Origin of the sequence: Xanthomonas bonasiae (genome assembly GCF_017163705.1) — a bacterium.
GTDB classification, from domain to species: Bacteria; Pseudomonadota; Gammaproteobacteria; order Xanthomonadales; family Xanthomonadaceae; genus Xanthomonas_A; species Xanthomonas_A bonasiae.
In genome coordinates, this window is record NZ_JAFIWB010000031.1 from 1 (window position 1) to 57,298 (window position 57,298).

The following is a 57,298-nucleotide window of genomic DNA, read 5'->3' on the forward strand; positions in this document are numbered from 1 at the left end:
CGATTGGAGCCTCCCTTACAGGAAGCGAAGAAAGCCAGCCTGAGTGCACTGTAGGAGGGGCTTCAGCCCCGACAGTTTGCTGGCGGGGTCGACCGGTTTGCCGGCTCGTTTGTCGCGGCTGAAGCCGCTCCTACAAAAGCGCGCAGCAGCGGGCTGGACGCAGTGTGGGAAGGACTTCAATCCCGACAGCTGACGAAGCCACCTATCTCACTGCCGCATTGTCGCGATTGGAGCCTCCCTTACAGGAAGCGAAGAAAGCCAGCCTGAGTGCACTGTAGGAGGGGCTTCAGCCCCGACAGTTCGCTCGCGGGCCGACCGGTTTGCCGGCTCGTTTGTCGCGGCTGAAGCCGCTCCTACAAAAGCGCGCAGCAGCGGGTTGGGCTGCTGTCGGCGCGCACCAGCGCGGCGCTGACGCAGTGTGGGAGGGACTTCAGTCCCGACGCAGGAAACCGGACCGTTCGCCGCACGCCGCTTCTTGCATCGGCTAGGAACCCGTCGATCCACGAGCCGACCCGCGACGCGCATTCAGGGCGTCGCGTCCTGCAGGCGGTAGTCGGTACTCGCGCGCTGCTCGCCGCGCCAGCGGTCGAAGGCGCGCACCTCGATGCGGTGCGCGCCGGCGGCCAGGTCGGTCGGCAGGGTGCCGCGCCACAGATGCTGCGACGGGACGGCTTCCGGCGAGCGATCGTAGCCGCGCAGCGCCTCGGCTGCATCGTCGCGCGCGTTCTCGGCGAGCAGGTCCGGATCCGGCCGCTGCACGCGGACCATCGGCTTCCATGCGCCCTCGTCGATGCGATATTCCACGCGGCTGTCGTCCTCGCCCATGAACACGTTCGCGTACACCCCGAAGTCCGGATAGGCCTTGCGGCGCAGCAACTTGGGCGCGTGCAACTGCAGCTGTGGGTCGCCGGCCGCGCGCGCGGCGTGATAGGCCAGCGCATAGTCGCCGCCCCGCTTCACGTCCAGGACCGCATAACCGTTCGGGGTGCCGTCGGCCATCGTCGTCGCGGGGATGCCGTCGGCATCCTTGACGCCGGACCAGTACGCGCCGCAGGCCGCGCCGACATTGTATTCGTGCAAGGGCTGCGCGCCGTGCCAGCCGTCGTCGGCGCCGTGGTAATAGTGGCGCTGGGTGTGGGTATGGCCGCTGAGCACCAGCACGTGCGGAAACGCCTGCAGCAAGCCGAACAGGCGCGCGCGGTCGGCATGGCGGAAGGTCTCCCTGCCCGGCGCGGCGTCGAACAGCGGGATGTGCATGCCCAGCACCAGCAGCCGGTCTTTGGGCAGCGTCGCCAGGTACGCCTGCAGGAATGCGAACTGGTCCTCGCGCAGGCCGCCAATGTAGTCGGGCTGCTGCTTCGGCCGATAGACCACGTCGTCGAGGAACACGAAGCTGGCGCCGCCCTCCTCCACCGCGTAGGTGTCCGGGCCATAGATCGCGCGCCAGCTGGACAGCGAGCCGGCATCGTCGGCGGCATCGAAATTCAGATCGTGGTTGCCGGGCACATGGAACCACGGCACGCCGAGCTTGGCGGTTTCGGCGTTCAGCGCCGGATACAGCGCCAGGTTGTCGCTGACCACGTCGCCCAGGGTGGTGCCCAGGCGCGCGTGGGTCTTGCCCACCAGCGGCGCGACGATGTCGCGCGCGTAGTAGCCGACATCGGTCGCCGAGGCGGTCTGGGTATCGGTGAACACCAGCACCTCGGTGCTGGCCGCCGGCGCTTGCGCGCGCAGCGCGAAATCCCAGCCGCTGGTGGCGCCGCTGGTGGGCGCGATGCCCGGATACTTGAGCTTGGGCGATCCCGCCGGTGCATAGTGCCGCCAGTAGTCCGGCAAGCCGTTGCCGGCGCTGGCGAAGGCGTAGCCGTCGGGCTTGATCACGAACACCGTGCGCCCCGGCTCCACCGCGAGGCTGTAGCGGCCCTGCGCATCGGTGCGCACGATGTGCACGCCGTCGGACACCTGCACGCCGGCGATGCCGCGCTCGCCGTTGCCGCGGCCCGCGTGGCCGTCGCGCTCCTGGTAGACGCTGCCGCTGATCGTCGCCGGTTGCGCCAGCGCCGGAAGCGCGGCAGTCAACAGGCAGGTGAGCATTACGACGCGCAGCGACATGGCATGGACCCGGGAAAGCGTAAGAAGTCGCGATTGTAGCCATCCCTCACGGCACTGCGGCGACGCGGCCGCGTCAGCCGGCGCGCCGGTGTGCAGAGCGCACGCCACTGGCCGGCGGCTTCGCGGATTGAGTCGATGCCGGCCACCACGCACCGATTGAGAGGCTTCGGCCGCGACAGCGCGCTTGTGAAGCCGGCCAGTTCGCCGGCTGGCTCGTCGCGCGTCGCGGCGGAAGCCGCTCCTACAAAGGCGCGCAGCAGCGGACCGGGTGCAGTGTGGGAGGGACTTCAGTCCCGCCGCAGGAAGGCAAACGTTCGCCGCTCGCCAAGCCAGAAACCCATCGCATCAATCCGCGGCGCTCGCGGTGTCGCATCCCGCAGTCCATATCCGCTGCTCGCGCGCTGCTCGCGACGCCAAGGGCCGAAGGCGCGCACACCCGATGCGGTGTGCACCGGCGCCCAGCGCGGCCGGCGAACCCGGCCGCGCGCAACTTTGGCAGGCCCGAATCCCTGCCGACCTGCGATTTCGCGGGCGACTGACGCGCTTCGGGCCGAAACCGTCAGGCATGTCCCCAGGCGTCAGGCCATGGCCTGCCCGCCGCCACCGGAAAACCGGCGTTGAGCTCCCGCGCGCGCTGGCGCAGGCGCAGGCGCAGCGCGTCGGGGATCGCGACTCCCCCCTTGCCGGCGTGCAACCGGGAAGCGTCGGGATTCATTTTGCGGCGAAGATGCTCCGGCAGGTCGCGCAGTTGCTTCATCGCCATCGTCCGCACCGCCTCGCGCGCTTGCCGGGAGTCGAAGCTCACCGCAGCGTCCCGGTCGATCCCCAGCCAGCCGCAGAGGTCGCGGAAACCGGCGTCCGGTGCCGCGTACATGTCCTCGAACGTCATCAACCGCAACCGCTGTTCCGGGAAGAACTGGCGCCAGCGCGACAGCGGCCCGGTCACGTCCAGCAGGTTGAGGTAGTGCAGTCCGAACGGGAAATACGTGGTCGCGAAACGCGCCTCGCCGGTGCGGAAGATCGCCGCCTCGGGGTCCGCGTCGCCTTCGTTGCCCGTGCGCAGATACAGCTCGTACAGGCTGACCAGCATGTCCGCCGGATTTCGCAACAGCAGCACGATGCGCGCATCGGGATGCGCCTTCGCGATCAACGCCGGCGCCTCGTGGCTGTAGAAGTACCAGACCGAGGCCTCGGCGCGATAGCGCTGATCGCCGGCAACGGCGAACAGCCGCTGGTAATCCGCAGGATCGGAAACGGTATGCGGTTGAGCGGGCAGATCCGCGGCGTAGAAATGCGGTTCCTTCAGCACGGACGCGTAGACATCGGGATGCTGCTTCAGCGCGGCGAACAGCGACGTGGTGCCGCATCGCGGCGCGCCGATGACGAAGAGATTCGGCGCCTTCACCACGGAAAAATCGCCTTGTCCTTGTAGAACTTTCCGGTCTCGCCGCCGCCATCGGCCAGCCACAGGATGGTCTCGGCCCCCTCCTCCGGCGAACGCGGCGCGGCGATGCCGCCGAGCTTGGTCCTGACCCACCCCGGGGTCATGCAGTTGACGCGGATGCCGCTGTCGGCAAGCTCGATCGCCAGCGCCTGGGTCAGCACGTTCAATGCCGACTTCGAGCTTCGGTACGCCAGGTTGTTGCCTTCGATCTTGGTGGAGCTGCCATGGCCGCTGGACACATTGATGATCTGCGCCTGCGCACGCTCGCGCATCAAGGGCAGGACGAGCTGGATCAGGCGCCACGGGCCGAAGAAATTGACGTCGAACGTCGCCCGCGCCTGCGCCTGGGCTTCCGTGCTGGGCTTGTCGCGCACGCCGACGGAGACACCGGCGTTGTTGACGAGCAGGTCGATATGCCCGTGGGCCTGGGCGACGACGTCGATCGCCGCCGCCATCGAAGCTTCCGAACAGACGTCCAGTTGGATCGGCGTCACGTTGGTCAGCTGGCGACGCTCGACCGCCAACGCGCCGTCGGCCAGATTCCGGCAGCCCATGTACACATGCACGCCGCGCTGGGCGAGGCCTTCGCATGCGGCGAGGCCGATGCCCCGATTGCCGCCGCTGATGAGGGCGACGCGATCGCCGGCTGTCGTTTCGGTCATGCTGCATCCATCCGGTATTCCGGAAAGCGGTTGAACAGGAAGGCTTCCCTGCGCACGACGAAATCGCGCAGGTTGTCGTCGAAGTAGTCGCGCGCGTGCGGGCGCGCCCGCGCTTCGTGGGCCTCGTCCGGCATGACCCGGCCGTGCTCGCGGACGGTTTTCGACAGCGACGCATCCGCGCCATGGCGCTCGAGATAGTCGGCGAGGTCGTCGTTGAGCGTCTCGGTCCGCAGGAACTCGACCGGATACTCGAACGCCTGCAGGTGTCCCCGATCGAGGTCTTGCTCGCCGATGCCGGCGAATGCGCTCTTCGGGTCCTTGCAGAAGAAGCGGATGAACTGCTCCGTGTGCCAACCGAGCGCCCGCTCCGCCGGCAGCTTCGGAGTGTCGTATCCGCTGGCTACGCCGCGATGCACGTTGACGAAGAAGCGATTGGCGATCGCGACGAACGCGTCGAAACCGACCTGGGGATACTCGGGAAAGTCCCGCTGGATCAGCGCCGGATCGCAGTATTCCTGCGGATGCGTCTTCCACCAGCCGTAGTGGTACTGGGACACGTAGCGGTCGAAGGGCGAGCGCATGACCGAGAGGATGGGCTTGCCTCGGTCGGCGTCCGGGATCTCGTCGCAGGTGGCGTGTTTCCGCCCGGTTTCCACGGCCTGCGCGCCATACACGCGCCGCAGCATCTGGGTGATGAACGTTCCGCCCGTCTTGGGCATGTGGATGAAAACGAAATCCGGCGTTATCAGCATCGTGGTCAGGCCTTGAGCGGCCTCGCGTTGCCGGTGAGCCGACGCCTCAACGCCGCGCCGAGATAACGGCCGCAATAGTCGCCGTAGATGACGCCCTCGTCGGTGAGGCGCAGTCGCTGGTCCTTGAGGGTGACCAGGCCTTGACGCTGGAGGTGCGCGAGATCCTCGGCGAGCATCATGTCCAGGTGCACGCCGTGCCTGTTCTGGTAGTCGTCGAGATCGATCGAGGTCGTCTTCAGCCCCATCACCAGGTCGCGCAGCATATGGTCGGCGCTGCTGATCTCCAGCACCCGCTGGGTCGGGATCAGTCCGCTCTCGACGCGTTCCAAATATGCGTCGATCTCGGTGATGTTCTGCCTGCTGCGGCCGCCGACGGTTCCGAACGCCGACGCGCCGAAGCCATACATGTCTTCGCCGCGCCAACGGCTGATGATGTGATGCTGCGGATACTTCCCTTCGCGGGTAAAGGTGAAGTACGTGGACGGCAGGTAGCCGGCCTCGCGCAGGCGCGAAAGACCCCAGCGCGCGAACGCCATCTCCTGATCCGGCCCGGGCAGCGAGAGCGTGCCTTGCCGGACGTCGTTCATGTAGTGCGCGTTGGAGTACAGCTCCATCTTGTACACGGTGACCGCATGCACCCCGAGGGAGACGGCACGATTGATCGAGTGCTGCCAGCTCTGCATCGTCTCGCCTTCGAGCCCGGACAGCAGGTCCACGTTGACCACTGCTCCGGTGCTCAGCGCGCGCTCGATCGCGCGCGAATTCTTTTCGTCGGTATCGTGGCGGCCGGTCAAGGCGACGACGCGGTCGTCGAAGGACTGGATGCCGAAGCTGATCCGGTTGACGCCGAGGTCCGCCAGGCCGTCGATCATGCGGTTGTTCAGCGTGATCGGCTCGATCTCGAAAACGAACTCCGGCGCGTCCAGCACGAAGCATTCCTCGATCTTGCGCTTGATCCGCCGCAGCTGCTCGGGCTGGATCACGCTGGGCGTGCCGCCGCCGAAATAGATCGACTTCACGCGCCGTCCGCGCAACCTGTGCGCGTCGGCGACCAGCTCGATCTCGCGGCACAAGGCGTCGACGTAGCGCTCGCGGACCGCGTGCGAAGACTCGGACAGGATCTCGATCTTGAAGAAGCAGTAGCGGCAGCGCTGCAGGCAGAACGGAATATGGAAGTACAGATGCAGCGGCTTTTCGGACAGCAGATCGGCGTCGCCGGCCGACTTCCAGTAACGCTGGGGCGGCCACGCCACCACGAAGCCGTCGCGGTTCGGCGCTTCGTTGCGATAGTCCGGCGGCGCTTCGATCGGCGGCGCGCCCGCGTCGCCGACCAGCGCGATCGTGAGGTTCGTCATTACGCGCTGGCCTCGTCCGCATGCTCGGGCAGGCGCTTCAGCACCAGCGCCGCCACGCTATCGAGCGACTTGAACGTGCCCGAATCCAGATCTTCGTCCAGGATGCGGATCGGGAAGCGGCGCTCGAGATGGTCGATGAACTCGGCCATGCTGATGGAATCCAGCGCGAGTCCGTCTTCCAGGAAAGAAGCCCCGTCCTGGATCTGCTCGTAGCGCACATTGAGATCCAGGTCCTCGGCGATGAGGCGCTTCAAGGTGTCGACGATCTGAGACTTATCCATGGCGATACTCCTTGATGATGGTCTTCCTGTCGGGTTTTCCGCTACCCAGGCAAGGCAGGTCCGACACGAGCGTGTAGTGGTCCGGCCGGGCGAAGGCCGGCAGGGTCATCGATGCGTGGCGCTTGAGGGCGTCGATGGTCAAGGCCGAGGTCGAGGGCTTGATCACGGCGGCGATGGCCTTGCCGGCCGTGGTCTCGTCTTCGAGCACGATCGCCACGGCCTGGTCGACATCCGGCCAGCCCATGATGGCGCCCTCGAGATCGGCCAGGATCAGCAGCCTGCCCGCGCGGTTCAGGCTGAGATCGGCCCGGCCGCGTATCGCGAAACCGCCGCTGTCGTCGAAGGTCGCGATGTCGCGCGTGTCCCACTCGGCGGGCAACGCCGACAGCGTTCCCTGGTGGGCGATATGCGTCGCGGCATGCGGATGGCTCACGATGAGAGTGCCTTGCGCGGCGTCCGCGTCCGCGAGGCATGCGCGCACGCCTTCGAGCGGACGCAGCGCCTTGGGTGCGTTGGGCTCGGAGATCGCCACCACGCCGAGCTCGGAACTTCCGTAGAGGTCGAAGACGCGGTTGAACACCCGTTGCGCCTGCGCGTGCAGCGAGGGCGGCGTGCCGTCGCCGGCGAGCACGAGGCCGCGGCAACTGGCGACCGCATCGTTCTTGCGCTGCAGCAGCATGCGCAACAAGTGCGGCGTGGAAAAGACCCAGGTCGGCTGGGCGGCCCGCAGCGCATCGTTGAAGCCGAGCAGATTGGCCTTGGCCAGCAAGTGGATCTGCGCGCCGGCCAGCAACGCCGGAATCAATGCCGCGCCGAGGCCGTACATATGGTGCAGGGGAACGGTGATCAGCACCCGGTCGTGCGCGCCGAGTTCGAGCCGGCGCAGGACCATGGCGCCGGTCGCGAGCAGATCGTCGTACGCATGCCAGATCACCTTCGGCGTGCCCACAGTACCCGAGGACAGCACCGCCACCCCGTCCGGCCATTGCCCATACCCGGCGGGCGGTGGCGCGATCTCCAGAGGCGAGGCCGCTGCCTCGTTCCCGGCCGCAGCGCCGATATGCGCGTCGCACAGGGCCGGTGGCGTGGCGTCGCCCGCGCAGAGCAGCAGCGGATGCCCGTCGACGATGGCCGTCAGCTGCAGCGACAGCATGCCGAGATCGCCGATTCCCAGCAGCGCGACCCGCCTGTGCATGCGGTAGGCCTGCCATCGCTCGCGCCCTGTGTCCAGGAGCTGTTTCAGCGTCGCGCTTTCGCCATTGAGATGCACCACGCTGCCGCTGGCGGCAAGCGCGTCGCGCCAGCCCTGCGCGCGGAACGGAGCGAGGGCCGCTGCGTTCATCGCGCGCGCTCCAGGGATTCGTTGTTGAGAATTTCGCTCACTTCGACGCAGTGGGCGCCATTGAGCCGCATCGCGTAGCGTCGCGATATCGCCCAGGTCGATTCCGTCCGCAGACTGCGCGGCGCTGGCACGCGCAGGGTTTCCAGGTCGGTCTTTTCGAGCAGACCGCGGTCGTGCGGATCGAACAGCTTGCCGATGCCCACGCTGCCGTCGAGAAGCTTTTGCCGCTGCTCCGCGTCGATGCAGGCCAGTTGGATCGACGATTCGGCGACCAGGAGGATGTTGCCCGGGTCGCGCACGTACAGCCGGGAACGACGGCGCAGGACCTCGCTGCCGTCGGCTTGCGCCTCGATGCATTGACCCAGGACTTCAACCTCTACGGGCAATCCGGCGACAGCCTCCAGAAAGAAGGTGGTCGAACCCTGCAAGGCCAGATAGTCGCTGAGCCGCTGCGAAGGCATGGCTTCGGCCCAGAGGCTCCCGGCATACGGCTCCGCGGAGGTCGTGTCCGGAGAAGCAGTCCAGGAAGCCAACAGGTGCGAGGTCATGCGCGTTCGTCCTTGAAAGAATCCCGCAGGCAGCAGACACACGGCTGTCAGATGCACAACGCATCATTGTGCATTTCCTTATGCTCCGGGGGCATTTGCCGAGTATATTCAGAAGACGCAGCGGAAATGTAGACAAGCGACGGCTTCGCCCGCCGGATATCCGCGCATCGACATCACCGCGTTCGCGGCGCGAGCACCGTTTCGATCGGAGCCGAAAACACCCACGCGGTCTCGCGGCAGGGTTGGTTGTTGGGATCGCAACCGCCGACGTACAGCGTTCCTGGTTCGAAGGGAGACGCAGCGAAGCTGCGAGCGGCGAAAAGCGCTGCCGGCGGTTCCAGGTCCGCCGTTTCGATCCGTCCGAGCGTATGCCGCCGCCCTCCCGGATCGCGGATCAGATACCAGGCATCCCGCACCCACCCATCCGTCGGATGGATGTCGACCCGCGTGCTGTAACTGGCGCCGACGCCGGCCAGCAACAGCGCCTGTCCGGTACCGGGATCGACCACGGGCGTGAAGTCGTCGTAGGCCACCACGCCGAACGCCGGGCGTTTTCCCCAGTGCATGCCCAGGAAGTCGAGCACGTCCAGTTCCAGGGTCTCGCGGAAATCGTCGCGCGGGTCGATCCGCACTATCCGGCAACGGTCCCCTTCCAGTGCCGCCAGCAGCACCTGGCCCGATCCCGAGGGATGGGCAACGGCGGTGAGTCCCCGGTATCCGCAACTGGGGAAAATCAGCGGGTCCGCGATGGTGTGGACCTTCTCCCATCGCGGCGCGGGGCCGTCGATGCGTCGATACAGGTGCGGCCGGATGCTGACGTACAGGTGGCCATCGCATTGGGTGAAGGCCATCGGACGGCGCCGATAGCCGGACAACTCGGCATGTTCGTCCCAGCGGATCTTGCCCGGCGCGTCCGGGTCGTAGCTGCCGCTGAAAATGCCGAGCGGCAACGTCCCGGCAAAGACGCGCTCCTGCCCGGTCACGGTGTCGCGATGGACGAAGAAGCTGCGGGTACTGGTCAGGCCGGAGCCGACGCCCAGGCGCGTGCGCGCCCACGTCCCGGCTTCGTCGTCGAAGCAATCGACATACACCGCGCCCTGGCTGTTCGAGGGACCGGCGAGCAGCAGCGAGACCGGGGCATCGAGCGTGCGGCCGCGCCCGTCCTCGGTGAACGCCACCGATTTCAGCAACACCCGCCAATAGTCGCGATCGTATTCGTGGGCCTGCCGCCACTCGCCGTCCGCCCGGTCCAGCACGGCGATCTGCGCGCCGACCGGCGGATCGCCCGGCAGATACCGGTTGTGGGTGTAGGACAGCGAAGAAAACAGCCGCCCGCGATGCGGCACCAGGTGCAGCACTTCGGTGCCGCTGAGCAGTCGACCACCGCCGTCGCGCATCCCGGCCTGAAAGACGCGGCGGAAAGGCGCCGGCGGCGTGGCGATCGGTGCATCCATGCGAGCCTCTCAGGCGAAGAAGGAATCCAGCGTGTCGATCGAGGCCGGCTGGCGGGCGTGCGCATAGAGCGCGCGCTTGAACGCCTCCTGCTGGTCGCTCTCCACACGCAGATGCTCGGGAGTCCATCGCCGGATGCGCGTGCCCATGCCCTGGATGTCGCGATCGGCGTGACTGTCCAGATAGGCGAGCACGTTGCTCGTGGCCGAGTAGCCGCGGCTGAGGAATTGGGCGATGCGGAAGGTCATCCGGTAACTGGCTTCCAGCACGCGGGGATGGGCGATGAGTCTGAGCGATTTCTCGTGCAGATCGCCGACGCCGCAGCCCAGGGGATCGAGCAGGACCCGCTCGGCGCAGTCGTAGTAGAACGCATTGACCGAGAAGTCGCGCATGAGCGCGTCCTCGGCCAGATCGGCGCGCGCGACGAAACGCGTGTTCCACATGTCGCCGTTCTGGATGTCCTTCCAACTGCGCAGGATATTGATGTCTACCGCGCCCGAAGCGGCGTCGCCCCAACGCAGGACGCCGAAACGGTCGTTGCGCATGCGCAGCGCAGCGGCGTCGGTACCGGGATAGGCGTCGCACAGCAGGCGGTGCGTTTCGTCCAGGCCGCAGTCCAGCGCCAGATCGATGTCCTTGGCCGGCCGGCCTGCGAGCCAATCCCTCGGCGTGCCTCCGATGATGAAGACGCGCTTGCCCGCGCGTCGGAACACCTCGATGAGGTCGCGCACGCGCACGTCGCATCGGTCGTCCCGATACACCTGCTGTTCCAGAGCGGCTTCCACTCGCTCGGGTGCGAGCGATGCATCGATGATCTTCATGTCGCGAGATACCTGATCCTGGTGGCCGATCATCGCCGCTGCGTCCCGCGCACGCTTCCCCACGATGCTCAGGACCTGATGCCGACGCCTCTGCCGAGCAGCGTCAGCGCGAAGGCGGCCAAGCCTATAATGAACAACAGCATCACCACAAGCGAAGTGCCGATGCCCGCGGTGTCCATGCCCAGTACGCCATAACGGAACGCGCTGATCATGTGCATGAGCGGATTGAGCCGCGAAATGCTCTGCCAGGGTTCGCCCAACAGGCCGACCGGATAGAACACGCCGCCGAGATAGGAGAGCGGCGTCAGGACATAGGTCGATACGTGCCCGGTGTCGTAGAAGTTCTTCGCGTATATGGCGACGATGATGCCGACCAGGGAAAAGATCGTGGCGGCCAGTAGTGCCGACAGGAAGACGATAGAGGGGTGCGCGATGCGCAGCGAGGTCAGCGACAACGCGACCAGCAACACCAGGCCGCCGACCAGGAAACCGCGCACCACCGCGCAGGTCACATAGCCCAGCAGGATCGTCCAATCGCGCATCGGCGATACCAGCAGTTCTTCTATCGCGCGGTTGAAGCGCATGAAATAGAACGCGCTGGAAGCGTTGGCGTAGCTATTGGTGATGATGCACATCATCACCAGGCCGGGAGCGATGAATTGCACATAGCTGAACCCGTCGAAGGTGCCGATGCGACTTCCGATCAGCTTGCCGAAGATCGCGAAGTACAGAACCATCATCGCCAGGGGCGGAACCAAGGTCTGCACCCACATGCGGAACATGTGCGCGACCTCGCGCCGGACCAGGCAACGCAGGGCGATCAAACTATGCGAAGCGTTCATGCCGCACCGGGTTGCGTCTGAAAGCGGAGAGCGTGCGTCGCGACGGCGGTTGCGGGCATGTCAGTTGCGCATGCGCCACGCGTTGGCGCGCGCGGTGATCCGCACGACGAGGACTTTCTTGAACACGCTGTATTCCATCCAGGTCTGACCGGGCACCGCCGCCAGCGCCTGCTTGAGGTCCAGGTAGCCCTGCCGCTCCTCCGGGAAGGCGCGCAGGAAGTCGCGGAAATTCAGGATGTCGGCGAATCGAGGATTGTCGGCGGCACAGGTGTGCACGACGAACGAGCGGCCGCCGTCCTGCCCGATGCGCCAATGCCACGAGAACCCCGCATCGATCGGGCTTTCGCCATACGCCTGATAGCCGAGCCCGGCCAATATCCGGGACTGGCGCTCGGCCGGAAGCGATGCGCCGGTCGCCACGGCGATATCCAGGATGTTCTTGCTCGGCAGGCCGGCAATGGACGTGCTTCCGATATGTTCGATGCCGACCACGTCCTCGCCGACCAATGCCTCCAGCAGCCGGCCTCGCTCGTCCTCGAATGCCTGCGGCCAGCCCGCGTCGTACCGGCTCTGCATGTCCAGCTCCAGCGCCGGCGGGCGCACGCGCGAGTAGCGGCGCACGAGGTGTTCGACGGTCTCCGCGCCCAGCTCACCGGGGAGCACTTGCTCCTTGAGCCGCCTGATGACGCGCGCCAGCTGGAGGGCGCCGCCGGTCTCTCTCGGCTGGGCACTCACGACGGCACGCGGCATCGCCCGCGCGTTGTCATAGCGTCGCCGATGATCAGGAAACCCAGATACGGTCGCCGGTTGCAGCCGGAAGCGGCGATCTCGGTGTGCAGGGACCTGCGGGAACACCGACGCACCAACCGCCTGTTCAACCACGCGTGACTCTCGACGCCCCCCTGCCGATCCCCGACTAGAGCATTCGGCTGGCGCTCAAGCCCGTGGGTGGCACGGCTCCAAGGAACATGGCGGTTCCATTGGAGACATGGGATACGCGCTTTCGGTGTCCGGCCGAGGTCGGCGTACCGCTCAGGAAGCGCATCGCCCGGATCGGCGGCGGTTGCATCCAGCTTACCTGCCATTGCATCTCCATTGCATGTGAGTTGATCGGCGCAAGCGCTGTGCGTGGCCCAAGCATCCCGGCACTGCGGCATTCCGCGCCCAGCATCGCCGGCAGGCGGATGCTTATGGATCGCCATGGTCGTTGTCAAGCGACATCAGGCCGGCGGCGCAGCCGTCGGACTCGATCATCAACACCGCGTACCCCTGCTCCACCGTGAGGCCATAGCGGCGCTGCGCATCGGTCCGCACGATGTGCACGCCGTCGACACCTGCACGCCGGCGATGCCGCACCCACCGGTGCCGCGGCACGCGTGGCCGTCGCGCTCCCGGTAGACGCTGCCGCCGATCGTCGCCAGCTGCGCCAGCGAGGATGCCGCGACAGTCGGCAGGCAGGTGAGCACTGCGGCGCGCGGCGACGTGCGTGGAGTCCTGCGATCGAAACAGGCCGCGATGGCAGCCACCGTCGCGGCACGACGCTGGCTGCCGCCGCGCCAGCCTACTTGTGCCGGGCTTCCAGCACCGCGACCGCGTCGGCCAGCGCCAGGCCGCGTGCGCGCAGCAGCACGGTCAGGTGATACAGCAGGTCGGCCGATTCGCCGAGCAACGCTTCATCGTCCTGCGCCACGCCGGCCAATGCGGTCTCCACGCCTTCCTCGCCGACCTTCTGCGCGATGCGCCGCGTGCCCTTCTCGAACAATTGCGTGGTGTAGCTGCCCAGCGGACGCTCGCGTTCGCGTTGCGCGACCAGGCGGTCGAGCGCGCCCAGGAACTGGCCCGGCGCCTGCGGGAAGCAGCTCGTGCGGCCGAGGTGGCAGGTCGGGCCGTGCGGATGCGCCAGCACCAGCAACGTGTCGCGGTCGCAATCGGTCTCGATCGACACCAGGTCCAAGGTGTTGCCCGAGCTTTCGCCCTTGGTCCACAGGCGCTGCTTGCTGCGGCTGTAGAAGGTGACCTTGCCGCTGGCGCGGGTCGCCGCCAGCGCGTCGGCATTCATGTAGCCGAGCATCAGCACGCGCAGCGTGGCCGCGTCCTGCACCACCACCGGCAGCAGGCCATCGCCCTTGCTCCAGTCCAGTTCCGCATCCGCAGTCGCGGCGGCGGCTTCGTGCTCATGCGCCATCGCGCACCTCGATCTGTCGTTGGCGCAGGAAGCGCTTGAGGTCGGGAATCGGAATCGCGCCGCTGTGGAACACGCTGGCGGCCAGGGCGCCGTCCACGTCGGCCTGCTCGAATACGTCGGCGAAGTGCTGCAGTTCGCCGGCGCCGCCGGAGGCGACCAGCGGCACCTTGCACAGCGAGCGCACCTCGAACAGCTGGGCGATGTCGTAGCCGCGGCGTACGCCGTCGTTGTCCATGCAGTTCAGCACGATCTCGCCGGCGCCCAGCTGCTGCGCCTCCACCACCCAATCCACGGTGCGCACGGGCAGCGCCTGGGTCTTGCTGGGATCGCCGGTGAAGCGGCGCACGCGCCATTCACCGTCGTCCTCGCGGATCGAATCGATGCCGACCACCACGCATTGCACGCCGAACGCCTCGGCCAGTTCGGCGATCAGCGCCGGCCGTTCCAGCGCCGGCGAATTGATCGAGATCTTGTCGGCGCCGGCATGCAGCACCGCACGTGCGGTGGCCACGTCGCGGATGCCGCCGGCCACGCAGAACGGGATGTCGATCAGCCGTGCCACCCGCTCGACCCAGGCGTAGTCGACCGAGCGCCCTTCCGGGCTGGCGCCGATGTCGTAGAACACCAGTTCGTCGGCGCCCTGGTCGCGGTAGCGCAAGGCCAGTTCGACGATATCGCCCATGTCGATGTGGTCGCGGAACTTGACGCCCTTGACCACGCGGCCGTCGCGCACGTCCAGGCACGGGATGATGCGCCGGCTCAGCATGCCAGCGCCTCGTCCAGGCGCAGCCGGCCTTCCAGCAGCGACTTGCCGAGCACCGCGCCGGCGCAGCCGACCTCGCGCGCGGCGCGCACGTCGGCGGCGTCGCGGATACCGCCGGAGGCCTGCACGTGCACGCCCGGCGCGATCCGGCGCAGGTAGGCGTACAGCTCCAGGTTCGGCCCGGACAGCATGCCGTCGCGGGCGATGTCGGTGCACAGCAGGTGTTTCAGCCCGGCCGCAGCGTACTCGACCGCCAACGCTTCCAGGGTCAGCGAGGAGGTCTCGGTCCAGCCCAGCACCGGCAACCGCCATATCCCCTGCGCGTCCTGGCGCGTGTCCAGCGCCACGGTGATGCGCTCGGCGCCGAACTCGGCCAGCCATTCCAGCACCGACTCGCGGTCGCGTACCGCCAACGAACCGATCACCACGCGCGCGGCGCCGGCATCGAGAATGCGTTGCACGTCGGCGCGCGAGCGCACCCCGCCGCCGGTCTGCACCTGCAGTCCGGTCTGCGCGCGGATCTGGCTCAGCAGCGGCGCCAGGGTGTAGCCACCGGCGCGCGCCGCGTCCAGGTCCACCAGGTGCATCCAGCCTGCGCCGGCGTCGGCGAAGGCCTGCGCGCGCGGCAGCGGATCGTCGCCGTAGTGGGTTTCGCGGGCGTAGTCGCCCTGCACCAGCCGCACCACGCGGCCGTCGCGGATGTCCAGCGCGGGATAGACGATGAAGCTCATGGGAAATCGGTCTCGAGGAAGTTGCGCAGGATGCGCGCGCCGGTGCTCGCCGAGCGCTCGGGGTGGAACTGCGCGCCGCAGCGGCGGCCGCGTTGCACCACCGCGGTGAACAGGCCGCCATGGTCGCAGGCGGCGACGGTGTCGGCAGTCACCGGTGCGGCGTAGCCATGCACGAAATAGGCGGTGGCGGTGTCCGGCAGGCCGTCCAGCAGCGGCGACGGACGCATCGGCAGCAGCCGGTTCCAGCCCATGTGCGGGATGCGGATGCCCAGCGCCGGCGGCATGTGCCGGACCACGCCGGTCAGCAGGCCCAGGCAATCGACATCGCCTTCCTCGGAATGCTCGAACAGCAGCTGCATGCCCAGGCAGATGCCGATCAGCGGCACCTCGAGCGCACGCAGCGGCTCGATCAGCCCTTGCTCGCGCAACCGCGCCATCGCGTGCGGCGCGGCGCCGACGCCGGGCAGGATCACCCGGTCGGCGCCCTGCAGCCCGGCGGCGTCGCGCACCAGTCTGGCTTCCACGCCCAGGCGTTCGAGCGCGTAACGCACCGACCCGAGGTTGGCGCCGCCGGCATCGATCAGGGCGACATCGGTCATCGCAGCGTCCCTGAAGCACCTGCGCGCATCACAGCACGCCCTTGGTCGAAGGCAGCGCCGCACCCTCGCGGCGCACGGCCTGGCGCAGGGCGCGCGCCAGCGCCTTGAAGCAGGCCTCGACCTTGTGGTGGTCGTTGTCGCCGTGCACGCGCAGGTGCAGGTTCAGGCCAGCGGCATCGCACAGCGAACGGAAGAAGTGCGGCACCAGTTCGGTCGGCATGTCGCCGACGCGCTCGCGCCTGAACTCGCCTTCGAACACGAAGTACGGGCGGCCGCTGAAATCCAGCGCGGCGCTGGCCAGGGTCTCGTCCATCGGCAGGGTGAAGCCGTAGCGGCCGATGCCGCGCTTGTCGCCCAGCGCCTGGCGCAAGGCCTGGCCCAGCGCCAGGCCGGTGTCCTCGATGGTGTGGTGCTCGTCGATATGCAGGTCGCCCTCGGCGCGCACGTCCAGCGCGAAGCCGCCGTGCTTGCCGATCTGCTCGAGCATGTGGTCGAAGAACGGCAGGCCGGTGGCGCAATGCGGGTCGCGCGCCAGGTCCAGGTCGATCTCGACCGCAATCCGGGTTTCCTTGGTGTCGCGCTGCACCCTGGCGCGGCGCGGCGCATCGGCCAGTTCGTGGGCGATGCCGGCCCAGTCCCAGTCGCCGCCGAACTGTTCGGTCTTCAGCTGGAAACCGCGGATGCGCAGGTTGTCGGCGAACTGGATGTCGGTGAGGCGGTCGCCGACCATCGCCGAACGCGCCCAGTCGATGCTGCGGTCCTGCAGGTACGGCAGCATCAGGCCGATGCCGGGCTTGCGCGTGGGCGCGTTGTCGGCCGGCCAGCTGCGGTCGACCAGCACCTCGCGGAAGGCGATGCCCTGGCTGGCGAAGATCTGCAGCATCAGGTCGTTGGGACCGTCGAACGCGGCCTGCGGATAGGCCTCGCTGCCCAGGCCGTCCTGGTTGGTGACGATGACGAACTGGTAGCCGGCATCGCGCAATTTCAACATCGCCGGGATCACGCCCTGCACGAAGCGCAGCTTCTCGTAGGCATCGATCTGGAAGTCGGCCGGCTCCTCGATCAGGGTGCCGTCGCGGTCGACGAACAGGATCGGGGTCATGCCGCCGCCCTCCCCGCCTGCAGCGCGCCGAGCACGCGCTGGTTCTGCTCCGCGGTACCGAGGGTGATGCGCAGCGCATCGCCCAGGGTCGGCGCGGCACGCTGGTCGCGCACCACCACGCCGGCGCCGAGCAAGGCGCCGAACGCGGCCTCGGCATCGTCGAAGCGCAGCAGCAGGAAGTTGCCCTGCGACGGATACACGCGGCGCACGCCGGGCAGCGCGGCCAGTGCGGTGGACATGCGCTCGCGCTCGCGGCGGATCTCGGCCACGCGTGCCGCGGTCTGGCGCAACGGCTCGGCCTGTAGCGCAGCCAGCGCCAGCTGCGTGCATGGCGCCGGAATCGGATACGGCGCCTGGCAGCGGCGCAGCACCGCGATCAGCGCCGGATCGGCGATCACGCAGCCGATCCGCGCCGCAGCCAGCGCATGCGCCTTGGACAATGTGCGCAGCACCGCCAGATTGGCGTGACGCGCCAGCAGCGTGGTCGCAGACGGCACATCGGAGAATTCGCCGTAGGCCTCGTCGACCACCAGCAAGGCGCGCCCGTGCAGGCGCTCGGCGGCGCGTTCGATCTCGGCCAGCGGGATCGCCGCACCGCTGGGATTGCCCGGCGAGCACAGGAACACCAGCTTGGCCATCTGGCTCAGTGCCGCATCGACCACCGCATCGACGTCGGTCACCAGTCCGGCCACGTCCTCGCGCAACGGCACTTCGACGATGCGCGCGTTCTGCAGGCGCGCGCAGACCGCATACATGCCGAACACCGGCGGGGTGATCACGATCGCGTCGCGGCCCGGCTCGCACAGCGCGCGCAGCAGCAGGTCGATGGCCTCGTCGCTGCCGCGGCCGAGCAGCAACTGCTCCGGCGCGCAGGCGTACAGCGATGCCAAGGCCGCACGCAACGCTGGCGGCTGCGGATCCGGATAGCGGCGGTTGCCGGCGTCGCGGTCGGCCGGGTTGGCCCAGGCCGATTCGTTGGCGTTGAGCCAGACCTCGCCGTGCAGCGCGCTGCTGCGCGCCGAGGAGTAGCCTGCGAAGTCGCGCAGGTCCTGGCGGACCAGCGCCAGCATCGATCCCGGCATCTGCACTCCGTTCTGCGCGCTCATGCCGCCTTCTCCATGCGCAGCGCCACCGCGTTGGCGTGCGCGTCCAGGCCCTCGGCGCGTGCCATGGTCACCGCACAGGCGCCGATCGCGGCGATGCCGGCACGGCTGGCGCTCTGCACGCTGACGAAGTTCTGGAAGCTGGCGACGCTGACCCCGCTGTAGGCGCGCGCCGCGCCGTTGGTCGGCAGCACGTGGTTGGTGCCGCTGCAATAGTCGCCCAGCGCTTCGGGTGTGTAGTCGCCGAGGAACACCGAGCCGGCCGCCTCGACCCGCTCCAGCCAGCCGCGCGGCTCGCGCAGCGCCAGAATCAGGTGTTCGGGCGCATAGCGGTTGCTGATCGCGAAGGCATCCTCGAGCGTGCCGACCTGGATCAGCCGCGACGCGGCCAGCGCCTGGCGCGCGATCGCCGCACGCGGCAGCGTCGCCAGCTGGCGCTCGATCTCGTCCTCGACCGCATCGATCAGCTCGGCGCTGTCGGACAGCAGCAGCACCTGCGAATCCGGGCCATGCTCGGCCTGCGACAGCAGGTCGGCGGCGACGAACACGGCATCGGCGCCGACATCGGCGATCACCAGCACCTCGGACGGGCCGGCCGGCATGTCGATCGCCGCCGCACCGGCCTGCGCCACCTGCTGCTTGGCCTCCGTGACGTAGCCGTTGCCCGGTCCGAACAGCTTGTCGCACGACGGCACCGACTCGGTGCCGAAGCCCATCGCCGCGATCGCCTGCGCGCCGCCGAGCTTGAACACGCGGTCCACGCCGGTCAGCCTTGCGGCGACCAGCACCGCCGGATCGGCCGAACCGTCGGCGCGCGGCGGCGTGCACAGCACCACCTCGCGGCAGCCGGCCAGCGCCGCCGGCACGCACAGCATCAGCGCGGTGGACGGCAACGGCGCGCTGCCGGCCGGCACGTACAGGCCGACCCGGCCGATCGGCCGCACCACCCGCTCGCAGACCACACCCGGCGCGGTTTCCACCGCATAGGGCTGGGTCATGCCGGCGCGGTGGAAGGTCTCGATCCGTGCCGCGGCCTGCGCCATCGCCTCGCGCAGCACCGCCGGCACCGCGGCTTCGGCAGCGGCGAACTCGTCGGCACCGACTTCGAAACGCTGCAGCACCACGCCGTCGAAACGCGCGGTGATCTCGCGCAGGGCGGCGTCGCCGCGGCTGCGTACGTCGTCCAGCAGTTGCGCCACCGCGGCGCGGGTCTGCGCGGCGACGGTCTGCGCCGGCCGGGTCAGGGCCTGCGTGCGCGCCTGCGCGTCGAGCGAATTCCAGTCCAGTCGGTTCATGCCAGCGAACGCTCCACCGTCAACACCATCAGCCCCTGCGCGCCGGCGCGCTCCAGTTCCTCCATGCGCTGCCAGGTGATCGCGCCGTGGCACATGGTCTGCAAGTGCAGCGGGCCGTCGGCGTCGCCGGGCAGTTGCACCAGCGGATCGGCATCGGGCAGCAACCGGGTCAGTTCGGCGACGTGGTCGCGCGAGGCGCGGAACATCAGCAGCTTGCTGTCGCGCAGCTTGAGCACACCGTCGAGCCGGCGCAGCAGCATCGCCGCCAGCCCGGCGCGGGCGTCGCCCGGTTCGCGCACCGGCCCGGCCAGCACCGCCTCGCTTTCCAGCAACGTCTCCACCGGCTTGAGCTGGTTGGCGGCCAGGGTCGCGCCGCTGGAGACCAGATCGCAGATCAGGTCGGCGGTGCCCAGGCGTGGCGCGATCTCCACCGAGCCGGACAGCTCCACTACCTGCGCGTCGAGGCCGCGCGCTTCCAGCCAGTCGGCCAGCACCGCCGGATAGCTGGTGGCGATGCGCTTGCCCTGCAGTTGTTCCGAACCGGTCCACTCCCAGCTGTCGGGCACCGCCAGCATCAGCCGGCACTGGCCGAAGTTCAGCCCGCGCAACGCGCGGTAGGCCTCCGGCAGGCCGTTGCGGCGGCGCTCGCCGGCCTGCTCTTCCAGCTCGTTGCGGCCGACGATGCCGAAATCGCAGACGCCGTCGGCGATCAGCCCGGGGATGTCGTCGTCGCGCACCAGCAACAGGTCCACCGGCAGCGACTCGCCGTAGCAGAACAACTTGTCGCGGCTCTCGCGCCAGCTCAGCCCGCAGGCGGCCAGCACCGCCCGCGCCGGCTCGGCCAGGCGGCCACTCTTCTGGATCGCGATACGCAGCCGGTCACGCGCCGGCGCTGCCAGGGAAGCACTCATCAGGACATCTCAATGGGAATCGGAGGGGCGCGCCGCTTGCCGGCGCAGCGCCGCGGCATAGCCGCCGGCGCCGTATTCCAGGGTCCGCGCGACGCGGCCGATGGTGGTCACGCTGACCTGGGTCAGCTCGTGGATCTCGCGGTACGGCACGCCCTTGAGCAGCAGCGGCACCACCCGCCAGCGATCGGACATCGCCTCCAGCTCGGCCGGCGTGCACAGGTCCTGCAGGAACGCGGCGACCTCCTGCGGCTTGCTCAGGTGGGCCAGGGCGCGCGAAAGCGCCTTGAACGAGGTGTCGCTGTCGCGATCGGGTTGCGTGGCGGGTCGTTGTTTCATTGCGATAATGTAATAGCGTGTTAGTACATTAACGCGATTGGACAGGCCGGGTCAAGCCGCGGCGCGCGGGCGTTCTGCGGTTGTTGTGTTCGGCCCTTGATCGGCGCAAGGGCGCCATGCGATCTGTCGCGGCTGAAGCCGCTCCTACAACGCACGCACACCGCTTCCTGCAGGAGCGGCTTCAGCCGCGACAGGCGCTCGCAGCGATCGCATCGGCCAAGGGTGCACGCACCGCTTAGGTCGCCGCCACGGGAACGCCTGGTTGCAACAGCGAACGCGCCTTGCGCTCGCCGTTGCGTGAGCGGCTTCAGTGGCGGCAGGCTCTGGTCATCCGCGTCGCGACTGAAGTCGCTCCCACAAGGGACATGCGGCGCGCCCGTCCAGGCTGCGCCATCCCCGGCCCTGCCGGCCCGCTCAGGGCATGACCTTGGCCTGCTCCAGCTCGACCAGCAGGGTGCTGGCGAGTTCGTCGCGGGCGACGTCGAACTGCTGCTCGCGCACCAGGTCCTTGACCGCGACCACGCCACGCGCCAGTTCGTCGTCGCCGGCCAGCACCACGAAGCGGATGCCGGCGCGCGCGGCGTACTGGAACTGCTTGCCGACCTTCTTCGGCTCCATCTGCACTTCGGTATTGATCCCGCCCGCGCGCAGGCGACGGGCGATGTCCAGCGCGTCGTCCAGCTTGGCCTCGTCCATCAGCGCCACCATCGCCTGCACGCTGCTGGAGGCGATGCCGTCGATCAGCCCGGCCTCGCGCAGCTGCCAGAACAGGCGGGTCAGGCCGATGGAGATGCCCACGCCCGGCAGCCTGGACTTGCTGTAGTGGCTGGCCAGGTCCTCGTAGCGCCCGCCCGAGCAGATCGAGCCGATCTGCGGATAGTCGGTCAGCAGGGTCTCGTAGACGGTGCCGGTGTAGTAGTCCAGGCCGCGGGCGATGGAGAAGTTCAGGCAGTACGCGGTTTCCGGCACGCCCAGCGCCTTGACCAGGGCCAGCACTTCGCGCAGCTCGGCCACGCCTTCGCGCAGCGTCGCGCTCGATGCGGCCGCCGCGGCCAGCGCATCCAGCCGCGCCAGCGCGTCGTCGTGGCCGCTGGAGCGCACCGCGACGAAGGCCAGGATCTGCTCGACCTGCTCGGCCGGGATCGCGAAGCCTTCGCCGGCCAGCGTCTCGCGCACGTAGTCGGCGCCGCGCTTGTCCAGCTTGTCGACCTCGCGCAGCACCGCCAGCTGGCGCTCGCCCTCGGCCACGCCCAGGCTCTCGAAGAAGCCGCGCATCAGCTTGCGGTTGTTCAACTGCACCGCGAACGCGCCGATGCCCAGTTCGGCGAACACCGCGTGGATCACCGCCAGCACTTCGGCGTCGTAGCGGATGCTCAGCGCATCCTTGCCGATCACGTCGATGTCGCATTGGTAGAACTCGCGGAAACGGCCGCGCTGGGCGCGCTCGCCGCGGTACACGCGCTGCATCTGGTAGCGGCGGAACGGGAAGCTCAGCTCGTGTTCGTGCTCGGCCACGTAGCGCGCCAGCGGCACGGTCAGGTCGAAGCGCAGCGCCAGCTCCGGCAAGCCGCCCTCGCCGCCGGCGTCGGCCGCAGCGTTGGCCAGCGCGCCGGTGGACTGCACGAAGTACACCTGGCGCTCGGTCTCCCCGCCGGACTTGGTCAGCAGCACGTCGGACAGTTCGAACACCGGCGTCTCCACCGGCAGGAACCCGAACCGCTCGTAGTTGCGGCGTATGACGTCCAGCATGCGCTGGAACGCGATCTGCTCGCGCGGCAGCAATTCCATGATGCCGGGCGGCGTACGGGGCTTGATCACGTGCAAAACTCCTGCGATTCGGGGGCGAGCGGACGCCAATTCTAGCCGCACCGACTGCTGGCGGCCGCATCGTCGTATCATTCTCCGGTGCCGACGCCGCTGCCACGCCCATGACCAGGCCTCCTTCCGGATTCGCCCTGCCCTATGCCGAGCCCGCCGCGGCACGGGATCCGCGTGCGCACGAATGCCTGCATTGCGCGGTGCGGCACCTGGCGATCTGTTCGGCGCTGGCCTGCGACGAGGTGCAGGCGCTGGAACGGGCGACCACCTCGCACGCCTACGCCGCCGGCGCCACCGTGGCCCGCACCGGCGAAGCGCGGCAGGCGGTCTATACCGTCACCGCCGGCGCCCTGCGCCTGGTGCGCACGCTGGCCGACGGCCGCCGCCAGGTGGCCGGCTTCGTGTTGCCGGGCGACTACGTCGGGCTCAGCGAATCGGCCAAGCACCGCCACGACATCGAAGCCATCGCCGACAGCCGCGTGTGCCGGGTCCCGGTGGCGCAGATGCAGCAGCTGCGCAGCCAGTTCCCGCAGCTGGAACGCAAGCTGCTGCAACGCGCCTGCCTGGAACTGGACGCCGCGCAGGACGCGGCGCTGGCACTGGCGCGGCTGCAGCCGTCCGAGAAGCTGGCCGACTTCCTGCTCAAACTGGCCGCACGCGCGGCGCGCCAGGGCGACTCGGGCAACAAGGTGACCCTGCCGATGGGCCGCGGCGACATCGCCGACCATCTGGGCCTGACCATGGAAACGGTGAGCCGCACCTTCACCAAGCTGCGCCAGCAAGGCCTGATCGCGCTGCCGCAGCTGCACGTGGTCGAGATCCGTGACTTCGCCGCCTTGCACCGGCTGGCGTCCGACGAGGACTGAGCAGGGCGACGGCGGCGTTTTTTTCGCCAGCCCCTGTCTACACCTTGCACCACCGGGGCCGCACCGACTTATCCACAGGTTTCCAGGGCAACGCTCCACATCCGCTGTGGACAACCCGCCGTGCCCGCCCGCGAACGCTTTGGGCTGCCGACGCAGATTGCGCCTTGGTGGACAACCCGAGCGAGCCGACGCCTCCGGATCGGCGCGAACGCCGCCCGGCGACGTCTCCGTGAATGCTTCAGACCCGAGCCATGCCTTGCCACGCGCGCGGGCATAGACTTGCGCCGCGATACACCTGCGGCGGCGCCGCGGTGCCGGAGGGGGGAACCAACGGGAGGGCAACCATGTTCGTCGCCATCGATGTGCCGCAAGACCCCCGCGCCTGCGTGATGCTGGATCGCGAAAGAGAACTGGACTTCTGGAAGGCGCATTTCGCCCAGGCTCCGTTCCATCAGCCCGGGCATGCGTTCACCGACTACGAGCCGGCGCTGAAACTGGCCTACGACGCCTACCTGAAGTACCACGGCCAGCGCTTCGAGGACGTCGCCCCGCAGCTGCGCGACGTGTTCCTGCGCGACCATCCCCGCTCGCGGCTGGACTGGCTGCAGGTGCGCAGCGTGGTGCAGGCCGCCTGGTTGCGGCTGCAGCCGCAGGATCAGGACTGAGCTGCGCCCCGGACCGCGCGCCACGGTGCGCGCGGGACGCAGGCGGCGGCGCGGCGGCCCGGACAGCGGCGCCGCCGCCGGGTCAGGCGGCGGCAGATCTCACTCAGCCGGCCAACAGGCGCGCGCGCAGCGCCGCGTAGTCCGGCGCGATCGGCTCGGCGTGCGCCGGTCGCTGCAACAAGGCCGCCAACGCCGGCGGCACCGGCACCGGCTGACCGATCAGCGGCTCGACCACCGCCTCGAACTTGGCCGGATGCGCGGTCGCCGCCACCGCCCAATCGCCGGCATCGGCCTCCGCGCCCTCGGCGCGGATCTGCTGCAACACGTGCAACGCCGTCGCGGTATGCGGGCAATGCACCTCGCCGTAGCGGCGGAAGCGCTCGCCGATCAGCTGGCGGATCTGCGCATCGTCCACCGAATAGGACTGGAACTGGGCGCGCAGCGCGGCATCGTCGCCGCGGTACAGCCAGCGCAGGCGCTCGAAATTGCTCGGCGCGCCGACGTCCATGGCATTGGCCACGGTGGCCACGCTGGGCTGCGGCGCGTAGTCGGCGCCGGCAAAGTAGTCCGGCAGCACGTGGTTGGCGTTGGTCGCCAGCACGATGCGCCCCAGCGGCACGCCCAGTCCGCGCGCCAGGATCGCAGCCAGCGCATTGCCGAGGTTGCCGGTCGGCACCACCAGGTTCAGCGGCTGCGCGCGCCCGGCGTAATGCACCAGCGCGCTATGCGCGTAATAGCTCATCTGCGGCAGCAAGCGGCCCAGGCTGATGCTGTTGGCCGAACTCAGCGGCGCCTGCGCCTGCAGTTCGACATCGTTCAAGGCCTGCTTGACCAGCGCCTGGCAGTCGTCGAACGAGCCGGCCACGCGCAGCGCCTGGATGTTGTCGCCGAAGCAGCCCAGCTGGTGCGCCTGCCGCGGCGACACGCGCCCGTCCGGATACAGCACCACCACGCGCAGGCCGGGCTGGCGATGGAAGGCGGCGGCCACTGCCGCACCGGTGTCGCCGGAGGTGGCGACCAGGATGGTCAGCGGCGTGGCGGCATCGCGGCGCAGCCGGGCCAGGCAGGCGGCGAGGAAGCGCGCGCCGAAGTCCTTGAACGCGGCGGTCGGCCCATGGAACAGCTCCAGCGCGTGGTCGCCGGGCGTGGCCAGCGGCTGCAGCGGCGCATCGAAATCGAAGGCTTCGGCGCAGATCGCCGGCAGCTCGGCGGCGAGCGCGTCACCGTCGAAGAACGGGGCCAGCAGGGTCGCCGCGGTCTCGGCCAGGCTGGCGCCGGCCTGCAGCTCGCGCACCGGCGGCATGCGCTCGGGCACGTACAGCCCGCCATCGGGCGCCAGGCCGGCGGCGATGGCCTGGCTGAGGCTGGCGGCGGGCGCGGCATTACGGGTGGAAATGAAGTTCATGGTGGTTCCATCGGCAGGGGGAATTCGATCGCACTGTCATCCGTGACTGTGGCACTGCTTGGTTGCTGCTCTTGTCGTTGCTCTTGTTGTTGCTCTGCCCTTGCTTCGGCTGTTGCTTTTTTTGCTTTTCGATCTCCCGTGAGGCGCGGCAAGCAGGATGGGTACAACCCCCGCAGGGGGCGACGCGCAGGATGCGCGTCGTTTTCGGCAGGCACATGGATGTGCCTTCCGAAAATTCCCATCCTGCTTGCGGACCCGCGCGTAGCGCGGGCGCGCCGCCCGGGTGTGCTTTCTTTTGGTTACTTTTCTTTGCACAAGCAAAGAAAAGTGACCCGCGCCAGCGGAAGCTTTGCTCCTGCTCCTGCTCCTGCTCCTGCTCTTGCTCCTGCTCTTGCTTTGAATCTTCAAACCAAAGCAAAAGCAGAGGCAAAGGCAAAGGCTTTCGCCTTGCGGCGAGTCACTTTTCTTTGCTCGCGCAAAGAAAAGTAACCAAAAGAAAGCGCGCCCTGCCGAGCGCCCTCCGCGCTGCGCGCTCCGGGTCCGCGTCCATGACGGGGATTCGCGGAAGGGGCATCCTGCCCCTGCCGCGAACGGCGCACATCCATGTGCGCCGCCCCTTCGGGGTTTTTCCCCGCCATGGCCGCCGCTTCGGAAGGGAACCCGGTACGGCAACAGCAAAAGCAACAGCAAAAACAACCCCGAAAGCAACAACAACAGCAACAGCAACAGCTCGGCTACGCGCCGCTACAGCAATCGGGCGCCCGGACACTGCAGCGGCGATACCCAATGCTGGCTGTCGAAGCCGGCCGCCGCGAACGCCGCCTGCACCGCCGGCGCAGCCGCCTCCGCCGCCGCGCGCGTCGCGAACCAGGCGAACACGCTGGGGCCGGCGCCGGAAATGCTCGCGCCCATCGCGCCCGCCGCCAGCGCCGCTTCCTTGGCCGCATCGAAACCGACGATGAGCGGCGCACGCCGCGGCTCGATCAGCACGTCGCGCAAGCCGACGCGTACCAACTGCTCGTCGCCCGCGTAGCACCCCGCCAGCACCAGCGCCAGATTCGAACTCTGCGCCACGAACTCGCCGAGCCGGTAGTCGCCGGCCAGCGCCTCGCGCGCGCGGCGCGTCTCCAGCACCGCGTCCGGATGCACCAGCAGGCTGTGCCAGGCCGCCGGCACCGGCACCGGCACCATCCGCTGCAGCGTGGACAGCACCAGCCCGCCCAGGAACATCGGGCCGAGGTTGTCGCCGTGGCGGCTGCCGCTGGCCACCGCCTCGCCCTCCAGCGAATACGGATAAAGCTGCTCGCGCGACAACGGCGCGTCCAGCAACGCATTGGCCGCCACCAGCGCCGCCACGCACGACGCCGCCGAACCGCCCATGCCGGAACTGAGCGGAATGCCCTTGTCGATCTCCAGTTCGAAGCCGAACGGCAGCGCCAGCGCCTCGCGCAGCGCGATCAGCGCCGCGCCGGCGGTGTTGCGCGCGGCCTCCAGCGGCAACGCCACCGTGGTGCCGCGGCTCGCGGCGATGCGCACCAGCGGCGCGTCGATGCGGCGCACGGTCACCGTATCGCCGACGCCCTCCACCGCATAGCCAAGCAGGTCGAAGCCCACCGCCACGTTGGCCACCGAGGCCGGCGCGAACGCGCGCGCCTCGCGCGGCAAGGCGCGGGCGGCGGCGTGCGGCGCCAGCGAGGTCTGCACCTGGCTCACAGCCGCGCGCCCTCGCCCGCCGCCACCCGTAGCAGGTCGGCGAACACGCCCGCGGCGGTGACTTCCGGACCGGCGCCGGGGCCCTGCACCACCAGCGGATTGTCGCAATAGCGGCGAGTGGTGAACTGCACCACGTTGTCGGTCAGGCGCAGGTTGGCGAAGGCATGCTCGGCCGATAATTCCACCAGGCCGACGCTGGGCGCGCGGTCCGGCGCCAGCTGCGCCACGTAGCGCAGCACGCAGCCGCGCGCCCTGGCCGCCTGCAGGCGCTGCGCGAACGCCGCATCCACTTCGTGCAGCCGCGCCATGAAATCCTCCACGCTGGCCTGGCGCAGCGCTTCCGGCACCAGGCTCTCCACCGCCACATCCTCCAGGCTCAGCTCGCGCCCGGCCTCGCGCGCCAGGATCACCAGCTTGCGCGCCACGTCGGTGCCGGACAGGTCGTCGCGCGGATCCGGCTCGGTATAGCCCATGCCCCGCGCATCGGTGACCAGTTGCGAGAACGGCACGCTGCCGTCGTACTTGTTGAACAGCCAGGCCAGGGTGCCGGAGAAGATGCCCTCGATCGCGGTCACTTCGTCCCCGGTATCGACCAGATCGCGCAGCGTGGTGATCACCGGCAGGCCGGCGCCGACCGTGGCCTCGTAGCGGAAGCGCGCACCGCTGCTCTCGGCGGCGGCACGGATCGCATGGAAGCGCGCCAGCGGCCCGGCGCCGGCCTGCTTGTTCGGGGTGACCACATGGATGCCGGCGGCGAGCCAGTCGGCGTAGCGGTCGGCGACATTGGCGCTGCCGCTGCAATCGATGATGACCGCATGCGGCAGGTGCGCCGACAGCAGGTGCGCGGTGAACGCGTCCAGGTCGGTGGGCTGCTGGCCGCTGGCGAAGGCCTGCCGCCAGTCGCCGCCGATCGCGCGCGGTTCCAGGCGCATCGCGCTGCGCGAGGCGATCGCACGCAGGCGCAGGTCGAGGTTGGCCTTGGCCAGCAACTGCGGCTGCGCCACGCGCAGCTGGTCGAGCAGCGCCGCGCCGACGTTGCCCGGGCCGATCACCCCGACCGAGAAGGTCTGCGGCGACAGCCAGAACCCGGCGTGCGCGGCGCGCAGCGCCTTGGTCGCGTGCGCGCTGTCGATCGCCACCGAGATGTTGCGTTCCGACGAGCCCTGCGCGATCGCCAGGATGTTGACCTGGGCGCGGCCCAGCGATTCGAACAGGCGCGCGGCTACGCCCGGCTGCCCGGCCATGCCGTCGCCGACCGCGGCCAGCACGCTGATGCCGGTGGTCAGCTGCACCCGCTGCACCTGGCCGACCACCAGCTCGTGCGCGAACGCCGACAGCAACGCGTCGCGCGCGCGCTCGCATTCGTTCTGCCGCACCACGCAGCAGATCGAATGCTCCGAGGAGCCCTGCGAGATCATCACCACCGACACCCGCGCGTTGCGCAGCGCGGCGAACACGCGCTCGGCGGTGCCGGGCACGCCGATCAGGCCGGTGCCCTCCAGGTTCAGCACCGCCAGGTCCGGACTCAGCGTCAGGCCCTTGATCGGGCCGCTGCTGGCGCTGCTGGCGGTGATGCGGGTGCCCGGATGTTCGGGCTGGAAAGTGTTGCGGATGATGATCGGCAGGCCGCGCTCGATCGCCGGCGACATGGTCTGCGGATGCACCACCTTGGCGCCGAAATAGGCCAGCTCGCAGGCCTCGTCGTAGCTCAGCGTTTCCAGCTGCACCGCTTCGGGCACCACCCGCGGGTCGGCCGACAGCACGCCGTCCACGTCGGTCCAGATATGCAGTTCGTCGGCATCGAACAGGGCGGCGAAGATCGCGCCGGAGTAGTCGCTGCCGTTGCGGCCCAGCGTGGTGATGCGGCCGGCGCGGTCGCGGGCGACGAAGCCGGTGACCACGACGCGCTGCTGCGGATGCTGCGCGCGCCACGTCGACAGGCGCGCCGCGCTGGCCTCCCAATCCACGTCCACGCCCAGTTCGCCGCGATCCACCACCAGCACCTCGCGCGCGTCCAGCACCGCGCAATCCTCGCCCAGCGCGCGCAGATGCTCGCCGAGCAATTGCGCCGAATACACCTCGCCCAGGCCCTGCACCCGGTCCAGCACCTCGCGCGGCAGTTCGCCGATCACCGCCAGCGCGCCGAGGATCTCGGCGAGATGGTCGAAGCGCGCATCCAGCCATTCCACCGTGACGCCGGCATGCTCGCCGAGCAGCGACACCGCCGCGGCGCGGTGCCGCGCGCGGGTCTCGTGCCAGCGTTCGCGCCAGTCGCTGTTCTCGCTGGCGGCCAGTTCGGCCAGCCCGATCAGCGCATCGGTCACCCCCTTCATCGCCGAGACCACGGTGATCTGCAGGGTTTCCGGGCGCGCCAGCAGCAACTGCGCGACATGGCGATAGCGTTCGGCGTCGGCCACCGAGGTGCCGCCGAACTTGTGGACGACGGTGCGCGCGGCGAGCGCGGGGTCTGCGGCGGGAGCGGAAGCGACGGCGGGGGACGGCATGGGAGACCTCGGAGTGGAGGCCCCGCTCGCATCAGGCCGACGGGTTCCCCCGCATCCTGATCCGGGTGCGGGGCCGTGGGTTTCGACAGTTACGCGAAAACGACGGGCCGCACCGGGCGAATGGTGTGGGTGGTAATACCGGTGGTAATGCCCGCGCAGCACGCGGCCGGACGCCGAAGCGCGGGCGGCACGAAGCTGGTGACGAGGGCGAGAACGTGGGGCATGGGCGCAAGAGGACATCATGCGCCGGGGTGCTGTCAAGCGTTGTGTGCCGCAAGGCAGCATGCGCGTCGCACCCGGATGGATCCGTTGCAAAAGTTACTATCCGACGCCGTGGCGGCAGAAGTTTCGCCAGCGGCACTGCGGCAAGCGCTTACCGGCGCGGTAGCCGAGCCAAGTGGTCAGACTTGCCACGCCGCCAGGTCGATCGTCACGGCTTCGCCGACTGGCGCAACCATTCCACGATCTTGTCCACCATCCTGGACAGTTCGGACGCGATCAGCGCGACTACGGTCAGGAGCATCATGCCGAGCGCAGCGAAGACGGGATTCATGCGCCGCACTGTAGAAAACCGTTTGTGCGGGCTCATGTTCGGAACGACAAAAACGGCGTGCGGTTGCGTTGTGTTCAGTGGCGTGGCTATGCCCTTCGACCGCGCGGTTCCGGTAGCGGACAATGGACCGCAAGGCACCCGAGGTCGGAGATCGCGCAAGGCGCGCGGATTCTTCGTCCGCGCGCCTTGCACCTTCGTCAATGCTGCTGATTGTCCGCCGGCGGCTGTTGCTGTTGCTGCGGATCGCTGGTGGGCGATTGCGGATCGGTGGTGGGCGTGGTGGGCGTCACCGGAGGGGGCGTCTGGCTCGGATCGGTACCGGTCGCGGTGCCGGTGGCGTCGCCGCTGGTACCGGTGGCCGGTGCGCTGTTGCCGCCCGCCGGGCTACCGTCGGCCGCCGCTGGCGGCGTCGAGGCGTTCTGGTCCTGCGCGTTCTTGTCGCCATCGCGATGGCAAGCGGCCAAGGCCGCCAGCATCGAACCGATCAACACAAGCTTCAAGGCTCTATTCATTGGGTTACTCCTGCTTCGCATTCGCGGGTGGGTTAACACGGCCGCCTTCGACGGTCGGAACGAGGTGGAGCCCGCCATCCGGGATGTGGACACGCAGCCAGACCGCATGACGATGCGGCGCTGCGGCCGATTCAGGCGGCCGCAAGCTGCAACAGGGCAAACCCGTCGTCGCACATCCAGCCATGCAGGAGCCGGCACCGCGTCGGCATCCGCTCCTGCATTGGCGGACGTGGTGCAGGTTACGGAGCGAGGCGCTCAGCCGGCGTCGACGAGGGGTGTAGACGGTGTTAGGCCAGGACGGCGCAGCATGGGCGGCAGCGGCGTGACGGCCGTTGCCATGTCGCAGCATCGAAGGCAGTGCCTGCATGCACTACCGGCATCGGCGATTCGCCGCGCTTGCCCACATGCCCACTGCGGTGGTGACCCCGGCGCGATTCGAACGCACGACCTGTCCCTTAGGAGGGGACCGCTCTATCCAGCTGAGCTACGGGGCCTTGGCCGGGCGCATTGTCGCACGATCGCCGCGCTTGCCAAGCCCGCCGCGGCGCGCGGCGGATGCGGCCGGGCCCGCCCGGTCTGCTAAAATTGCGGGCTAATCGCGTCCCGCGTCCCCCGCCTGCGGTCGCCTTCCCTGTCGCAACGAACCCCAGGAGATTCCATGTCCGCTGACCTGCTCAAGGCGCTCGGCCTGACCGCGTCCAATTCCGGCACCTATCTCGGCAACGGCGAGTGGTCCACGGCCACCGGCGCCGGCGTGCTGCAACCGCTGAATCCTTCCAGCAACGAAGTCATCGCCGAAGTGCAGGCGACCACCGCGCAGGACTACGAGACCGTGGTGGCCCGCGCGCAGGCCGCGTTCAAGGTGTGGCGCACCACGCCGGCGCCGCGCCGCGGCGAGGCGGTGCGGCTCTGCGGCGATGCGCTGCGCAGGCACAAGGACGCGCTGGGGTCGCTGGTCGCGCTGGAAATGGGCAAGAGCAAGCCCGAAGGCGACGGCGAAGTGCAGGAGATGATCGACATCGCCGATTTCGCGGTCGGCCAGAGCCGCATGCTGTACGGCTACACGCTGCACTCCGAGCGCCCCGGCCACCGCATGTACGAGCAGTACCAGCCGCTGGGCCTGGTCGGCATCATCAGCGCGTTCAACTTCCCGGTCGCGGTGTGGGCGTGGAACGCCTTCCTGGCCGCGATCTGCGGCGACATCTGCCTGTGGAAGCCGTCCAACAAGACCCCGCTGACCGCGATCGCATCGATGAAGATCTGCAACGACGCGCTGCGCGATGCCGGCTTCCCGGACATCTTCTTCCTGATCAACGACGCCGGCACCGAACTGGCCGAAACCCTGGTCGAAGACAAGCGCATCGCGCTGATCAGCTTCACCGGCTCGACCCAGGTCGGGCGCAACGTCGCCGAGAAGTGCGCGCGGCGCCTGGGCCGCTGCCTGCTGGAGCTGGGCGGCAACAACGCGATCATCCTCGACGAGAGCGCCGACCTGAAGCTGGCGATCCCCGGCATCGTGTTCGGCGCGGTCGGCACCGCCGGCCAGCGCTGCACCACCACGCGCCGGCTGATCGTGCACGCATCGATCTACGACACCGTGCTGGCGACGCTGCTCAAGGCCTACAAGCAGGTCGAAGGCAAGATCGGCGATCCCACCGACCCGGCCAACCTGATGGGGCCGCTGAACAGCCGCGGCGCGGTCGAGCAGTTCCTGGCATCGATCGAGAAGGCCAAGGCCGCCGGCGGCACCGTCGAGACCGGCGGCACCGCGCTGGACCGCCCCGGCAACTTCGTGCTGCCGGCGATCGTCACCGGCCTGCACAACGGCGACGACGTGGTGCAGCACGAGACCTTCGCGCCGATCCTGTACGTGATGAAGTACAGCAGCCTGGACGAGGCCATCGACATGCAGAACGGCGTGCCGCAGGGCCTGTCCTCGTCGATCTTCACCCAGAACCTGAAGGCGGCGGAGAAGTTCCTGTCGGCGGCCGGCAGCGACTGCGGCATCGCCAACGTCAACATCGGCACCTCCGGTGCGGAGATCGGCGGCGCGTTCGGCGGCGAGAAGGACACCGGCGGCGGTCGCGAATCCGGCTCGGACGCGTGGAAGGTGTACATGCGCCGGCAGACCAACACGATCAACTACTCCGACTCGCTGCCGCTGGCGCAGGGCATCAAGTTCGACCTGTAAGCGATGCGCATCGCCGCCCTGTCCGACATCCACGGCAACCTGCCCGCGCTGGAGGCGGTGCTTGCGGATATCGGGCGGCGCGGCGTGGAGCGGATCGTCAACCTCGGCGATATCGTCTCCGGTCCGCTGTGGCCGCGCGAGACCGCCGAGCGGCTCATGCCGCTGGCGCTGCCCACGGTCCGCGGCAACCACGAGCGCCAGCTATGCGAGCTGGCGCCCGCGGCGATGGGCGCCAGCGATGCCTACGCGCATGCGCAGCTGACGCCGGCGCAGCGGCGCTGGCTGGACGAACTGCCGCCGACCCTGTCCCTGCCGCAGGCGCTGCTGTGCCACGGCACCCCGCACGACGACCTGTGCTGGCTGCTGGACGACCTGGCTGCACCGCACCTGCTGCCTGCCAGCGCGCAACGCGTGCGCGAACGGCTCGGCGATACGCCGCCGGCGCCGCTGGTGCTGTGCGGGCACAGCCATGTGCCGCGCACGCTGCGCCTGGACGACGGGCGGCTGCTGTGCAATCCGGGCAGCATCGGGCTGCCCGCCTACGCCGAGGCGCATCCGCAGCCGTACCGGGTGGAAACCGGCACGCCGCAGGCGCGCTACGCGATCCTGCAATGCGCGCAGGGCCGCTGGGACGCGCAACTGCTGGCGGTCGACTACGACCACGCCAGCGCCGCGCTGCAGGCCGAACGCAACGGCCAGCCGGAGTGGGCGTACGCGTTGCGCCACGGCCGCACGCGCCGATGAACGGCGCACGGCAGGCGCGCTTCTGGGATAATTCGGGCACCGTGCATGCGAGCGAACCCGCTGCCCCCTTCACGAGGATCCGCACATGAGTGCCGTACGCGAAACCAATTCCCTCGCCGTGGTCAGCCTGGTCGCCGGCATCCTCGGCTGGACCCTGATGCCGGTGCTCGGCAGCCTCGGCGCGATCATCACCGGGCACCTGGCGCGCGCCGAGATCCGCCGCCAGCCGCAACGCTTCCAGGGCGACGGACTGGCGGTCGGCGGGCTGATCCTGGGCTGGGCCGCGGTGATCGTCGCGATCCTGTCGGTGCTGGCGTTCGTGCTGTTCTTCGGCGGGCTGGCCTGGTTCGCCAGCACCCAGGCCTGAGCCGATGGACGCCTCCGCTCCGCGCGAACGCTTCAGCGACCGCGTCGCCGACTACATCCGCTACCGCCCCGACTATCCGCCCGCGCTGCTGGACTGGGTGCACGGGGAACTCGCCGTGGCACGCGATGCGCAGGTCGCCGACATCGGCGCCGGCACCGGCATTTCCACCCGCATGTTCCTGCTGGCCGGGCATCCGACGCTGGCGGTGGAGCCGAACGCGGCGATGCGCGCCGCCGCCGAGACCCTGCTGCGCGACCTCCCCGGCTTCGCCGCGGTCGACGGCAGCGCCGAGGCCACCACCCTCCCCGCCGCCAGCGTCGACCTGATCAGCGCCGCGCAAGCCTTCCACTGGTTCGATCTGGAAGCGGTACGCCGCGAATGGGCGCGCGTGCTGCGCCCCGGCGGACTGGCGCTGGTGTACTGGAACTCGCGACTGCTCGACGGCACGCCGTTCCTGCAGGACTATGAGCAGTTGCTGCTCGACTACGGCACCGACTACAGCACGGTGGCCGAGCGCTACCACGACGATGCGACGATGCAGGGCTGGTTCGGCGCCGGGCTGCGCGGCACCGCCCAGTTCCCGAACGTGCAGAAGCTGGACTACGACGGCCTGCGCGGGCGCCTGCTGTCCTCCTCCTATGCGCCGCTGGCCGGGCATCCGCGCCACGCGCCGATGCTGGCCGCGCTGCGCGTGCTGTTCGATCGCCACCAGGTGGATGGCCTGGTCGATGTCCACTACCGTACCCGTGCCTTCGCCGGCACGTTGAACTGAGCTGTGCCCATGTATTCCCTCGCCCGCCCGTTCCTGTTCGCCTTCGACGCCGAGCGCGCCCACGCGCTGGGCCTGCGCGCGATCGAGATGGCCTACCGCACCGGCACCAATCCGCTGCTGGCCAGGGCGATCGCGCCGATGCCCACGCGCGCGTTCGGCCTGGAGTTTCCCAACCCGGTCGGGCTGGCTGCAGGCCTGGACAAGAACGGCGAGCACATCGACGCGCTGCTCGCGCTGGGCTTCGGCTTCGTCGAGATCGGCACCATCACCCCGCGCCCGCAGCAGGGCAATCCGAAGCCGCGCATGTTCCGGCTGCCACGCGAGCAGGCGGTGATCAACCGCATGGGCTTCAACAACCTCGGCGTGGACGCGCTGGTGCGCAACGTCGAACGCGCGCGCCGCCGCCATGGCCTGCTCGGCATCAACATCGGCAAGAACAAGGACACCCCGAACGAGGACGCCGCGTCGGATTACCTGCATTGCCTGGAAAAGGTCTACCCGCTGGCCGACTACGTGACCGTCAACATCTCCTCGCCGAACACCGCCGGCCTGCGCGAGCTGCAGGAGGAACAGGCGCTGCGGCAGCTGGTGTCGCAGCTGCGCGAGGCGCAGGAAGCGCTGGCCGCGCGCCACGGCAAGCGCGTGCCGATGCTGGTCAAGGTCGCGCCGGATCTGAGCGACAGCGATATCGACGCGGCGGCGCGGGTGCTGTCGGACCTGCAAGTGGACGGCGTCATCGCCACCAACACCACCGTCGCCCGTCCCGGCCTGGAGCGCAACGCGCTGGGCGCCGAGGCCGGCGGCCTGTCCGGCGCGCCGCTGCTGGGCCAGTCCACGCTGGTGCTGCGCCGGCTGCGCGCGCGCCTGCCCGAGGCGATCCCGCTAATCGGGGTCGGCGGCATCCTGTCCGGCGCCGATGCGGTGGCGAAGATGGCCGCCGGCGCGGCGCTGGTGCAGTGCTACAGCGGGCTGGTGTTCCGCGGCCCGGAGCTGATCGGCGAATGCGTCGAGGCGATGCGCCGGCGCCGCGAAGCGCCCAGCCGCGGCGCGGTCGCCGCGCTATGAGCAACGCCTGGTCGCTGACCGCGAATGCGCCGCTGCAGGCGCTGAATACCTTCCATGTCGCCGCGCAGGCGCCGTGGCTGCTGCAGATCTTCGCCCCCGACGCGCTGCCCGAGGCGCTGCTGGCGCCGCAGCTGGCCGGTGCGGCGCTGCTGCCGCTGGGCGGCGGCAGCAACATGCTGTTCGCCGGCGACGCGCCCGGCGTGGTGCTGGCCTTCGCCAACCGCAGCATCGACACGCTCGAACACCGCGCCGACTACGCCATCGTCCGCGCCGGCGCCGGCGTGGGCTGGCACGAACTGGTGATGTGGTCGCTGGCGCAGGGCCTGTCGGGCCTGGAGAACCTGGCGCTGATCCCGGGCACGGTCGGCGCCGCGCCGATCCAGAACATCGGCGCCTACGGCGCGCAGGTCGGCGAGTTCGTGCATGTGGTCGAGGCCTACGACCGCGCCGACGCGCGCTTCGTGCGGCTGGATGCGGCCGCCTGCGAGTTCGGCTACCGCGACAGCCTGTTCAAGCGCCAGCCCGACCGCTACCTGATCGCCGCGGTGGAATTCAACCTGCCGCGGCTGCATGCGCTGCGCCTGGACTACGCCGGCATCGGCGAGGAACTGGAGGCGCTCGGCATCGCCATGCCCGGCGCGCCCGACGTGGCGCAGGCGGTGATCAATATCCGCCGCCGCAAGCTGCCCGACCCGGAGGTGCTCGGCAACGCCGGCAGCTTCTTCAAGAATCCGCTGCTGCCGGCCGAACAGGCGCAGGCGCTGCAGCACGCGTACCCGGCGCTGCCGGTGTTCCCCGGCGACGGCGAGGACCAGCGCAAGCTGTCGGCGGCGTGGCTGATCGAGGCCTGCGGCTGGAAAGGCCACCGCGACGGCGATGCCGGCGTGTCCGCCGCGCACGCGCTGGTGCTGGTCAACCACGGCCAGGCCAGCGGCGCCGAGCTGCTGGCGCTGGCGCGGCACATCTCCGCCTCGGTGCTGGAGCGCTTCGGCGTGATCCTGGAGCCGGAACCGCGCATCGTCGGCGCACACTGGTGAAGCAGCCGGTGTCGCTGCGCGCGGCCGCGCTGATGCTGGCCAGCACGCTGTCGTTCGGACTGATGGTGATTGCGATCCGGCTGGCCTCCGCGCACCTGTCCACGGTGGAGATCGCGTTCTTCCGCAACCTGTTCGGCTTGCTGTTCCTGCTGCCGATGCTGCTGCGGCCGGGGCAGTCGCTGCCGCGCACCGCGCAGTTGCCGCGCTACCTGCTGCGCACCGCGATCGGCCTGGTGTCGATGCTGGCCGGCTTCTGGGCGATCGGCCACCTGCCGCTGTCGCAGGCGATCGCGCTGTCCTACTCCACGCCGCTGTTCGTGACCCTGGCCGCGGCGTTCTGGCTGGGCGAGAACGTGCGCCTGCGGCGCTGGATGGCGGTGCTGTGCGGCTTCGCCGGCGTGCTGATCATCCTGCGCCCGGGCGCGGCCACGTTCAGCGCCGGCACCCTGATCGCGCTGCTGGCGGCGGTGATGGGCGCACTGGTGGCGATCCAGATCAAGCAGCTGGCACGGGTCGATTCGGCCAACACCGTGGTGTTCTACACCTATGCGTTCTGGGTGCCGATGTCGCTGCTGCCCGCCCTGTTCGCCTGGACCTGGCCGCAGGGCATCGACTGGCTGTGGCTGCTCGCCACCGGCCTGTTCGGCACGCTCGGGCAACTGCTGTGGACGCGCGCGCTGCGCATCGGCGAAGTCTCGGCGCTGACCCCGATCAGCTTCGTGCAGCTGCCGTTCGTGGCCGTGTTCGGCTGGTGGCTGTTCGGCGAAGCGCCGGATCGCTGGACCGTGCTCGGCGCGCTGATCATCCTCGGCGCCAATGCCTACATCGCTCACCGCGAGGCGTTGCTGGCGCGGCGCGCCGCCAGCGCCGCGGCCACCGCGGCGGCCAAGCCTGGCGAATGAGCGCGCCTGTCCGGCCGTGCCGGCGCCAGGCGCGCGGGCCGCGCACGAACCGGCGACAGTGCGCGATCATCGCTGCCCGCACCCGGCGAACGGGCGACACGTGGAGAACGGCATGAAGACCATCGGCCTGATCGGCGGCATGAGCTGGGAATCCACCGTGCCCTACTACCGGCACATCAACGAAACGATCCGCGCGCAGCTGGGCGGGCTGCATTCGGCCAGGCTGCTGCTGTACAGCGTGGACTTCCACGAGATCGAGCAACTGCAGCAGGCCGGCGACTGGGACGCGGCTGGCGAAGCGATGGCCGTGGCCGCGCGCGCGTTGCAGGCCGGCGGCGCCGATTTCCTGGTGCTGTGCACGAACACCATGCACCGCGTCGCCGACGCGATCGCCGCGGCGGTGCCGCTGCCCCTGCTGCATATCGCCGATGCCACCGCCGACGCGGTGCAGGCTGCCGGCATGACCCGGATCGGGCTGCTCGGCACCCGCTTCACCATGGAGCAGGACTTCTACCGTGCTCGGCTGCAGCGGCGCGGCTTGCAGGTGCTGGTACCGGACCTGCCAGGGCGCGAGGACGTCCACCGCATCATCTACGACGAACTGTGCCAGGGCGTGATCCGCGACGCCTCGCGGCGGCGCTACCGCCAGGTCATCGCGGCGCTGCAGGCGCAGGGCGCCGAGGCGGTGATCCTGGGCTGCACCGAGATCTCGCTGCTGATCGGCGCCGGCGACGCCATGCTGCCGCTGTTCGATACCACCGCACTGCATGCGCACGCGGCGGCCTTGCATAGCCTGGCCTAGCCACGGCAGCGCACAAACCTTGCCGGCACGGATCGGTTACGCGCGCGGCCCAGGGGGCGGCGATACGCTCCGGCAAACTTCATAATGGGCGCACGCCCGATTGCAAAGAACATCATGCGCCTGCTTCGCCTGCTCGCCCTCGCCACGCTCGCCCTGCTGCTGTGCCCGGCGCTGCCGGCCTTGGCCATCGCGATTCCCGAGTACACGCCGAATGTCGTCGATCCGGCCGGCACGTTGAGCGACGCGCAGCGGCAGCAGGTCAACGACGCGCTGCACCAGATCCGCGAGGAACAGAACATCTGGGGCGCGGTCTATGTCGTGCCCTCGCTCGACGGCGAGGACATCGAGCAGGTGGCCGACGCGGCGTTCCAGAAGTGGCAGCTGGGCAGCAAGGGCGCCAACAACGGCCTGCTGCTGGTGCTGGCGCTGCAGGACCGGCGCTCGCGCTTCGAGGTCGGCTACGGACTGGAAGGCGTGCTGCCCGATGCGGTCGCCCGGCGCGCACTGGACGATCATCTGGCGCCGAAGATGCGCCAGGGCGACACCGCGGGCGCCATCGTCGATGCATTCGGCTTCATGGCGCGCGTGGCCGCCCAGGACCCGGAGAGCCTGGCGGAACTGTCGCGCGCGTCGTCTGCCGCCGAGCAGGATGAACGGGCGGACTGGAAACGTGGCGTCGCTGCCTGGGCCGGCCTGCTTGCGCTGATCTGGCTGCTGCCGCCACTGCTGGCGCGCCGGCAGCAACGCCTGCGCGCGCGCCTGCTGCGGCGCCATCCGGAACTGGCCGACGCGCCGGAAGAGATCGCCAGCTCCAAGCGCAAGCGCGCATCGTCGGGGGCGTTCATCAAGCTGTTCCTGACCATCAACCCGGGCGTATTCGTGCTGGTGCTGTCGAGCCTGTTCTGGCTGGCGTTCTGGCTGTGGATCGCCGCCGAAGTGCTGACGCTGTGCTTGATGCTCGCACTGTCGGGCCGCCGCTACCGCTCGCCGGACCGGTACCGCGCCTTTCTGCAGGAGCAGGAGCGCATGCGCAAGGCGCTGATCCGCAAAGGGCATGTCGTCGAGACCGCGGCCGGCACCTACGCCTATACCTCGGCGTACTACGCCAGCGAAGCGGCCTCGTCGAGCTCGTCGTCCTCGTCCAGCGATTCCTCGTCGTCCGGCGGCGGCAGCTCGGGCGGCGGCGGCGCCAGTTCGAGCTGGTAGCCGCCCCGCGCAGCAAACTCCAGCGCTTGGACCTTGCGGCCGCGACCGACACAGGTCGCAGGCCGGCAGTGGCCACTGCGCAAGACATCCTCGATCACGGTACGGTGGCGAGCGAGCATCATGCGCAACCTTGCGTTCAAGTCCGCCAACTGTTCGTAGAGGGTCGTGACCGCCGATTTTCCAGGCGCAGCCAATGCCAAGCGAAAAAAGCGCCATCGCCCAGAGGATGGCAGCACTGGCGCACACGACATGGCGCATCAGCAGTTTCCTGTGCAGATTGAACCGACGTTGCGCGAGCAAGTGGCGCGACCACCATACCCGACGTCATGATGGTCTTCAGGCAGCGGAACTCCTGGCGCGCCCCACCGAGGTGGCACCTAATTTCCCGGTCGCTATCACTGTCGATCCTGAGTTCGGGCATAACGGCAGCGTCCTCTGCAAGCCAGTGGCACTCCGTCGATAGCGAGCGCCTCGGCAAACCATCAGCGCCAAACGGCACAGCTACATCATGGCGAGGCATGTGCCAAACAGGTGCACCTTGGGCTTCAAGGACGTGGTTTCGGCCGTGGCACGACGAACTTCAGAACCCGAACGAATGGCTGTCGATCGGATCAGGCCACCGCCCTCTTTCTGGTTTTCCACTGCGAGATCAGATCGCTAAGCCAGGCGATTGCAGAAAAACCGAGCGTGACCTGTGGGTAGACGATCAAGATGCCCACCCCCAAGAAGGCAACCTTGAGAATAAGAAATCCAGCCCACGCCCAGCCCCAACCCCATTGCAATTGAGGCCGGTATCCGGCGCGGCGCATCCATCGTGCAACCGCGATCACCAACAGTGGCAGGGCGATCGCCGCGGCAACCGAGGACTTGTCCGCTGCAATGAATGCACTGGCGGCCACGGCAAGGATCGGGATGAAAAAGCGCTGCAACAGCGGGCGCCTGACGCAAGGATCGGTTTCGTGTCTGGACTGCCAACGCAGCAGCGAAGCAAAGCAATCCCAGGCAAGCCAGCCACCGAAGATGATTGCGGCACCATAGCAGCCAACCTTCAGCATCGGGGATATACCGGGTGCCGGATTTCGATCAACCATCGCCAACAAGAGACACAGAAGCAGGAAAACTGCTGCCGCGATTAGGCTGCGGGCCACCCCGACCATGAAGGCAACTGGATTGAACCTATGCCGATCGCTGACCAAGTACCATGCGCCGACACGTTCCCGATGCAACGGCGGCGGTGGCTGGCTACCGTCCGGCACGTAGCCGATCAGTTCAAGCAGCCGCCGCACGCGGGCGGGTCGGCCTGGCCAGAGCATTGCCGCGAACACTGCGCCGTCAGACATCGTCGGGCCAAGCAAGGCCAGTAGCTTGCGCACATACGGAACCGACGCATCGGGATCGCCGCGCCGCCGCAGTGCGTCGCTCAGCTCTCCATATCCGGACGGTTGCAGCAACCAACGCTTGTGCATCCGTGCGCAGGCGTGCTGCACGAAATAGGGATCGGGTGCGTCCAGTGCCTGCTCCCAATCGAAGAAATCGGCCAGCACCTTGTAGTGGTAGATGCTAAGTGCTTCCTCGTGTTCGAGCAGATGTCTCTGCAGGCGGGCACCGATCTGCGGTTTGCTGTCCAGCGACCACAGCTCCGGTTGCGCAAGCAGCCATGCTCGCAGCGCTTCCGGTTCAAGTCGCTGCGTCTGATGCAGGATGCGCAGCTGCAGCTGCGCCATGTCGACGGACGGCGTATCCGTAGTGGCAGGCGCGATCGATGGCGCGGTAACGGGACGCCTGCCCGGTGGCGCTTGGGAAGCGTCGGGCGCTTCTGAAGCTTCGGCCCCCCCAGGGGAGTCAGGCGCTTCGGAAACATCCGGAGGCTGGAAGGCGCCGGCAGCGGGCTGGACGGGAGCAGGCCCGGTTTCCAGCGCAACGGGAGTCCGCGCGAATGCAGCTCCAGCCTGCACCTGCGGTGCATCACCGCTGTCCTCCACGCCCTCGGCGGCCGGTTCGGCCGCCCGACGCATGGCGGCAAGTTGCCGCGCCCAGCCAAGCGCCGCCTGATAGGTCTCGTGGAGTTGCTGGAAGCCGGTCGGATCGTCATCCGGGCGGGTCACCTTTAGGCGCGCCGCGTAGGCCCGCTTGATGGCGCGCTCGTCGGCGTCCTCCTCCAAGCCAAATGCCGCCAATGCCCAGCTCATGCGCGCGCTTCCAGCTCGTCCAGTGCCTGGGCAAGTTCCTGGCGGTGACGTTCGATCCGGGCAGTGTCCTGGCTTTCGAGTATCTCGCGGAACTGGTCGAGCCAACGCTGCAACATCTGCCGTTCGTCGATGTATTCCTCATAGACGCGCTCGATGCGTGCCAGCATTGCCAGGTTCTGCTGCTGGTCGCGCGGGTGGACCTTCAGCTCGGCCAGGGCCAGCAAGCGCCTGGCGATTTCGTCGCGATCGAGCAAGCCGGGATTCTGTTCGAGGATCAATTCGTGCCGCTTGCCGGTCGCTTCCTCGATCACCTCGACCTGCAATAATCCGTCCACGTCATAGGTGAATCGGGTCAGCACGCTCTGCTCGTTGCGCGGGCGCTTGGAATCCAGCGCCACCCGTACTTCGCCCAGCTTAATGTTGCGCTCGACCATGGGGTTCTCGCCCTGGTAGACGTCGATGACCACTTCGGTCTGCCGGTCATGGGTGGGATAGAAGGTGTCTTCGCGACTGACCGGCACCACGCTGTTGCGCGGGATGATCGGATGGAAGTAGCCGTTGCGTACTTGTCCGTCGCCGCCGCGGCGCGACACCTGCGTTCCCAGCGTATAAGGACAAACGTCGGTCAGCACGACCTCGCGCAGGCTCTCGTCGCGGCTCTTCAGACCAGCTGCCACCAACGCCCCCAGGGCGATCGCATGGTCGGGATTGACGTGACGCAGCGGCAAGCGGCCGAGCATGCGCGTGGCCAAGCGGCTGATCATCGGCATACGTACCGCGCCGCCGACCAGCACGATGTCGTCCAGCTCTGACGGCCGCAACTTGGCATCGCGCAGCGCACGTTCGATCGGTAACCGCATGCGCTGCAACAAGGGCTCGGCCAGCTGCGCAAAACGCGACTCGTCAATCTCCCAGCTGTACGCCTGCCCGGCGATGCTCAGGCTCAGTGCGGCCTGCGCCTGCGTGCTCAGCTCGCGCTTGAGTTGCTCGACCCGTCGCCGCAATTGGGCACTATCGCTGGGCGCGAGCTTGGCAGGATCGAGCCGATGCTCGGTACAAAAACCTTCCACCAGCACCTGCAGGAAGTCTTCGCCGCCGAGGAAGTTGTCGCCCGCGCTGGCATGCACTTCGACCACGCCGTCGAACATTTCCAACAAGGACACGTCGAAAGTGCCGCCACCGAGATCGAGCACCAGCACGCGGCCTTCTCCTCCGCGTTCCTGCAGCCCGTAGGCCAGCGCGGCGGCGGTCGGCTCGTTGATCAACCGTTCAACGCGGATGCCGGCCAGTTCGCCGGCCACCCGAGTGGCCTTGCGTTGCGCGTCGGAGAAATACGCCGGCACGCTGATAACCGCTTCCTCGACCTTTTCGCCCAGCGCGGCTTCGGCATCGGCGATCAGGGAGCGCAGGATCAGCGCCGACAGCTCTTCCGGACGGAAGCTGCGCTGTCCCAACTTGGTCTCGCGCGGACTCCCCATCCAACGTTTGAACGCGGCCACGCTGTGACCCGGATGGGTCACCAGCCGATCGCGGGCGGGCTGGCCGACCAGCAGGCTGCCATCGTCATCGACGCTGACCACCGACGGTGTCAACAGGCCTCCGTGCGGATTGGCGAACAGGCGCCCACCATCGGCATCATGGATGCCGATCAGCGAGTGGGTGGTGCCGAGGTCGATACCTACAATCATGAGCGGGTCCTTGTGTCCCTATCCGTTGTGAAAATTCTAGGCGTGCCTTTGCAGGGCGCGATGTTGCGTGTCCTGGATCAACGAGATCGCCCAGAACAGCAACGCAACCACGGTGCCGGGCCAGGCGCCCGCCTGTATTGCGATGACCAGGGGTACGCTTAGCCCCCCTACTACGCCGAGCCCAGGGATGATCGCCTTTCGCGATTCCGTATCCATGCGACCGGCCATGCGATATGCCGAGATGTAGGCGAGCGCGGACCCGACGGCCACTCCCAATCCGCCGCTACGCATCCCGACTAGGATGGCGATACTGGCTGCCGGCAGCGCCCAGCAATGCGCGAGACGCTTGCCGAGGCTCGAAAGCGTGGTGCATGCCTGCCAGCGGGCGACCACCTGGACCAGCACCAAGGCGATCCAGATCGCCAGTCCGGTTGCGAGCGCGCCGACGATCCACGCGGTGTCCGCAGCACCGGCAAACGGGAGCATCAAGGTCGCGCCAACGGCGATCAGGGCGGCGACCGCCAGCCCACGCGCCAGGTCGACGGCCACTTGCCAGCCATGCGGGCGGCGCCGATCGCCAAGCTGCCTCCAGAAGCGCACGTGGCGCGGCTGCAGCGATGCGGGCAAGCCGTCGGGGGACCATTGATCGACGATGCCGCAGAAGCGGTACATCCACATCGGACGCGCCGGCAGCAAGGCGGACAGGAAGCAACCCCACCGGGATGGCGGTCCCATCAAGCAGGCCCTCAACCACGCGGCCCGGTGCGGCGTCATCTTTGGCCAGTGCGCCGCTTCGAGCTCGTAGGCCAGCACAGCGGCATCGCCGTCAGGCGCCAGCGCGGCGAGCCGCCGCCGACTGCGCTCCTGCGTCCGCGCCGTTCTTTGGGCGTCGTGCAACCACGCGCGATCGTCGCGGTCGTGGTCCTGCTGACTCCAGCGGAACGCCGACGAGAGCGCGTCAATGGTCTGCAACTGTAGCGAGGCCTTTCCTTCGCGTAGTGCGCGCAAGACGCGCGCACCGATCGCCGTACGGTCGTCGTCGGAAAGACGGTTGACCCGTTGCGACAACCAGTGCGCCAGCAAGTCCGGCGACCGCCCAAGCGCAATCGCCAGCACGCGACCGCTCCAGAGCGCCTGCCTAAATTCGCTGTCTTGTTCGTCGCAGAAACAGGCAATCAACGCGTCCAACGCCGCATCCGACATGGTGACGCCCTCGCCTGCGGCTTGCGTGGCGATAGCCTGCTGGATGCGCGGGCGCAGCCCCAGGGACCACAGCTCCGGCAGGGCGCGCAACCAGGGGCCGAAATCAGCTGCCGGCATGGCATGTGCCGCAGCGAGGATGCGTTCGGCCCGATCCTGCACATAGCCATCGTGCTGCCATTGCGCCAGTTCGGCCTCCAGCACCGGGTCGTGCACCAGATCGGCCAGCGAGCGGCGCTGCCTGGCCGGCGCTTCCCCGGCGGGCGAAGCCACCGCGGTCTGCGGCGCCAGCGACGACACCTCGACCTGCATGTCCTCGATCGTCGCTCTCGCCTGATGTGGCCACGTCGCCGCTTCCGTCCAGGCCAATGCCGCTTGATAGGTCTCGTACAACTGCTGGAACGCGACCGGGTCGTCATCGGGCCGGGTGGTCTTCAGACGTAGCGCGTAGGCGCGCTTGATCGCGCGCGCATCCGCATCTGCCGACAGTCCCAACGCCTCGGCGGCCCAGCTCATCGACGAGGCCCCGCCGCCGCATTGCTGCGCCGTTTGAAGTCCATCCCCTGCCTGCTCATAGCTCTGCAAGATCGGGTTATCGGCTGCCGCCGCCAGGACTTGAGCGCTCGGCGCTACGCCGCGCTATCCCACATTTTTGGGCAATCCCGCTAAGACGCGACGCGCCGGCGGCGCCAGCGCGGACGCCGTTCGCCGCGGAACATCAGCAGGTACAGCCCGAGCACCCAGACCAGCGCCGCGCACCAGCCACCGAGGATGTCGGAGGGGTAATGCACGCCCAGGTAGATGCGCGACACGCCGACCAGCAACGCGAACGTGCTGGCCAGCAGCAGCACTGGCCAGCGCCAGCGGGTGCGCCAGGCCAGCGCGATCAGCACCGCGGCCAGGGTCATCGAGCCCATCGCGTGGCCGCTGGGGAAACTGAAGGTGTGCTCCGGCGCGATCGACTCCCACAGGCTGGGCCGGTCGCGCTGGAAGAACTGCTTGGCGCTCATGTTCAACAGCGCCGAACCGACGAACGAGAACGCGGCGAACATGGCCTCGCGCCAGCGCCGCAGGCCCAGCAACAGCAGCACGATCAGCGTGTCCAGCGGGATCACCCCGTACTGGTAGCCGGCCTCGGTGACCACGCTGAAGAACCGGTCCCAGCCCGGCGAGGCCAGCGCGCGCATGCTCCACAGCAGCGGCTCGTCGAAATAGAAGTTCTCCAGTTCGTGGACCTCGTCGGCCAGCGCCACGAACACGCCCATCGGCAGCAGCACGCCGGCGAACAGCAGGCCGATGCGCCAGGCGTTGCGGCGCAACCAGTGGCGCACGCCGGCGGCGCGCTCGGCCGGGTTCTCACCCGGCGCGGCGGACATACTTGGTTTCGACGTAGTCGTCGATCAGCGCGACGAACTCGTGGGCGATGTTCTCGCCGCGCAGGGTGACGGTCTTTTCGCCGTCGACGAACACCGGCGCCGACGGCGCCTCGCCGGTCCCCGGCAGCGAGATGCCGATGTTGGCGTGGCGCGATTCGCCCGGTCCGTTGACCACGCAGCCCATCACCGCCAGGGTCATGTTCTCGGCGCCGGGATGGCTCACCTTCCACTCCGGCATCTTCGCGCGGACGTGGTTCTGCACCACCTTGGCCAGTTCCTGGAAGAACTCGGAGGTGGTGCGGCCGCAGCCCGGGCAGGCGGTGACCAGCGGGGTGAAGGCGCGCTGGCCGGTGGTCTGCAGCAGTTCCTGGGCGACGATCACCTCCTGCGTGCGCGACTGCCCCGGCTCGGGGGTCAGCGAGATGCGGATGGTGTCGCCGATGCCTTCCTGCATCAGCACCGCCAGCGCCGCGCTGGAGGCGACGATGCCCTTGCTGCCGATGCCGGCCTCGGTCAGGCCCAGGTGCAGCGCGAAATCCGAGCGCTGCGCCAGGTCGCGGTACACCGCGATCAGTTCCTGCACGCCGCTGACCTTGCAGCTGAGCACGATGCGGTCGCGGCCCAGGCCCAGTTCCACCGCGCGTTCGGCCGAATCCAGCGCCGAGCGGATCAGCGCCTCGCGCAGCACGCGGCCGGCGTCCCACGGCGTCTCGCGGCGCGAATTCTCGTCCATCAGCTGCGCCGCCAGGGCCTGGTCCAGCGAGCCCCAGTTGGCGCCGATGCGCACCGGCTTGTCGTACTTCAGCGCGAACTCGATCAGCTGCGCGAACTGGGTGTCCTTCTTCTTGCCGAAACCGACGTTGCCGGGGTTGATGCGGTACTTGGCCAGCATCTCGGCGCACGCCGGTTCGGCGGCCAGCAGCTGGTGCCCGTTGTAGTGGAAGTCGCCGATCAGCGGCACCTCGATGCCCATCATCCGCAGCTTGTCGACGATGCGCGGGATCGCCGCGGCCGATTCGGCGTTGTTGACGGTCAGCCGCACCAGTTCCGAGCCGGCGCGCCACAACTCGGCCACCTGCTTGACCGAGGAGGCCACGTCGGCGGTGTCGGTGTTGGTCATCGACTGCACCACGATCGGCTTGCCGCCGCCCACGACGACGCCTCCGACGCGGACCGGCTGGGTGGAACGGCGCGCCCAGGGCGCGGCGTCGCTGGGGGGGGTGGGTCGGCTGACGGCGTCGTACATGCGCGCATTTTAGCGTGAGCGGGCGGCCGCGCCCCACCCCGGCGCCGGGGACTGCGACGGTTTGTCGCAGACAGCCGTGCGCGCCAGCGCATACGATGCGCGCCATGACCTCCACCGATGCCTCGTTCCTGCGCACCCTGTGCAGCCTGCGCTGGCTGGCCACCGCCGGGCAGGCGGCGACGATCCTGGTCGCGACCTGGGCGATGCGGCTGCCGCTGCCGCAGCTGCCGCTGTGGTCCGGCGTGGCCGCGTTGACCCTGTTCAACCTGTATGCGCAGCTGCGCCTGCGCCATGCCGACACCGCCGCGCCGGCCACCGCGTTCGGCCACATCCTGGTCGATGTGACCGTACTGACCTGGATGGTCGGCTGGAGCGGCGGCATCGGCAACGCCTTCGGCTCGCTGTTCCTGGTGCTGATCGCGTTGGCCGCGCTGGCGCTGCCGCTGCGCTGGGCGCTGGCGGTGGCGGCGGCCTGCGTGGCCGGCTACGCGGTCAGCGCGCTGTTCGGCCTGCCGCTGCCGCGCGGCCCGCACCAGGCCTTGGACCTGCAGCGCTGGGGCATGGCCGCCAACTTCCTGCTGTCCACCATCGTGGTGCTGGTGTTCTCCACCCGCCTGGCGCTGTCGCTGCGCGAACGCGAGCGCGAGCTGGCGCTGCTGCGCGAGCGCTTCACCCGCAACGAAGGCATCGTCGCCCTGGCCACCCACGCCGCCTCGGTCGCGCATGAGCTGAATACGCCGCTGGCGACGATGACCCTGCTCACCGACGACATCGTCGAGCAGATCGAGCAGCCGGAACTGCGCGAGGACCTGGAAACCCTGCGCGAACTGCTGGTGCAGTGCCGCGAACGGGTGCTGGCGCTGGCCGCACCGGCGCAGCGCGCCGGCGGCGGCACGGTGTCGCTCGCGCACGTGCTGCACCAGTGGCAACTGGTGCGCCCGACCGTGCAACTGCGGCGCAACGACGACGCGCCGCTGCAGCTGCGCCTGGAGAGCGCGATCGGCCACCTGCTGCAGGTGCTGCTGAACAACGCCGCCGATGCCGGCGAACGCGCCGGCCATCCGCAGGTGGACCTCAGCGTGCGGGTCACCGGCAGCGAACTGGTCGGCGAGGTCCGCGACTACGGCGGCGGCTTCGACGCCAACCAAGTCGCGCTGCCGGCCACCCTGTTCCGCAGCGGCAAGCCCGACAGCATGGGCGTGGGCCTGGCGCTGTCGCATGCCACCATCGAACGCCTGGGCGGCGAACTGTGGACCCAGCCGGCGCCGGACCACGGCGCACGGGTCGGTTTCCGCCTGCCGCTGCTCGCCCTGGAGACGCCCGCATGAGCAACGACGCCCCGCTGGGCCTGCTGGTCGACGACGACCCGCTGTACCTGCGCACCCTGCAACGCACCCTCGCCCGCCGCGGGCTGGAGACGCTGACCGCCGACAGCGGCGCCGCGGCGCTGGCCCTGGCCACGGCGACGCCGCCGGACTACGCGCTGATCGACCTCAAGCTGGGCGACGAATCCGGCCTGGCGCTGATCCAGCCGCTGCGCGCGATCCGCGCCGACATGCGCATCCTGCTGGTCACCGGCTACGCCAGCATCGCCACCGCGGTGGAGGCGATCAAGCTCGGCGCCGACGATTACCTGCCCAAGCCGGCCACGGTGCAGATGATCCTGCGCGCGTTGAGCCTGGAGGCGGACAGCGCCGAGGACGACGACGCACTCGAACTGCCGGACGCGATGACCCCGCTGAGCCGGCTGCAGTGGGAGCACATCCAGCAGGCCATGCACGAGACCGGCGGCAACGTTTCGGCGGCCGCGCGCCTGCTCGGCATGCACCGCCGCTCGCTGCAGCGCAAACTGGCCAAGCGCCCCAGCCCGCAACGCGAGCCGCCGCGCTGAGCGCGGTGCGGTCGCGCATGGCGTCGCCGTCTACCGTCGTACACACCGGCTTCACTTTCCCAACCCGCGGCTGTTCGCCGTCCGCGCGCCGACTCAAGTCGCCCACGCAGGCGCCGTTAAATCCTGCATGCGCCCTTCTTCTCATCCGCTGCCGCCCGACGAATCGACGAGGCTGGCGACCCTGCGCCAGCTGTGCCTGCTCGATACCCCGGCCGACCGCGTCTTCGACCTGATCACCCAGCTGGCCTCGCGCACCCTGCGCACCCCGATCGCGCTGGTCTCGCTGATCGACGAGCAGCGCCAGTGGTTCAAGTCCCGGGTCGGCCTGGACGCGCCGCAGACGCCGCGCAGCCAGGCCTTCTGCGCGCATGCGATCCACAGCCCCGAGCTGCTGGTGGTGGCCGACGCGCGGCAGGATCCGCGCTTCCGCGACAACCCGCTGGTCACCGGGCCGCCGTTCATCCGCTTCTACGCCGGCGCGCCGCTGATGCTGGCCGACGGCACCGGCCTGGGCACGCTGTGCGTGATCGACAGCGAACCGCGCAGCGAGTTCGACGCCGACGCGCGGCGTACCCTGCAGGAGCTGCGCGACCTGCTGCTGCTGCGGATCGAGACCCTGCGCAACACCGGCTACGTCGATGCGCTGACCGGCCTGCCCAACCGCAGCCGCTTCAACGAAGACCTGACCATGTGGCTGTCGCTGCAGAGCGCGGACCAGCACGACACCGGCGTGGCGATCGACGTCTGCGGCACCGAGTACTTCCGCGACATGGTCAAGGCCCTGGGCTGGGAATACGCCGAGGGCTACCTGCTGGCCGCGCGCGACCGCCTGCTGCAAGCCCTGGACGGGTTGCCGGCCTACCGCATCGACACCACCAGCTTCGCCTTCGTGGTGAAGGGCAACGACCCGGCACAGCTGGCGCAACGCTGCGAACGCGTGTGCGGCGCCTTCGCCGAGGCGATCGAGCACCAGGGCATTCCGCATGCCGCGACCCCGTCGCTCGGCGCGGTGAGCCTGGACGGCGTGCTGAGCGCCAACCACACGCTGCGCTCGCTGACCACCGCGGTGGACATGGCACGCCAGCGCGGCCTGCCGTGGAGCCTGTACGAGCGCAGCCACGACGCCAGCCAGCGCAATGCGTTCCGGATCCTGGCCGCGCTGCCGGAAGCGCTGAGCGCGCGCGAGCAACTGAGCCTGCACTACCAGCCGCGGGTCAGCCTGCGCAGCGGCGACTGCGTCGGCGTGGAAGCGCTGCTGCGCTGGGAGCATCCGTTGCTCGGCACGGTCGCGCCCAACGACTTCATCCCGCTGGCGGAGAAGACCGCGCTGATGAGCCGGGTCACCGCCTGGGTGTTGCGGGCCGGCATCGCGCAGGCGGCGCTGTGGCAGCAGCAGGGCCATCGCTTCAGCGTCTCGCTGAACGTGTCGGCGGTGGACCTGGAACAGGCCGACTTCATCGCCACGCTGCGCGAGCTGCTGACGCGGCACGCGCTGGAACCGGGCCGCATCGAGATCGAGTTCACCGAAAGCGCGATGATCCGGCATCCTGAGCGCGTGGCCGAACAGCTGCAGGAAATCAGCGCGCTGGGGGTGAAGATCGCCATCGACGACTTCGGCAGCGGCTACAGCAACCTCAGCTACCTCAAGCGCATCCCCGCCAACGCGCTGAAGATCGACCAGTCGTTCATCCGCTCGCTGCCGGGCAGCCGCAAGGACTGCATGATCGTGCCGTCGATGATCCGGCTCGGCCACGATTTCGGCCAGCAGGTGGTGGCCGAAGGCATCGAGACCGAGCAGATCTACGACATGCTGCGCGAATGGGGCTGCGACGAGGGCCAGGGCTACTGGATCGCGCGGCCGATGCCGGCGGCGGCGCTGGAGGCCTGGCTGGCCACGCCATGGCGCGACCAGGCACACGGTTGAACGCGCCGCCTGCGCACCCCTGAGGTTACGGCGGCGGCGCTCAGGCGTCGCTCACCAGAACACCGTGTACAGCGCGATCAGGATCGCGACCACGCCGACCGCCCCGATCTTGAAGCCGAGCGTGGTGGCATAGCCGACGTCGTCGGTGCGGATCAGGTCGCGCGCCTGCGTGGCCGCGGTCGCCAGCGACACCACCACCGCCAGCACCAGCGCCGCCACGAACACCACGCCGATGCGGTCCATGAACGGCAGTTCCGGCCAGGCGAACTTGAGCGCGAACGACAGCACCACCGACCCGATCGCCGCGGTCAGCGCGCCGGCTTCGTTGGCGCGCTTCCAGAACAGCCCGAGCATGAAGATCACCACCACGCCCGGGGTGAAGAAGCCGGTGAATTCCTGGATGAACTGGAAGCCCTGGTCGAAGTTGCCGAGCAACGGCCGCGCGGTGAGGATGCCGACCAGCACCGACGTCACCGCCGCGATGCGGCCCACCCGCACCAGTTGCTTCTGTTCGGTGCGCGGGCGGAACTTGGCGTAGAAGTCCAGGGTGAAGATCGTCGCCACCGAATTGATCTTCGACGCCAGCGAGGCCACGATCGCCGCCACCAGCGCGGCGAACACCAGGCCCAGGATGCCGCTGGGCAGCAGTTGCATCATGGTCGGATAGGCCTGGTCGGGCTTGGCCAGGTCCGGCGCCAGCACCACCGCGGCGATGCCCGGCACCACGATCACCAACGGCATCAGCAGCTTCAGGAACGCGGCGAACACGATGCCCTTCTGCGCCTCGCCGATGTCCTTGGCGGCCAGCGCGCGCTGGATGATGTACTGGTTGAAGCCCCAGTAGCTGATGTTCATCACCCACAGCCCGCCCAGCAGCACGCTCAGGCCCGGCAGGTCCTTGTAGAACGGGTTGTCCTTGCTCAGGATCATGTGGAAGTGCTCCGGGTGCGCGTTCCACAGGTGCTTGAACCCGGCCAGCACGCCGGCACCGTCGCCGATGCGCGACAGGGTCAGCCCGGCCACCAGCAATCCGCCCAACACCAGCAGGGTGACCTGCACGATATCGGTCAGCGCCACCGCCTTGAGCCCGCCGTACAGCTGGTAGACCAGCGCGAACACGCCGATCAGGGCCAGCGCCAGGGTCTGGTCCATGCCGGTGACCTGACTCACCGCGATCGAACCCAGCCACAGGATCGAGGTCAGGTTGACGAACACGTACAGCAGCAGCCAGAACACGGCCATCAACGTGCGGATCCACTTGCCGTAGCGCTGCTCCAGGAACTGCGGCATGGTGTAGATGCCGTTGCGCAGGAAGATCGGCAGGAAGAACTTGCCGACGATCAGCAGGGTCAGCGCCGCCATCCATTCGTAGGACGCGATCGCCAGGCCGATTGCATAGCCGGAACCGGCCATGCCGATGATCTGCTCGGCGGAGATGTTGGCCGCGATCAGCGACGCGCCGATCGCCCACCACGGCAGGGTCTTGCCGGCCAGGAAGTAGTCCTCGGCGCTCTTGCTGTGCCCGGCCTTTTCCCGCGACACCCACTGCGCGAGCACGAAGATGCCGGTCAGGTAGACCAATACGATCGCAATATCCAACGTCGCCAGACCCACTGCACTTCTCCCACGGGCCGCGGCCCTTTCGCCTGTGTATCGATGCACCCATCCGCACAGGACGGGCGTTGTCTTTGAATGGCCTAGCGCGACCGCGAGCGGCCGCTGCCGCCGTGCCGTCGCGCATCGGCCGTCGCGCGAATCGTTTGTCGCGGCGCGTCCTGTCGCCCGATGCCGCTGCTGCGACCGCTGCCGCAGCGACCACGCAGCAGGCGGTTCGGGCAGCGGCTGGCGCTATCCGCCTGCGCCGCAGCCCTGGCATTGCCCGCTGCGCCGCTTGCGTCCGTATCGGTCGCAGGCGACGCCATCCGGCGATGGCGCCGCTGCATCCTGGTCAGGCGCGCATCAGCGCACCGGGCAGTCGACCACGCTCTGCGCGTCGTTGCTGGCGCCCAGCGCGATCCGCGACAGCGCCAGGTCCAGCGTGCCGTCGCTCTCGATCACCGGCAGCCGCTCCAGCTTGGAGACATCGGCACCGGCGACGCTGAAGCACTTCAACGGCACGCCCAGCGTGCGCCATTCGCCCTTGGGCAGCGCCGCCAGCGCCTTGCCCAGATCGACCTGCGCCGCACAGCCATTGCCGCAGGCCACGCCGATATGGGTCGCGCCGCTCGGCGCCGCGTCCACCTTCAAGGTCAGGATCAGCTGCACGTCGCCGTTGCTCTCGCGCGACACGTCCAGCGGCCTGGGCAGCACCAACGCCATCCCGGCCTTGCCCTTGCCCGACCACTCCAGCCGGCGCGCATCCTCCTGCGCCTTGTGGTCGATCGCGGTGACCTTGAGCGACCCGTCGGCCAGCGCCGCCGGGGTCGTCACCGCCGGCAGATTGGCCTGGCTGGCGCCCTGCAGGACCATGTTGATGCCCGCCGCCGGCTTGCCGCGCTCGAAGTACACCCCGCCCACCGCCTGCGCGCCGGACACGCCGGAGACTTCGGACAGGCGGATCAGATCGCCCTTGTCGGCATAGCGCAGGCCATAGCCGAATGCGAACTGCGGGTTGTAGTTCTTCTGCCCGACGTTGTTGGCGTACTGGGTCGCGGTGCGCGGCCAGGAGAAGCTCAGCTTGCCGTGGAAGTCGTACTGGATGCCGCCGTCGGGCTTGCGCAGCAGCACGTCGGCGATGCCGCCGCCTTCCGACCCCGGCAGCCACGCGGCGACGAACGCATCGGCAGCATTGATCTCGCGGTTCACCCACAGCGGACGCCCGCTCAGGAACACCGCCACCACCGGAATGCCGTCGGCCTTGAGCTTCTTGATCAGCTGCAGATCGCTGTCGTCGCCGGGCTTGTACAGCAGCGTGGCGATGTCGCCCTGGAATTCGGCGTACGGGTTCTCGCCGAACACCACCACCGCCACGTCCGGCTTGGCCTGGTACTTGCCGTCGATCGCCAGCTCGGCGCTGCCGCCGGCGGCCTTGACCTGCTGCTGCAGGCCTTCCCAGATGGTGTTGCCGTTCGGGTAGTCGGCGCGCTTGGTGCCGGTGCCCTGCCAGTTCAGCGTCCAGCCGCCGGCCTGCTTGCCCATGTCGTTGGCGCCGTCGCCGGCAACCAGGATCTTGCTCTGCGGCTTCAGCGGCAGCAGCTGCTTCTGGTTCTTCAGCAGCACCAGCGACTCGCGCACCGCCTGCCGCGCCACCGCGCGGTGCTCGGGCGCGCCGAGCAGTTCGAACTTGCCGCCGAGCGGGCGCTGCGACGGCTTGCCGGCCTCGAACAGGCCCAGCCGCAGCTTCACCCGCAGGATCCGCCGCACCGCGTCGTCCAGCCGCGTCATCGGGATCTCGCCCGACTTGACCGCCTTCAGCGCGCTCTCGTAATAGCCCTTCCAGCTGTCCGGCGCCATCAGCATGTCCACGCCGGCATTGAACGCGGCCGGGCAGTCGTCGTTGCGGCAACCGGGCACCTGGCCATGGCCGTTCCAGTCGCCGACCACGAAGCCGCCGAAATGCATCTGCCCCTTCAGCACGTCGGTCAGCATCGGCTTGTTGCCGTGCATCTTCACGCCGTTGAAGCTGTTGAACGAGGCCATCACCGTCTGCGCGCCGGCGGCGATCGCCGGCGGATAGCCGGCGCCGTGGATGTCGCGCAACTGCTGCTCGCTGACCCGGGTATCGCCCTGGTCCTTGCCGTCGGTGGTGCCGCCGTCGCCGAGGAAATGCTTGACCGAGGCGATCACGTGCGAACCGTCGAGGAAGCCGGGCTGCCCGGGCACGCCCTGCAGGCCTTCGACCACCTTGCCGGAGAAGCTGGCGACCACCTCGGGCGATTCGGAATAGCCCTCGTAGGTGCGGCCCCAGCGATCGTCCTGCGGCACCGCCACGGTCGGCGCGAAGGTCCACTCCATGCCGGTGGTACGGGTCTCGGCCGCGGTCACCGCGCCGATCTTGCGCATCAGCTCCGGGTCGCGCGTGGCGCCCAGGCCGATGTTGTGCGGGAACAGCGTGGCGCCGACGATGTTGCTCTGCCCGTGCACCGCATCGATGCCGAAGATGATCGGGATCGCCAGGCCGCCGTTGCCCTTGTCCATCGACGCCGCGTAGTAGGCGTCGGCCAGTTTCAGCCATTCCGCCGGGCTGGCGTCGTACTTGCCGCCGGGATCGGAATTGCCGCCGGCCAGCACCGAGCCGATGTGGTACTTGCGCACGTCGTCCGGGGTCATGCTGGCGATATCGCCCTGCACGATCTGCCCGACCTTCTGCTCCACCGTCATCTGCGCCATCAGCTTGGAAATGCGCGCCTCCAGCGCCGCATCCTCGGCCAGCGGCCAGGCCGGCGACGGCCACAGCTGCGGATGGATCGCCGGCGGTGCAGCGGCGGCAGTGGCGGCCGGAGCCGATTGGCCGGGGCCGGCCGCGGCCAACGCGAGCAGGCCCAGCGCGGCCGCGGTGGCCAGCGCATTGCGAATCGGCGCAGACACGCCAGCGGACTGTTTTTGCAAGGTCTTCCCTCCCAGGAACGGCGAACGCGCGACACACGACGGCCGCGCTCCCTCCCGAGACGCGCGACCGGCGCCTACGCTTCATTACTCGCCCCGACCCTGTCAACCACGCCGCGAGGTATGCCTTGCCCCGCTACGGATATTGGATTGCGCTATAGCGATGGAATACCGGCAAGGCCGGCCCGCCGCGTGATCGCAGCATCGCCAGCCGCCGCCATGGTCGCGCCGGCAAATACGCTTGTTGCGCCGCAACACTGCCGTGCCGGAGAACTGCGCAACTCTGCGGCGGCGATGGCGCCCTCTGTGGACGGTCTGCAGCGTCACGCGACGCAGCGTTTTTAGCGCCGATCCAGTCGGACGATTGCAGCGCCCATCTCCGCTCGTCGCGACTGAAGTCGCTCCCACAGACTTTTCTCCGCTATCGCGCGGCAGGTCAACCGACAAGCAAGGTGCGTGAGCCCGCTGCGGTTTCTCGAGCGGGCAGTCGACGCCTGCCGTGCAGGACGAGTCCGCTCACGGATACCGAAAGCGTGGCGCGCGGCAAAAACGAACGGGGCCCGAAGGCCCCGTTGCAGGACACCCGAAAGCGCGCCTCAGCCGCGCAAGCGCGCCAGCACCGCGCGCGTCACCGGGTCGGCGACCTCGGTGGTTTCGCCCTGCAGCGCCGGCAGCAGCTGGCTGGCCAGTTGCTTGCCCAGCTCCACACCGAACTGATCGAAGGCGTTGATGCCCCAGATCACCGACTGCACGTAGACGCTGTGCTCGTACATCGCGATCAGCGCGCCCAGCGCCTGCGGGGTCAGCGCATCGAGCAGGATCAGCGTGCTCGGGCGGCCGCCGGGGTAGTCGCGGTGCGGGTCGTCGCTGCCCTGCCCGTTCGCCAGCGCCTCGGTCTGCGCCAGCAGGTTGGCCAGCAACGCCTGGTGGTTGACCGTGTAGGGATCGTCGTTGTGGATGCAGCCGATGAAATCGGCCGGCACGATGCTGGTGCCCTGGTGCAGCGCCTGGAAGAAACTGTGCTGCACGTCGGTGCCGGCGCCGCCCCACCATACCGGCACGGTATCGGCCTGCACCGGGCTGCCGTCCAGCCGCACGCGCTTGCCCAGGCTCTCCATCACCAGTTGCTGCAGGTAGGCCGGCAACAGCGCCAGGCGCTGGTCGTAGGTCATCACCGCCTGCGTGGCGTAGCCGAGCACGTTGCGGTTCCACAGCGTGGTCAGCGCATGCAGCACCGCCACGTTGCGCTGCAGCGGCGCGTTCAGCGCGTGCTCGTCGAATTGCGCGGCGCCGGCCAGCAGCTGCTCGAAGCCGTCGGCGCCGATCGCCAGCGCGATCGGGAAGCCCACCGCCGACCACAGCGAATAGCGCCCGCCGACCCAGTCCCACATCGGCAGCACGCGGCCGGCGGCGATGTCGAAGGCCTTGGCGGCGCGCTCGGGATTGGCGCTGACCGCATACAGGCGCTCGCTGCCGCCGAG

At 68.9% G+C, this 57,298-nt stretch carries 51 protein-coding genes and 1 tRNA gene (1 of these 52 cut by a window edge); 14 read left to right on the plus strand and 38 right to left on the minus strand.

Going from position 1 to position 57,298, the window contains the following annotated elements; translation table 11 throughout:
• Positions 1-525 precede the first annotated feature (525 nt).
• The 23 genes from JR064_RS20045 to hisS all read right to left on the minus strand — a co-directional run bounded on the left by JR064_RS20045 (position 526) and on the right by hisS (position 22,454).
• Complete coding sequence (locus JR064_RS20045) at positions 526-2,112, minus strand: calcineurin-like phosphoesterase C-terminal domain-containing protein (RefSeq protein ID WP_206230896.1); 1,587 nt, start codon at positions 2,110-2,112, stop codon at positions 526-528.
• 559 nt (positions 2,113-2,671) lie between these two features.
• On the minus strand, positions 2,672-3,520 hold the full coding sequence (locus tag JR064_RS20050) for a sulfotransferase (RefSeq protein WP_206230897.1): 849 nt from the start codon (positions 3,518-3,520) through the stop codon (positions 2,672-2,674).
• Positions 3,514-4,218 carry an SDR family NAD(P)-dependent oxidoreductase gene (locus JR064_RS20055; protein ID WP_191826975.1) on the minus strand — a complete coding sequence of 235 codons (705 nt, stop codon included), beginning with the start codon at positions 4,216-4,218 and terminating at the stop codon, positions 3,514-3,516. The genes JR064_RS20050 and JR064_RS20055 overlap by 7 nt, the downstream gene beginning before the upstream one ends.
• Positions 4,215-4,970 carry a hypothetical protein gene (locus JR064_RS20060; protein WP_206230898.1) on the minus strand — a complete coding sequence of 252 codons (756 nt, stop codon included), beginning with the start codon at positions 4,968-4,970 and terminating at the stop codon, positions 4,215-4,217. The genes JR064_RS20055 and JR064_RS20060 overlap by 4 nt, the downstream gene beginning before the upstream one ends.
• Before the next feature lie 5 nt (positions 4,971-4,975).
• Positions 4,976-6,325: a coproporphyrinogen-III oxidase family protein gene (locus tag JR064_RS20065; protein ID WP_206230899.1), complete on the minus strand. Its 1,350-nt coding sequence runs from the start codon at positions 6,323-6,325 to the stop codon at positions 4,976-4,978.
• Entirely contained in the window at positions 6,325-6,606 is a 282-nt protein-coding gene (locus tag JR064_RS20070; protein ID WP_191826978.1) for an acyl carrier protein, read from the minus strand. Before JR064_RS20070 ends, JR064_RS20065 begins: the two co-directional genes overlap by 1 nt.
• Complete coding sequence (locus JR064_RS20075) at positions 6,599-7,948, minus strand: class I adenylate-forming enzyme family protein (protein ID WP_206230900.1); 1,350 nt, start codon at positions 7,946-7,948, stop codon at positions 6,599-6,601. Before JR064_RS20075 ends, JR064_RS20070 begins: the two co-directional genes overlap by 8 nt.
• Positions 7,945-8,496, minus strand: coding sequence for a hypothetical protein (locus JR064_RS20080; protein ID WP_206230901.1), 552 nt, complete (start codon positions 8,494-8,496; stop codon positions 7,945-7,947). The genes JR064_RS20075 and JR064_RS20080 overlap by 4 nt, the downstream gene beginning before the upstream one ends.
• A 173-nt stretch (positions 8,497-8,669) precedes the next feature.
• On the minus strand, positions 8,670-9,950 hold the full coding sequence (locus tag JR064_RS20085; protein ID WP_206230902.1) for a hypothetical protein: 1,281 nt from the start codon (positions 9,948-9,950) through the stop codon (positions 8,670-8,672).
• Positions 9,951-9,959: 9 nt separating this feature from the next.
• Positions 9,960-10,769: a nucleotidyltransferase family protein gene (locus tag JR064_RS20090; protein WP_206230903.1), complete on the minus strand. Its 810-nt coding sequence runs from the start codon at positions 10,767-10,769 to the stop codon at positions 9,960-9,962.
• 68 nt (positions 10,770-10,837) lie between these two features.
• A complete protein-coding gene (locus JR064_RS20095) occupies positions 10,838-11,611 on the minus strand; it encodes an ABC transporter permease (protein ID WP_206230904.1) in 774 nt (257 codons plus the stop codon).
• 60 nt (positions 11,612-11,671) lie between these two features.
• Positions 11,672-12,361 (minus strand): GrpB family protein, encoded by a 690-nt coding sequence (locus JR064_RS20100; RefSeq protein ID WP_241093188.1) that lies wholly within the window; start codon positions 12,359-12,361, stop codon positions 11,672-11,674.
• 438 nt (positions 12,362-12,799) lie between these two features.
• Entirely contained in the window at positions 12,800-12,934 is a 135-nt protein-coding gene (locus JR064_RS23255; protein WP_277420390.1) for a hypothetical protein, read from the minus strand.
• A 238-nt stretch (positions 12,935-13,172) separates the two neighbouring features.
• Complete coding sequence (gene hisIE, locus JR064_RS20105) at positions 13,173-13,796, minus strand: bifunctional phosphoribosyl-AMP cyclohydrolase/phosphoribosyl-ATP diphosphatase HisIE (RefSeq protein ID WP_206230905.1); 624 nt, start codon at positions 13,794-13,796, stop codon at positions 13,173-13,175.
• Complete coding sequence (hisF, locus tag JR064_RS20110) at positions 13,786-14,562, minus strand: imidazole glycerol phosphate synthase subunit HisF (protein ID WP_191826985.1); 777 nt, start codon at positions 14,560-14,562, stop codon at positions 13,786-13,788. The genes hisIE and hisF overlap by 11 nt, the downstream gene beginning before the upstream one ends.
• Positions 14,556-15,290 (minus strand): 1-(5-phosphoribosyl)-5-[(5-phosphoribosylamino)methylideneamino]imidazole-4-carboxamide isomerase, encoded by a 735-nt coding sequence (gene hisA, locus JR064_RS20115; protein ID WP_206230906.1) that lies wholly within the window; start codon positions 15,288-15,290, stop codon positions 14,556-14,558. Before hisA ends, hisF begins: the two co-directional genes overlap by 7 nt.
• Positions 15,287-15,889 (minus strand): imidazole glycerol phosphate synthase subunit HisH, encoded by a 603-nt coding sequence (gene hisH, locus JR064_RS20120; protein ID WP_206230907.1) that lies wholly within the window; start codon positions 15,887-15,889, stop codon positions 15,287-15,289. Before hisH ends, hisA begins: the two co-directional genes overlap by 4 nt.
• 28 nt (positions 15,890-15,917) lie before the next feature.
• Positions 15,918-16,991 (minus strand): bifunctional histidinol-phosphatase/imidazoleglycerol-phosphate dehydratase HisB, encoded by a 1,074-nt coding sequence (gene hisB / locus JR064_RS20125; protein WP_206230908.1) that lies wholly within the window; start codon positions 16,989-16,991, stop codon positions 15,918-15,920.
• Positions 16,988-18,073, minus strand: coding sequence for a histidinol-phosphate transaminase (gene hisC, locus JR064_RS20130; protein WP_425510319.1), 1,086 nt, complete (start codon positions 18,071-18,073; stop codon positions 16,988-16,990). The genes hisB and hisC overlap by 4 nt, the downstream gene beginning before the upstream one ends.
• A 20-nt stretch (positions 18,074-18,093) precedes the next feature.
• Positions 18,094-19,389, minus strand: coding sequence for a histidinol dehydrogenase (gene hisD / locus JR064_RS20135; RefSeq protein ID WP_206230910.1), 1,296 nt, complete (start codon positions 19,387-19,389; stop codon positions 18,094-18,096).
• The gene (hisG, locus tag JR064_RS20140) at positions 19,386-20,300 is read right to left on the minus strand and encodes an ATP phosphoribosyltransferase (RefSeq protein WP_179564308.1); all 915 of its coding nucleotides are present in this window, start codon (positions 20,298-20,300) and stop codon (positions 19,386-19,388) included. Before hisG ends, hisD begins: the two co-directional genes overlap by 4 nt.
• A 9-nt stretch (positions 20,301-20,309) precedes the next feature.
• Entirely contained in the window at positions 20,310-20,636 is a 327-nt protein-coding gene (locus tag JR064_RS20145) for a YerC/YecD family TrpR-related protein (RefSeq protein ID WP_206230911.1), read from the minus strand.
• Positions 20,637-21,050: 414 nt separating this feature from the next.
• Positions 21,051-22,454 (minus strand): histidine--tRNA ligase, encoded by a 1,404-nt coding sequence (hisS, locus tag JR064_RS20150; RefSeq protein ID WP_206230912.1) that lies wholly within the window; start codon positions 22,452-22,454, stop codon positions 21,051-21,053.
• A gap of 200 nt (positions 22,455-22,654) precedes the next feature.
• Here hisS and JR064_RS20155 point away from each other — a divergent pair, with 200 nt between their 5' ends.
• Positions 22,655-23,320, plus strand: a complete 666-nt coding sequence (locus JR064_RS20155) for a Crp/Fnr family transcriptional regulator (protein WP_179565575.1) — start codon at positions 22,655-22,657, stop codon at positions 23,318-23,320.
• Between the two features lie 344 nt (positions 23,321-23,664).
• Positions 23,665-23,985, plus strand: coding sequence for a hypothetical protein (locus tag JR064_RS20160; RefSeq protein WP_206230913.1), 321 nt, complete (start codon positions 23,665-23,667; stop codon positions 23,983-23,985).
• A gap of 103 nt (positions 23,986-24,088) precedes the next feature.
• Here the strand turns inward: JR064_RS20160 and thrC are convergent, their stop codons facing one another.
• From thrC to JR064_RS20190, 7 genes are all read right to left on the minus strand, one after another.
• Entirely contained in the window at positions 24,089-25,390 is a 1,302-nt protein-coding gene (gene thrC / locus JR064_RS20165) for a threonine synthase (protein WP_206230914.1), read from the minus strand.
• Positions 25,368-25,826 (minus strand): hypothetical protein, encoded by a 459-nt coding sequence (locus tag JR064_RS20170; protein WP_206230915.1) that lies wholly within the window; start codon positions 25,824-25,826, stop codon positions 25,368-25,370. The genes thrC and JR064_RS20170 overlap by 23 nt, the downstream gene beginning before the upstream one ends.
• 308 nt (positions 25,827-26,134) lie before the next feature.
• The gene (locus JR064_RS20175; RefSeq protein ID WP_206230916.1) at positions 26,135-27,103 is read right to left on the minus strand and encodes a homoserine kinase; all 969 of its coding nucleotides are present in this window, start codon (positions 27,101-27,103) and stop codon (positions 26,135-26,137) included.
• A complete protein-coding gene (thrA, locus tag JR064_RS20180) occupies positions 27,100-29,607 on the minus strand; it encodes a bifunctional aspartate kinase/homoserine dehydrogenase I (protein ID WP_206230917.1) in 2,508 nt (835 codons plus the stop codon). Before thrA ends, JR064_RS20175 begins: the two co-directional genes overlap by 4 nt.
• Positions 29,608-30,037: 430 nt before the next feature.
• The gene (locus tag JR064_RS23260; RefSeq protein ID WP_277420391.1) at positions 30,038-30,160 is read right to left on the minus strand and encodes a hypothetical protein; all 123 of its coding nucleotides are present in this window, start codon (positions 30,158-30,160) and stop codon (positions 30,038-30,040) included.
• A 197-nt stretch (positions 30,161-30,357) separates the two neighbouring features.
• On the minus strand, positions 30,358-30,651 hold the full coding sequence (locus JR064_RS20185) for a hypothetical protein (RefSeq protein WP_338123910.1): 294 nt from the start codon (positions 30,649-30,651) through the stop codon (positions 30,358-30,360).
• Positions 30,652-31,089: 438 nt separating this feature from the next.
• A tRNA-Arg gene (locus JR064_RS20190) sits at positions 31,090-31,166 on the minus strand.
• Positions 31,167-31,330: 164 nt separating this feature from the next.
• Between JR064_RS20190 and amaB the strand changes: the two genes are divergently transcribed.
• The 9 genes from amaB to JR064_RS20235 all read left to right on the plus strand — a co-directional run bounded on the left by amaB (position 31,331) and on the right by JR064_RS20235 (position 39,758).
• The gene (amaB, locus tag JR064_RS20195; RefSeq protein ID WP_206230919.1) at positions 31,331-32,863 is read left to right on the plus strand and encodes an L-piperidine-6-carboxylate dehydrogenase; all 1,533 of its coding nucleotides are present in this window, start codon (positions 31,331-31,333) and stop codon (positions 32,861-32,863) included.
• A 3-nt stretch (positions 32,864-32,866) separates the two neighbouring features.
• Positions 32,867-33,607 (plus strand): metallophosphoesterase family protein, encoded by a 741-nt coding sequence (locus JR064_RS20200; protein WP_191827007.1) that lies wholly within the window; start codon positions 32,867-32,869, stop codon positions 33,605-33,607.
• Between the two features lie 85 nt (positions 33,608-33,692).
• Positions 33,693-33,974, plus strand: coding sequence for a DUF4190 domain-containing protein (locus tag JR064_RS20205; RefSeq protein WP_179564286.1), 282 nt, complete (start codon positions 33,693-33,695; stop codon positions 33,972-33,974).
• Between the two features lie 4 nt (positions 33,975-33,978).
• Positions 33,979-34,746 (plus strand): class I SAM-dependent methyltransferase, encoded by a 768-nt coding sequence (locus tag JR064_RS20210; RefSeq protein ID WP_206230920.1) that lies wholly within the window; start codon positions 33,979-33,981, stop codon positions 34,744-34,746.
• Between the two features lie 9 nt (positions 34,747-34,755).
• Positions 34,756-35,811 (plus strand): quinone-dependent dihydroorotate dehydrogenase, encoded by a 1,056-nt coding sequence (locus JR064_RS20215; RefSeq protein WP_179564282.1) that lies wholly within the window; start codon positions 34,756-34,758, stop codon positions 35,809-35,811.
• The gene (murB, locus tag JR064_RS20220; protein ID WP_206230921.1) at positions 35,808-36,848 is read left to right on the plus strand and encodes a UDP-N-acetylmuramate dehydrogenase; all 1,041 of its coding nucleotides are present in this window, start codon (positions 35,808-35,810) and stop codon (positions 36,846-36,848) included. Before JR064_RS20215 ends, murB begins: the two co-directional genes overlap by 4 nt.
• A 32-nt stretch (positions 36,849-36,880) precedes the next feature.
• Complete coding sequence (locus JR064_RS20225) at positions 36,881-37,750, plus strand: DMT family transporter (RefSeq protein WP_206230930.1); 870 nt, start codon at positions 36,881-36,883, stop codon at positions 37,748-37,750.
• Positions 37,751-37,862: 112 nt separating this feature from the next.
• The gene (locus JR064_RS20230; protein ID WP_206230922.1) at positions 37,863-38,552 is read left to right on the plus strand and encodes an aspartate/glutamate racemase family protein; all 690 of its coding nucleotides are present in this window, start codon (positions 37,863-37,865) and stop codon (positions 38,550-38,552) included.
• Between the two features lie 114 nt (positions 38,553-38,666).
• Positions 38,667-39,758 carry a TPM domain-containing protein gene (locus JR064_RS20235; protein WP_241093189.1) on the plus strand — a complete coding sequence of 364 codons (1,092 nt, stop codon included), beginning with the start codon at positions 38,667-38,669 and terminating at the stop codon, positions 39,756-39,758.
• 611 nt (positions 39,759-40,369) lie between these two features.
• Here the strand turns inward: JR064_RS20235 and JR064_RS20240 are convergent.
• The 5 genes from JR064_RS20240 to ispG all read right to left on the minus strand — a co-directional run bounded on the left by JR064_RS20240 (position 40,370) and on the right by ispG (position 47,457).
• Positions 40,370-41,947 carry a hypothetical protein gene (locus JR064_RS20240; RefSeq protein ID WP_206230924.1) on the minus strand — a complete coding sequence of 526 codons (1,578 nt, stop codon included), beginning with the start codon at positions 41,945-41,947 and terminating at the stop codon, positions 40,370-40,372.
• A complete protein-coding gene (locus JR064_RS20245) occupies positions 41,944-43,635 on the minus strand; it encodes a molecular chaperone HscC (RefSeq protein ID WP_206230925.1) in 1,692 nt (563 codons plus the stop codon). The genes JR064_RS20240 and JR064_RS20245 overlap by 4 nt, the downstream gene beginning before the upstream one ends.
• Positions 43,636-43,671: 36 nt before the next feature.
• The gene (locus JR064_RS20250; protein ID WP_206230926.1) at positions 43,672-45,420 is read right to left on the minus strand and encodes a J domain-containing protein; all 1,749 of its coding nucleotides are present in this window, start codon (positions 45,418-45,420) and stop codon (positions 43,672-43,674) included.
• Between the two features lie 80 nt (positions 45,421-45,500).
• Positions 45,501-46,211, minus strand: a complete 711-nt coding sequence (locus JR064_RS20255; protein WP_206230927.1) for a phosphatase PAP2 family protein — start codon at positions 46,209-46,211, stop codon at positions 45,501-45,503.
• Positions 46,192-47,457: a flavodoxin-dependent (E)-4-hydroxy-3-methylbut-2-enyl-diphosphate synthase gene (gene ispG / locus JR064_RS20260; protein WP_179564272.1), complete on the minus strand. Its 1,266-nt coding sequence runs from the start codon at positions 47,455-47,457 to the stop codon at positions 46,192-46,194. The genes JR064_RS20255 and ispG overlap by 20 nt, the downstream gene beginning before the upstream one ends.
• 104 nt (positions 47,458-47,561) lie before the next feature.
• Here ispG and JR064_RS20265 point away from each other — a divergent pair, with 104 nt between their 5' ends.
• The 3 genes from JR064_RS20265 to JR064_RS20275 all read left to right on the plus strand — a co-directional run bounded on the left by JR064_RS20265 (position 47,562) and on the right by JR064_RS20275 (position 51,272).
• Complete coding sequence (locus JR064_RS20265; RefSeq protein ID WP_179564270.1) at positions 47,562-48,785, plus strand: ATP-binding protein; 1,224 nt, start codon at positions 47,562-47,564, stop codon at positions 48,783-48,785.
• On the plus strand, positions 48,782-49,348 hold the full coding sequence (locus JR064_RS20270) for a response regulator transcription factor (protein WP_179564268.1): 567 nt from the start codon (positions 48,782-48,784) through the stop codon (positions 49,346-49,348). Before JR064_RS20265 ends, JR064_RS20270 begins: the two co-directional genes overlap by 4 nt.
• A gap of 127 nt (positions 49,349-49,475) precedes the next feature.
• Positions 49,476-51,272 (plus strand): putative bifunctional diguanylate cyclase/phosphodiesterase, encoded by a 1,797-nt coding sequence (locus tag JR064_RS20275; RefSeq protein WP_179564266.1) that lies wholly within the window; start codon positions 49,476-49,478, stop codon positions 51,270-51,272.
• A gap of 51 nt (positions 51,273-51,323) precedes the next feature.
• Here JR064_RS20275 and JR064_RS20280 read toward each other — a convergent pair whose 3' ends face one another.
• From JR064_RS20280 to pgi, 3 genes are all read right to left on the minus strand, one after another.
• Positions 51,324-52,886, minus strand: coding sequence for a sodium/sugar symporter (locus JR064_RS20280; RefSeq protein ID WP_179564264.1), 1,563 nt, complete (start codon positions 52,884-52,886; stop codon positions 51,324-51,326).
• Between the two features lie 345 nt (positions 52,887-53,231).
• The gene (locus JR064_RS20285) at positions 53,232-55,820 is read right to left on the minus strand and encodes a glycoside hydrolase family 3 protein (protein ID WP_206230928.1); all 2,589 of its coding nucleotides are present in this window, start codon (positions 55,818-55,820) and stop codon (positions 53,232-53,234) included.
• A 593-nt stretch (positions 55,821-56,413) separates the two neighbouring features.
• Positions 56,414-57,298 carry the 3' portion of a glucose-6-phosphate isomerase gene (gene pgi / locus JR064_RS20290; RefSeq protein ID WP_179564260.1) on the minus strand. The gene runs 630 nt beyond the window's last position, so only the last 885 of its 1,515 coding nucleotides appear in the window; its start codon lies beyond the right edge, outside the window — the gene reads right to left on this strand; the stop codon is at positions 56,414-56,416.

Bases quoted from the DNA above. Each gene is read 5' to 3' on its own strand.
- JR064_RS20045 (WP_206230896.1), bottom strand. From the start codon at position 2,112: ATGTCGCTGCGCGTCGTAATGCTCACCTGCCTGTTGACTGCCGCGCTT.
- JR064_RS20055 (WP_191826975.1), bottom strand. From the start codon at position 4,218: ATGACCGAAACGACAGCCGGCGATCGCGTCGCCCTCATCAGCGGCGGC.
- JR064_RS20060 (WP_206230898.1), bottom strand. From the start codon at position 4,970: ATGCTGATAACGCCGGATTTCGTTTTCATCCACATGCCCAAGACGGGC.
- JR064_RS20065 (WP_206230899.1), bottom strand. From the start codon at position 6,325: ATGACGAACCTCACGATCGCGCTGGTCGGCGACGCGGGCGCGCCGCCG.
- JR064_RS20070 (WP_191826978.1), bottom strand. From the start codon at position 6,606: ATGGATAAGTCTCAGATCGTCGACACCTTGAAGCGCCTCATCGCCGAG.
- JR064_RS20075 (WP_206230900.1), bottom strand. From the start codon at position 7,948: ATGAACGCAGCGGCCCTCGCTCCGTTCCGCGCGCAGGGCTGGCGCGAC.
- JR064_RS20080 (WP_206230901.1), bottom strand. From the start codon at position 8,496: ATGACCTCGCACCTGTTGGCTTCCTGGACTGCTTCTCCGGACACGACC.
- JR064_RS20085 (WP_206230902.1), bottom strand. From the start codon at position 9,950: ATGGATGCACCGATCGCCACGCCGCCGGCGCCTTTCCGCCGCGTCTTT.
- JR064_RS20090 (WP_206230903.1), bottom strand. From the start codon at position 10,769: ATGAAGATCATCGATGCATCGCTCGCACCCGAGCGAGTGGAAGCCGCT.
- JR064_RS20095 (WP_206230904.1), bottom strand. From the start codon at position 11,611: ATGAACGCTTCGCATAGTTTGATCGCCCTGCGTTGCCTGGTCCGGCGC.
- JR064_RS20100 (WP_241093188.1), bottom strand. From the start codon at position 12,361: ATGCCGCGTGCCGTCGTGAGTGCCCAGCCGAGAGAGACCGGCGGCGCC.
- hisIE (WP_206230905.1), bottom strand. From the start codon at position 13,796: ATGGCGCATGAGCACGAAGCCGCCGCCGCGACTGCGGATGCGGAACTG.
- hisF (WP_191826985.1), bottom strand. From the start codon at position 14,562: ATGCTGAGCCGGCGCATCATCCCGTGCCTGGACGTGCGCGACGGCCGC.
- hisA (WP_206230906.1), bottom strand. From the start codon at position 15,290: ATGAGCTTCATCGTCTATCCCGCGCTGGACATCCGCGACGGCCGCGTG.
- hisH (WP_206230907.1), bottom strand. From the start codon at position 15,889: ATGACCGATGTCGCCCTGATCGATGCCGGCGGCGCCAACCTCGGGTCG.
- hisB (WP_206230908.1), bottom strand. From the start codon at position 16,991: ATGACCCCGATCCTGTTCGTCGACCGCGACGGCACCCTGATCGAGGAG.
- hisC (WP_425510319.1), bottom strand. From the start codon at position 18,073: ATGCCGGGATCGATGCTGGCGCTGGTCCGCCAGGACCTGCGCGACTTC.
- hisD (WP_206230910.1), bottom strand. From the start codon at position 19,389: ATGAACCGACTGGACTGGAATTCGCTCGACGCGCAGGCGCGCACGCAG.
- hisG (WP_179564308.1), bottom strand. From the start codon at position 20,300: ATGAGTGCTTCCCTGGCAGCGCCGGCGCGTGACCGGCTGCGTATCGCG.
- JR064_RS20145 (WP_206230911.1), bottom strand. From the start codon at position 20,636: ATGAAACAACGACCCGCCACGCAACCCGATCGCGACAGCGACACCTCG.
- JR064_RS20160 (WP_206230913.1), top strand. From the start codon at position 23,665: ATGTTCGTCGCCATCGATGTGCCGCAAGACCCCCGCGCCTGCGTGATG.
- thrC (WP_206230914.1), bottom strand. From the start codon at position 25,390: ATGAACTTCATTTCCACCCGTAATGCCGCGCCCGCCGCCAGCCTCAGC.
- thrA (WP_206230917.1), bottom strand. From the start codon at position 29,607: ATGCCGTCCCCCGCCGTCGCTTCCGCTCCCGCCGCAGACCCCGCGCTC.
- JR064_RS23260 (WP_277420391.1), bottom strand. From the start codon at position 30,160: ATGAATCCCGTCTTCGCTGCGCTCGGCATGATGCTCCTGACCGTAGTC.
- amaB (WP_206230919.1), top strand. From the start codon at position 31,331: ATGTCCGCTGACCTGCTCAAGGCGCTCGGCCTGACCGCGTCCAATTCC.
- JR064_RS20200 (WP_191827007.1), top strand. From the start codon at position 32,867: ATGCGCATCGCCGCCCTGTCCGACATCCACGGCAACCTGCCCGCGCTG.
- JR064_RS20205 (WP_179564286.1), top strand. From the start codon at position 33,693: ATGAGTGCCGTACGCGAAACCAATTCCCTCGCCGTGGTCAGCCTGGTC.
- JR064_RS20210 (WP_206230920.1), top strand. From the start codon at position 33,979: ATGGACGCCTCCGCTCCGCGCGAACGCTTCAGCGACCGCGTCGCCGAC.
- JR064_RS20215 (WP_179564282.1), top strand. From the start codon at position 34,756: ATGTATTCCCTCGCCCGCCCGTTCCTGTTCGCCTTCGACGCCGAGCGC.
- murB (WP_206230921.1), top strand. From the start codon at position 35,808: ATGAGCAACGCCTGGTCGCTGACCGCGAATGCGCCGCTGCAGGCGCTG.
- JR064_RS20225 (WP_206230930.1), top strand. From the start codon at position 36,881: ATGCTGGCCAGCACGCTGTCGTTCGGACTGATGGTGATTGCGATCCGG.
- JR064_RS20230 (WP_206230922.1), top strand. From the start codon at position 37,863: ATGAAGACCATCGGCCTGATCGGCGGCATGAGCTGGGAATCCACCGTG.
- JR064_RS20235 (WP_241093189.1), top strand. From the start codon at position 38,667: ATGCGCCTGCTTCGCCTGCTCGCCCTCGCCACGCTCGCCCTGCTGCTG.
- JR064_RS20240 (WP_206230924.1), bottom strand. From the start codon at position 41,947: ATGAGCTGGGCATTGGCGGCATTTGGCTTGGAGGAGGACGCCGACGAG.
- JR064_RS20245 (WP_206230925.1), bottom strand. From the start codon at position 43,635: ATGATTGTAGGTATCGACCTCGGCACCACCCACTCGCTGATCGGCATC.
- JR064_RS20255 (WP_206230927.1), bottom strand. From the start codon at position 46,211: ATGTCCGCCGCGCCGGGTGAGAACCCGGCCGAGCGCGCCGCCGGCGTG.
- ispG (WP_179564272.1), bottom strand. From the start codon at position 47,457: ATGTACGACGCCGTCAGCCGACCCACCCCCCCCAGCGACGCCGCGCCC.
- JR064_RS20265 (WP_179564270.1), top strand. From the start codon at position 47,562: ATGACCTCCACCGATGCCTCGTTCCTGCGCACCCTGTGCAGCCTGCGC.
- JR064_RS20270 (WP_179564268.1), top strand. From the start codon at position 48,782: ATGAGCAACGACGCCCCGCTGGGCCTGCTGGTCGACGACGACCCGCTG.
- JR064_RS20275 (WP_179564266.1), top strand. From the start codon at position 49,476: ATGCGCCCTTCTTCTCATCCGCTGCCGCCCGACGAATCGACGAGGCTG.